Source organism: Halomonas sp. A3H3 (genome assembly GCF_000982975.1).
In the GTDB taxonomy this organism is placed as follows: domain Bacteria; phylum Pseudomonadota; class Gammaproteobacteria; order Pseudomonadales; family Halomonadaceae; genus Vreelandella; species Vreelandella titanicae.
In genome coordinates, this window is the sequence record NZ_HG423343.1 from 4,037,146 (window position 1) to 4,094,816 (window position 57,671).

Annotated in this window: 49 protein-coding genes (1 of these 49 running past the window's edge); 23 read left to right on the forward strand and 26 right to left on the reverse strand. The window is 56.6% G+C overall.

Going from position 1 to position 57,671, the window contains the following annotated elements; translation table 11 throughout:
• The first annotated feature begins 107 nt into the window (after positions 1 to 107).
• The 4 genes from HALA3H3_RS18230 to HALA3H3_RS18245 all read left to right on the forward strand — a co-directional run bounded on the left by HALA3H3_RS18230 (position 108) and on the right by HALA3H3_RS18245 (position 2,602).
• A complete protein-coding gene (locus HALA3H3_RS18230) occupies positions 108 to 959 on the forward strand; it encodes a rhomboid family intramembrane serine protease (protein WP_009287098.1) in 852 nt (283 codons plus the stop codon).
• A 10-nt stretch (positions 960 to 969) separates the two neighbouring features.
• Positions 970 to 1,254 carry a YeaC family protein gene (locus tag HALA3H3_RS18235; RefSeq protein WP_022522996.1) on the forward strand — a complete coding sequence of 95 codons (285 nt, stop codon included), beginning with the start codon at positions 970 to 972 and terminating at the stop codon, positions 1,252 to 1,254.
• Positions 1,238 to 2,098: a DUF2797 domain-containing protein gene (locus HALA3H3_RS18240; protein WP_051430530.1), complete on the forward strand. Its 861-nt coding sequence runs from the start codon at positions 1,238 to 1,240 to the stop codon at positions 2,096 to 2,098. Before HALA3H3_RS18235 ends, HALA3H3_RS18240 begins: the two co-directional genes overlap by 17 nt.
• A 78-nt stretch (positions 2,099 to 2,176) precedes the next feature.
• Positions 2,177 to 2,602 carry a CopD family protein gene (locus tag HALA3H3_RS18245; protein ID WP_022522998.1) on the forward strand — a complete coding sequence of 142 codons (426 nt, stop codon included), beginning with the start codon at positions 2,177 to 2,179 and terminating at the stop codon, positions 2,600 to 2,602.
• 25 nt (positions 2,603 to 2,627) lie between these two features.
• Here HALA3H3_RS18245 and HALA3H3_RS18250 read toward each other — a convergent pair whose 3' ends face one another.
• Positions 2,628 to 3,089, reverse strand: coding sequence for a DUF2231 domain-containing protein (locus tag HALA3H3_RS18250; RefSeq protein WP_022522999.1), 462 nt, complete (start codon positions 3,087 to 3,089; stop codon positions 2,628 to 2,630).
• A 36-nt stretch (positions 3,090 to 3,125) separates the two neighbouring features.
• Here HALA3H3_RS18250 and coxB point away from each other — a divergent pair, with 36 nt between their 5' ends.
• Genes coxB through HALA3H3_RS18270 form a run of 4 tightly spaced genes read left to right on the forward strand, consistent with a single transcriptional unit; the run spans position 3,126 to position 9,249 of the window.
• Positions 3,126 to 4,169, forward strand: a complete 1,044-nt coding sequence (coxB, locus tag HALA3H3_RS18255) for a cytochrome c oxidase subunit II (protein WP_022523000.1) — start codon at positions 3,126 to 3,128, stop codon at positions 4,167 to 4,169.
• Positions 4,166 to 6,706 (forward strand): cytochrome c oxidase subunit I, encoded by a 2,541-nt coding sequence (gene ctaD / locus HALA3H3_RS18260; RefSeq protein ID WP_022523001.1) that lies wholly within the window; start codon positions 4,166 to 4,168, stop codon positions 6,704 to 6,706. Before coxB ends, ctaD begins: the two co-directional genes overlap by 4 nt.
• A 3-nt stretch (positions 6,707 to 6,709) precedes the next feature.
• Positions 6,710 to 7,057, forward strand: coding sequence for a hypothetical protein (locus tag HALA3H3_RS18265; RefSeq protein WP_022523002.1), 348 nt, complete (start codon positions 6,710 to 6,712; stop codon positions 7,055 to 7,057).
• Positions 7,058 to 7,104: 47 nt separating this feature from the next.
• Complete coding sequence (locus HALA3H3_RS18270) at positions 7,105 to 9,249, forward strand: heavy metal translocating P-type ATPase (RefSeq protein ID WP_053857229.1); 2,145 nt, start codon at positions 7,105 to 7,107, stop codon at positions 9,247 to 9,249.
• On the opposite strand, the gene HALA3H3_RS18275 is transcribed toward HALA3H3_RS18270, so the two are convergent.
• Positions 9,246 to 9,545 carry a winged helix-turn-helix domain-containing protein gene (locus HALA3H3_RS18275; RefSeq protein ID WP_022523004.1) on the reverse strand — a complete coding sequence of 100 codons (300 nt, stop codon included), beginning with the start codon at positions 9,543 to 9,545 and terminating at the stop codon, positions 9,246 to 9,248. The genes HALA3H3_RS18270 and HALA3H3_RS18275 overlap by 4 nt on opposite strands.
• A 41-nt stretch (positions 9,546 to 9,586) precedes the next feature.
• Positions 9,587 to 10,660: a PA0069 family radical SAM protein gene (locus tag HALA3H3_RS18280; protein WP_009287094.1), complete on the reverse strand. Its 1,074-nt coding sequence runs from the start codon at positions 10,658 to 10,660 to the stop codon at positions 9,587 to 9,589.
• A gap of 169 nt (positions 10,661 to 10,829) precedes the next feature.
• On the opposite strand from HALA3H3_RS18280, the gene HALA3H3_RS18285 reads away from it, so the two are divergent.
• Together HALA3H3_RS18285 and HALA3H3_RS18290 are read left to right on the forward strand one after the other, a co-directional pair.
• Positions 10,830 to 11,561 (forward strand): SDR family oxidoreductase, encoded by a 732-nt coding sequence (locus tag HALA3H3_RS18285; RefSeq protein WP_022523005.1) that lies wholly within the window; start codon positions 10,830 to 10,832, stop codon positions 11,559 to 11,561.
• A 60-nt stretch (positions 11,562 to 11,621) separates the two neighbouring features.
• The gene (locus tag HALA3H3_RS18290; protein WP_022523006.1) at positions 11,622 to 12,161 is read left to right on the forward strand and encodes a DinB family protein; all 540 of its coding nucleotides are present in this window, start codon (positions 11,622 to 11,624) and stop codon (positions 12,159 to 12,161) included.
• Positions 12,162 to 12,293: 132 nt separating this feature from the next.
• Here the strand turns inward: HALA3H3_RS18290 and pgi are convergent, their stop codons facing one another.
• The 4 genes from pgi to ptsP all read right to left on the reverse strand — a co-directional run bounded on the left by pgi (position 12,294) and on the right by ptsP (position 19,729).
• Entirely contained in the window at positions 12,294 to 13,961 is a 1,668-nt protein-coding gene (pgi, locus tag HALA3H3_RS18295) for a glucose-6-phosphate isomerase (RefSeq protein ID WP_022523007.1), read from the reverse strand.
• A gap of 178 nt (positions 13,962 to 14,139) precedes the next feature.
• Entirely contained in the window at positions 14,140 to 15,879 is a 1,740-nt protein-coding gene (locus tag HALA3H3_RS18300; protein WP_022523008.1) for a PTS fructose-like transporter subunit IIB, read from the reverse strand.
• Positions 15,876 to 16,859 carry a 1-phosphofructokinase gene (pfkB, locus tag HALA3H3_RS18305; protein ID WP_022523009.1) on the reverse strand — a complete coding sequence of 328 codons (984 nt, stop codon included), beginning with the start codon at positions 16,857 to 16,859 and terminating at the stop codon, positions 15,876 to 15,878. Before pfkB ends, HALA3H3_RS18300 begins: the two co-directional genes overlap by 4 nt.
• Complete coding sequence (gene ptsP / locus HALA3H3_RS18310; protein ID WP_022523010.1) at positions 16,859 to 19,729, reverse strand: phosphoenolpyruvate--protein phosphotransferase; 2,871 nt, start codon at positions 19,727 to 19,729, stop codon at positions 16,859 to 16,861. The genes pfkB and ptsP overlap by 1 nt, the downstream gene beginning before the upstream one ends.
• 300 nt (positions 19,730 to 20,029) lie before the next feature.
• Here ptsP and cra point away from each other — a divergent pair, with 300 nt between their 5' ends.
• Entirely contained in the window at positions 20,030 to 21,007 is a 978-nt protein-coding gene (gene cra, locus HALA3H3_RS18315; protein WP_022523011.1) for a catabolite repressor/activator, read from the forward strand.
• Here cra and HALA3H3_RS18320 read toward each other — a convergent pair.
• Positions 21,004 to 21,480: a methylglyoxal synthase gene (locus tag HALA3H3_RS18320; protein WP_022523012.1), complete on the reverse strand. Its 477-nt coding sequence runs from the start codon at positions 21,478 to 21,480 to the stop codon at positions 21,004 to 21,006. The genes cra and HALA3H3_RS18320 overlap by 4 nt on opposite strands.
• Positions 21,481 to 21,584: 104 nt before the next feature.
• Positions 21,585 to 23,087 carry a pyruvate kinase gene (pyk, locus tag HALA3H3_RS18325; protein ID WP_022523013.1) on the reverse strand — a complete coding sequence of 501 codons (1,503 nt, stop codon included), beginning with the start codon at positions 23,085 to 23,087 and terminating at the stop codon, positions 21,585 to 21,587.
• 211 nt (positions 23,088 to 23,298) lie between these two features.
• Here pyk and gap point away from each other — a divergent pair, with 211 nt between their 5' ends.
• The gene (gene gap, locus HALA3H3_RS18330) at positions 23,299 to 24,303 is read left to right on the forward strand and encodes a type I glyceraldehyde-3-phosphate dehydrogenase (protein WP_009287089.1); all 1,005 of its coding nucleotides are present in this window, start codon (positions 23,299 to 23,301) and stop codon (positions 24,301 to 24,303) included.
• A gap of 14 nt (positions 24,304 to 24,317) precedes the next feature.
• Here the strand turns inward: gap and HALA3H3_RS18335 are convergent, their stop codons facing one another.
• From HALA3H3_RS18335 to HALA3H3_RS18360, 6 genes are all read right to left on the reverse strand, one after another.
• Positions 24,318 to 25,367 carry a LacI family DNA-binding transcriptional regulator gene (locus HALA3H3_RS18335; RefSeq protein WP_022523014.1) on the reverse strand — a complete coding sequence of 350 codons (1,050 nt, stop codon included), beginning with the start codon at positions 25,365 to 25,367 and terminating at the stop codon, positions 24,318 to 24,320.
• A gap of 165 nt (positions 25,368 to 25,532) precedes the next feature.
• Positions 25,533 to 26,639, reverse strand: coding sequence for an ABC transporter ATP-binding protein (locus tag HALA3H3_RS18340; protein WP_022523015.1), 1,107 nt, complete (start codon positions 26,637 to 26,639; stop codon positions 25,533 to 25,535).
• A gap of 62 nt (positions 26,640 to 26,701) precedes the next feature.
• On the reverse strand, positions 26,702 to 28,321 hold the full coding sequence (locus tag HALA3H3_RS18345; protein WP_053857231.1) for an alpha-glucosidase family protein: 1,620 nt from the start codon (positions 28,319 to 28,321) through the stop codon (positions 26,702 to 26,704).
• 30 nt (positions 28,322 to 28,351) lie between these two features.
• Entirely contained in the window at positions 28,352 to 29,194 is an 843-nt protein-coding gene (locus tag HALA3H3_RS18350) for a carbohydrate ABC transporter permease (RefSeq protein WP_022523017.1), read from the reverse strand.
• Positions 29,194 to 30,177, reverse strand: a complete 984-nt coding sequence (locus HALA3H3_RS18355) for a carbohydrate ABC transporter permease (RefSeq protein ID WP_022523018.1) — start codon at positions 30,175 to 30,177, stop codon at positions 29,194 to 29,196. The genes HALA3H3_RS18350 and HALA3H3_RS18355 overlap by 1 nt, the downstream gene beginning before the upstream one ends.
• Positions 30,178 to 30,192: 15 nt before the next feature.
• Positions 30,193 to 31,464: an ABC transporter substrate-binding protein gene (locus tag HALA3H3_RS18360; RefSeq protein ID WP_022523019.1), complete on the reverse strand. Its 1,272-nt coding sequence runs from the start codon at positions 31,462 to 31,464 to the stop codon at positions 30,193 to 30,195.
• Between the two features lie 455 nt (positions 31,465 to 31,919).
• On the opposite strand from HALA3H3_RS18360, the gene HALA3H3_RS18365 reads away from it, so the two are divergent.
• From HALA3H3_RS18365 to HALA3H3_RS18395, 7 genes are all read left to right on the forward strand, one after another.
• Entirely contained in the window at positions 31,920 to 33,428 is a 1,509-nt protein-coding gene (locus HALA3H3_RS18365) for a carbohydrate porin (RefSeq protein WP_022523020.1), read from the forward strand.
• A gap of 139 nt (positions 33,429 to 33,567) precedes the next feature.
• Positions 33,568 to 36,273, forward strand: coding sequence for an HTH-type transcriptional regulator MalT (malT, locus tag HALA3H3_RS18370; RefSeq protein ID WP_022523021.1), 2,706 nt, complete (start codon positions 33,568 to 33,570; stop codon positions 36,271 to 36,273).
• A gap of 145 nt (positions 36,274 to 36,418) precedes the next feature.
• On the forward strand, positions 36,419 to 38,113 hold the full coding sequence (locus HALA3H3_RS18375; RefSeq protein WP_022523022.1) for an alpha-amylase family glycosyl hydrolase: 1,695 nt from the start codon (positions 36,419 to 36,421) through the stop codon (positions 38,111 to 38,113).
• Positions 38,101 to 39,216 carry a sn-glycerol-3-phosphate ABC transporter ATP-binding protein UgpC gene (gene ugpC, locus HALA3H3_RS18380; protein ID WP_053857037.1) on the forward strand — a complete coding sequence of 372 codons (1,116 nt, stop codon included), beginning with the start codon at positions 38,101 to 38,103 and terminating at the stop codon, positions 39,214 to 39,216. Before HALA3H3_RS18375 ends, ugpC begins: the two co-directional genes overlap by 13 nt.
• 112 nt (positions 39,217 to 39,328) lie before the next feature.
• Complete coding sequence (locus HALA3H3_RS18385) at positions 39,329 to 39,853, forward strand: DUF3455 domain-containing protein (RefSeq protein WP_022523024.1); 525 nt, start codon at positions 39,329 to 39,331, stop codon at positions 39,851 to 39,853.
• Between the two features lie 118 nt (positions 39,854 to 39,971).
• Entirely contained in the window at positions 39,972 to 40,526 is a 555-nt protein-coding gene (locus HALA3H3_RS18390) for a sigma-70 family RNA polymerase sigma factor (protein ID WP_236557458.1), read from the forward strand.
• The gene (locus tag HALA3H3_RS18395) at positions 40,523 to 41,260 is read left to right on the forward strand and encodes an anti-sigma factor (protein ID WP_022523026.1); all 738 of its coding nucleotides are present in this window, start codon (positions 40,523 to 40,525) and stop codon (positions 41,258 to 41,260) included. Before HALA3H3_RS18390 ends, HALA3H3_RS18395 begins: the two co-directional genes overlap by 4 nt.
• A 17-nt stretch (positions 41,261 to 41,277) precedes the next feature.
• On the opposite strand, the gene trkA is transcribed toward HALA3H3_RS18395, so the two are convergent.
• The 7 genes from trkA to malE all read right to left on the reverse strand — a co-directional run bounded on the left by trkA (position 41,278) and on the right by malE (position 49,904).
• Positions 41,278 to 42,651, reverse strand: a complete 1,374-nt coding sequence (trkA, locus tag HALA3H3_RS18400) for a Trk system potassium transporter TrkA (RefSeq protein ID WP_022523027.1) — start codon at positions 42,649 to 42,651, stop codon at positions 41,278 to 41,280.
• Positions 42,648 to 43,370 carry a response regulator gene (locus HALA3H3_RS18405; protein WP_022523028.1) on the reverse strand — a complete coding sequence of 241 codons (723 nt, stop codon included), beginning with the start codon at positions 43,368 to 43,370 and terminating at the stop codon, positions 42,648 to 42,650. Before HALA3H3_RS18405 ends, trkA begins: the two co-directional genes overlap by 4 nt.
• Positions 43,360 to 44,505, reverse strand: a complete 1,146-nt coding sequence (locus HALA3H3_RS18410; RefSeq protein WP_022523029.1) for a sensor histidine kinase — start codon at positions 44,503 to 44,505, stop codon at positions 43,360 to 43,362. The genes HALA3H3_RS18405 and HALA3H3_RS18410 overlap by 11 nt, the downstream gene beginning before the upstream one ends.
• Positions 44,506 to 44,545: 40 nt before the next feature.
• Positions 44,546 to 46,036, reverse strand: a complete 1,491-nt coding sequence (locus HALA3H3_RS18415; RefSeq protein WP_022523030.1) for a TrkH family potassium uptake protein — start codon at positions 46,034 to 46,036, stop codon at positions 44,546 to 44,548.
• 133 nt (positions 46,037 to 46,169) lie between these two features.
• Positions 46,170 to 47,060: a maltose ABC transporter permease MalG gene (gene malG, locus HALA3H3_RS18420; protein ID WP_022523031.1), complete on the reverse strand. Its 891-nt coding sequence runs from the start codon at positions 47,058 to 47,060 to the stop codon at positions 46,170 to 46,172.
• A 10-nt stretch (positions 47,061 to 47,070) separates the two neighbouring features.
• Positions 47,071 to 48,642, reverse strand: a complete 1,572-nt coding sequence (gene malF, locus HALA3H3_RS18425) for a maltose ABC transporter permease MalF (protein WP_022523032.1) — start codon at positions 48,640 to 48,642, stop codon at positions 47,071 to 47,073.
• Positions 48,643 to 48,716: 74 nt separating this feature from the next.
• Positions 48,717 to 49,904, reverse strand: a complete 1,188-nt coding sequence (gene malE, locus HALA3H3_RS18430) for a maltose/maltodextrin ABC transporter substrate-binding protein MalE (protein WP_022523033.1) — start codon at positions 49,902 to 49,904, stop codon at positions 48,717 to 48,719.
• A gap of 291 nt (positions 49,905 to 50,195) precedes the next feature.
• Here malE and zwf point away from each other — a divergent pair, with 291 nt between their 5' ends.
• From zwf to HALA3H3_RS18450, 4 genes are all read left to right on the forward strand, one after another.
• The gene (gene zwf / locus HALA3H3_RS18435; RefSeq protein WP_022523034.1) at positions 50,196 to 51,701 is read left to right on the forward strand and encodes a glucose-6-phosphate dehydrogenase; all 1,506 of its coding nucleotides are present in this window, start codon (positions 50,196 to 50,198) and stop codon (positions 51,699 to 51,701) included.
• A gap of 1 nt (position 51,702) precedes the next feature.
• Complete coding sequence (gene pgl, locus HALA3H3_RS18440; protein ID WP_022523035.1) at positions 51,703 to 52,368, forward strand: 6-phosphogluconolactonase; 666 nt, start codon at positions 51,703 to 51,705, stop codon at positions 52,366 to 52,368.
• Between the two features lie 45 nt (positions 52,369 to 52,413).
• On the forward strand, positions 52,414 to 53,076 hold the full coding sequence (locus HALA3H3_RS18445) for a bifunctional 4-hydroxy-2-oxoglutarate aldolase/2-dehydro-3-deoxy-phosphogluconate aldolase (protein ID WP_022523036.1): 663 nt from the start codon (positions 52,414 to 52,416) through the stop codon (positions 53,074 to 53,076).
• 249 nt (positions 53,077 to 53,325) lie between these two features.
• Entirely contained in the window at positions 53,326 to 54,921 is a 1,596-nt protein-coding gene (locus tag HALA3H3_RS18450) for a solute:sodium symporter family transporter (RefSeq protein WP_009287074.1), read from the forward strand.
• A gap of 93 nt (positions 54,922 to 55,014) precedes the next feature.
• On the opposite strand, the gene HALA3H3_RS18455 is transcribed toward HALA3H3_RS18450, so the two are convergent.
• The 4 genes in view from HALA3H3_RS18455 to dgoD are tightly spaced (at most 15 nt apart) and all read right to left on the reverse strand, a layout consistent with a single transcriptional unit that may run on beyond the window.
• The gene (locus HALA3H3_RS18455) at positions 55,015 to 55,911 is read right to left on the reverse strand and encodes an SMP-30/gluconolactonase/LRE family protein (RefSeq protein WP_022523037.1); all 897 of its coding nucleotides are present in this window, start codon (positions 55,909 to 55,911) and stop codon (positions 55,015 to 55,017) included.
• 15 nt (positions 55,912 to 55,926) lie between these two features.
• Entirely contained in the window at positions 55,927 to 56,547 is a 621-nt protein-coding gene (locus tag HALA3H3_RS18460; RefSeq protein ID WP_258955969.1) for a 2-dehydro-3-deoxy-6-phosphogalactonate aldolase, read from the reverse strand.
• A gap of 7 nt (positions 56,548 to 56,554) precedes the next feature.
• Positions 56,555 to 57,553, reverse strand: a complete 999-nt coding sequence (locus HALA3H3_RS18465; RefSeq protein ID WP_022523039.1) for a 2-dehydro-3-deoxygalactonokinase — start codon at positions 57,551 to 57,553, stop codon at positions 56,555 to 56,557.
• A 3-nt stretch (positions 57,554 to 57,556) separates the two neighbouring features.
• A protein-coding gene (dgoD, locus tag HALA3H3_RS18470; RefSeq protein WP_022523040.1) for a galactonate dehydratase crosses the window boundary here: on the reverse strand, positions 57,557 to 57,671 show its final stretch. Its footprint extends 1,034 nt past the window's final position; only the last 115 of its 1,149 coding nucleotides appear in the window; its start codon lies off the right edge, out of view; it ends in the stop codon at positions 57,557 to 57,559.

The window sequence follows — 57,671 nt, forward strand, 5'->3', positions numbered from 1 at the left end:
GTTTTTTTTGCCTGTTTGTTGGCAACCGTGTGGTTCATTCAGTAGTTGTCTTCAATAGCTACCCGCTGCGGTCAGCATGCCGCAAGCGCTTTGATTAGAGGGATGTCATGCATCCAGTGATGCTTCTGCCCGATCACGCGGATACCAGTGAACTTCGCCAAGCACTCTGGCGCCACCGCATTGGTCACCGCATTACCGATGAAGCGGACGGCCAACTGTTATGGATAGCCGACCCACGCCAGCTTGGCGAACTTAAAGCACTGCTAGAGCGCTGGCAGCGGGGCGAACCCCTGGTGCTTCATCAGGCTGCTCAGCGCCCGCGCACCATGACCAACTTCTTGGCATCGTTAAAGCAAGTGCCGGTAACGGCGCTGATGATTGTCATTAGTCTGGTGGTATTTGCCCTGATTGGTGTTTTTGGTGACCAGTTGATTGTCACTCTAACCATCGTGCCGATAGGTATTTCAGGGGGTGAGCTGGTCTTCGGTAATCTGTCTCAAACGCTTACGTCAGGACAAGTATGGCGCTTTTTATCGCCTGCTTTTCTGCACTTTGGCTGGATGCATTTAATATTTAACCTGATGTGGGTGTGGTACTTCGGACGTCAGATTGAAGCACTCCAAGGCAGCCGTACCATGTTACTGCTGTTGATTGTGGCGGGCGTTGGCGCGAATGTGGCGCAGTACGCGACCGGCACCGTGCTATTCGGTGGCATGTCCGGGGTGGTATATGCCTTACTGGCCCACGTTTGGTTGATGTCACGCAGGGTGCCCCAAAGCGGCTTCTTTGTACCGCAAATGCTGGTGGTCTTTATGCTCGGCTGGATGGTGTTCACCATGACTGATATGGCGGGCAGCGTTGGTTTTGGCAATGTCGCTAATGAAGCACATTTGGGCGGTCTACTCGTGGGGCTTGTCACAGGCTGGTATTATTCATCCCGCCGTTTGAAAAACCGTTAAGAGGCCTGCAATGAGCGAAATGACGTTCGAAAAAATGATCAACCAGATGACCCCAGCGATTTATGAAAGCCTTAAACAGGCGGTATCGCTGCGCAAATGGCCCGACGGTCGCCGCTTAACGCCGGAACAGACCGAACTCTGCTTGGAAGCCGTCATGCGCTTTGAGGTGGAGAACAACGTGCCGGAAGAGAGTCGCGTAGGGTATTTAGAGCAGCGTACCTGCGGTGCAGCGGCTAGCGGTGCTGGCGTAACGCCTGAAATGGCGGGTTTGGCACGGGATGCCACGCGTGATTGAAGCGGCAGTACCGGGCTTTTCAGTACAGGGCTGTTTAAGCAAAATGGCGGCAGCGCTACCTGGCCGCCAAGATCAGCCGGTGGTTTACCACTTACGCGCGGGTGAGCACCGTGTTGCGCTTAACGAGCGTATCGGTGAGCCGCTTAGTTTGCGGTGGACGGGAGCAATTGCCTGTACCCACTGCGGGCGAGCAACCAAGAAGAGCTTTGCCCAAGGCCACTGTTACCCCTGCTTCAAGCGGCTAGCCCAGTGCGATACCTGCATTATGAAGCCGGAAACCTGCCACTTTTTCCAAGGCACTTGCCGTGAGCCGGAGTGGGGCGAGCGGCACTGCTTCCAGCCCCATATCGTCTATTTGGCTAACTCGTCGGGGCTTAAAGTCGGCATCACTCGCAAAACCCAAATGCCTACCCGCTGGCTGGATCAAGGCGCGATCCAGGCGCTGCCGATTCTTGAAGTGGATACTCGTCAGCAGTCCGGTTTTGTCGAAATGCTGTTTAAAGAGCAGGTGGCCGACCGCACCAATTGGCGTGCGATGCTCAAGGGCGACGTCGAAACCATGGATTTAAGTGCCGAGCGTGACCGTTTGCTAACCCTGCTAGCCGATGGGTTGCACCAACTGCGCGAAACCCATGGTGCGGACGCCATTCGCTTGTTGGAACAGCCAGCGCAACATTTTCACTACCCCGTCAGCGTTTTTCCCAAAAAAGTGGTGTCGCATAACTTTGATAAACAGCCGCTGGTAGAAGGCGTGCTGCAAGGCGTCAAAGGGCAGTATTTGATCCTTGATAGTGGGGTCATTAATCTCCGCAAATTCACTGGTTATGAGATCCAGGTAAGTTGAACGGCTAGCCATAAAGGGGTGCTTTGACTAAGGTTAGGGGTGATCTGCCCCCGCCTTACGCAACGCAAGGAAGCCCCGATGCCTTGGCTTAAACTGCTTCACATTGCCGCGCTAGTGATCTGGTGCGGCTCACTGCTTTATCTGCCCGCCTTGCTTAGCCAAGCACTGCAGCTTCGCAAAGACGCGGGCTTCGCTCAGGGCACACCGCCCATGCCGCGGTTTTTTTATAACTCAGTCGCTACCCCGGCCGCTTTAGTGGCTATTGCCTCGGGCACGCTGCTATTTCTCATCCATGGTGTGTTGGGCGGCTGGCTGATCTTAAAGCTGGGTGCCGTAGTGGCCATGGTCGCCGCTCATGGCAGCTTTGGCTGGTTAATCTTGCGCCTTGAGATGGGCCACTACCGCTGGGTAAAACCCGCCAACTGGACGGCGCTATGTGTTGCGTTAGCGGGCATTATAGGTGTGTTGGGGCTTGTGTTAGCTAAGCCACTGGATTGGAGCTAAAGCCGTGTCTTTTAACAGCTTAGTTTTAATCCTCAACGTCGACCCCCACGGCGTGCTCATACACCAACTGCCCACCCAGCCAGCCTGCCAAAGCGATCAACGCGGCGGTGAGCAGCGATACGGCCAGCCCCCAAGGCAAAATCGCACTCGGGTCGTTGAAGCGCAGCAGCCAGTTCAGCGACGCCAACGAGAGCATCACCACCGCGACGATAGCGTGGCTCCAGCCGGTAATCAGGCGGCGAATGCGCGGCACAGTGACCAGGTCAATAATGCCTGCCGTGCTGGCAATCCAACCGCCAAATGCGCCGACACCGGCCAGCCACAAGCTGGCGCGCAACCAGAATGGGTCGCCGCTAAGCAGGAAACCGATATCGCTTGCCACCAGCGCCATCAGGGCTGCGACGGGAAAGTGAATCATCACGGGATGAAGCGGATGGCCGGCGAGAGATGCGTGGCTTTTAATCGAGCGCTGGCGAGGCTTTGCCATGATCACTTCCTGTGGGCAGAAAAAGGAATTCAAGGGATGAGGCTGATAATTCAACGCTTAACCAAGCAGCGGGTCAACTCACTTGGCACACCGCTAGCGCTGTTAGTCGGCCTGCTATTAGCCGGTTGCGCGGGGGATAAGTCTATTCTAGACCCGGCAGGCCAAGCCGCGCGAGACGTGGCGATGATTTGGTGGGTAATGCTGAGTTTTGGCACTGTGGTATTGGTGCTGGTGACTGCTTTTTGGCTGTATACCTTCAAGCGCAAGGAGGTCGTACGTACGCCTGCTGAGGAGCGAAAAATAGCGCGTCGCTGGATTATTGGCGGTGGCATTGTGCTGCCGGTGGCCAGCATTACCGCACTACTGGCCTTTGGTGTGCCCACCGGCCAGCGGCTTTTACCGTTGCCCCTGGCAGAACCGCCGGAGGTAATTGAAGTGATTGGCCACCAGTGGTGGTGGGAAGTGCGCTACCCCGGCGCAGAAGGGGGAGAGGTGGTGACTTCAAATCAGCTCATCATGCCCGCTGGTGAGCCAGTCGATTTTCACGTTACGGGTGCGGACGTTATTCACGCTTTCTGGGTGCCTCGCCTGGGCGGCAAGATCGATATGATCCCAGGGCGAGTGAACAAAATACGCTTGGAAGCGGACGAACCGGCGGTATTTGGTGCTCAGTGCGCAGAGTTCTGCGGCGCCCAACATGCCCAGATGCAACTCTATGTGGAAGCCGTCGGGCGTGACGAGTACGACGCTTGGCTGGCCGCCCGTCAAACGGAAGCATTATCGTCGCTAGCTGCAAACGATCAGCAGCATGAGCCTGCCAGGGAGGCATTTATGACCCATTGCGCGAGCTGCCACCGGGTAGCGGGACTATCCTCTGGGGAGGAGGGGCCGGATCTTTCTGATCTTGGCAGTCGGTCTAGCCTAGGGGCAGGGATAATAGCCATGAAGGAGGGCGCAGTTACCCACTGGCTTAAGCACCACCAACGCTTAAAACCGGGCAACAAAATGCCGCCCCACGATGATATTGAGACGGCCACCTTGGCGTCCCTGGGGGCTTGGCTGGAGACGCTAACCCCATGACCACCATTAACCGTGAAGCGACCCCAGAAGGCGATAACATCGCAGGCCCCAACCAGTTGCACAGTGACTTGCACGATATCTGGGGCAATCCGCGTGGCTTAAAAGCCCTCACCATTGTGAATCACACCACTCTCGGCCTGCGCTTTATGGTGACCGGGATGGCGTTCTTCTTGCTCGGCGGGCTGTTAGCCATGCTGGTGCGAACCCAGCTGGCGCTCCCTGATCAAGACTTTATGTCGCCGGATATCTATAGCCAAGTCACCACCATGCATGGCACGGTGATGATGTTTCTGTTCGCCATCCCCATGCTGGAAGGGTTGGCGATTTATATGATTCCCAAGATGATCGGCGCTCGAGATCTGGTCTGCCCACGGCTAACATCCCTGGGTTACTGGTGCTATCTGTTTGGCGGTATCATCCTATCGTTTAGTTTGATTCTAGAGATGGCGCCTAATAGCGGCTGGTTTATGTATACCCCGCTTAGTGGCAGCGAGTATTCACCGGGTTTGGGCTCAGATTTCTGGCTGTTAGGGATCACCTTCGTTGAGATCTCCGCGCTGTCTGCCGGGGTCGAATTGGTGGTCTCGATACTGCGTACACGCACTCAGGGCATGGCGCTGCACAAAATGCCGCTGTTTGCCTGGTATATCCTTGCCATGGCGCTGATGATCGTGGTCGGTTTCCCGCCGCTGATTCTGGGCAGTATTCTACTGGAGCTTGAGCGCGCAGTGGGGATGCCCTTTTTTGAAGTGACCGGTGGCGGTGATCCGATTCTATGGCAGCACCTATTTTGGCTGTTCGGCCATCCCGAGGTTTACATCATTTTCCTGCCTGCGGCGGGCATTGTCTCCACGCTGATACCAGTGTTTGCTGGCCGTCCGATCGTTGGTTACGGCTGGGTGGTCTTCGCCATTACCGTGACAGGCTTTATCAGTTTCGGACTATGGGTTCACCACATGTTTACCGTGGGGATTCCGCAACTGGCTCAAGCATTCTTCTCCGCGGCCAGTATGCTGGTGGCGGTACCTACCGCGATTCAGGTGTTTGTCTGGCTGGCCACGCTATGGCTGGGTAAGCCCAAGATGAAGCTTCCAATGCTATGGATCATGGGCTTCCTGATTATCTTCGTGTGTGGAGGTTTGACTGGAGTAATGCTGGCGCTGGTGCCCTTTAACTGGCAGGTGCACGATACCCACTTTGTCGTAGCGCATATGCACTATGTGTTGGTGGGGGGCATGTTCTTCCCACTGATTGCCGGACTCTACTACTGGCTGCCGCTGTTTTCAGGGCGAATGCCTTCTGAAACCCTGGGCAAATGGGGCTTTTGGCTCACCTTTTTGGGCTTTAATGGCACTTTCTTGATCATGCACTGGACTGGCCTTTTGGGGATGCCGCGGCGGGTCTACTCTTATGAAACGGGCATGGGCTGGGATATTTTCAACCTGCTGTCATCCATGAGTAGCTTTATTATGTCGGCGGGGATTGCCATGGTGCTGCTGGATTTTGCGCTGCACTTCCGTTTTGGCAAACCCGCTAAGCATAATCCCTGGAACGCGGATACCCTGGAGTGGGCCAACAGTATGCCACCCAGCGCCTATAATTTTGTCAGCCTGCCAAAGGTCGATACGCGCCACCCACTATGGGATGACCCGGATCTACCGCGCACCATGGCAGAAGGGCAACATAGCTTGGCGGTGGCTACCCATGGCCGGCGGGAGATGTGGGGCACCGACCCATTAACGGGCAAAGTGCGTGAAATCATTCACCTGCCGGGTAACTCCTGGTGGCCGCTGTTCGCCGCAATGGCATTGGCCGTGGTGTGTTTAAGCCTGCTGACGCGGCTATATCCGCTGGCGGGTATCGCCGTTGTCGTGGCCGGACTATTTCTACTGCGCTGGTCTTGGGAGAATGGTGCGCATCCAAAAGCGGCGCCAGATGCAGAGGTAGCCCCCGGTGATCCACCGCTGCACTCGCGCACCATGGATGGCCCAGGCTTATGGGCCATGTCGATCACGCTGCTGGCCAATGGTTCGTTCTTTCTCTCTTACCTGTTTGGCTGGTTCTATCTATGGACGGTCTCACCCGAGTGGCGGATGCCTGAGACCTCACCGCTCTCCTTGGTGGGGCTGATCCTTGCCGGGGTGGCGCTAACTGCTGGCGTGGGAATTCTCGAAAAACTGGTGCGCGGTTTGCGCCAGGGTAAGGATGCGGGGCTGGCTGTGGGCATGTATTGCATCAGTGCCCTAGGCTTTGTTCAGGTTGCGATAACGCTTTGGGTGCTGTTGAGTGCAGACTTGGCGGTGACCGAAACCTCCCATGATGCGATCATTATGGTCGGGCTGGCCTATGCGCTGCTACACGGCGGTTTAGGCGCGGTGCTGACCCTGCTTCAGGGCCTGCGGGTAGGTTATGGCTATGTGGGTGCCCATGCGCCTTTCGAGCCTGCCGTGGTTGCCCAGTGGTGGCGCTATAACCTGGTGACGTTCTGGATACTCGTGGGCACGCTTGCCGTGTTGCCGCGTGTGATAGGGAGTTAAGCAATGGCTCAGCGCTTACACTTAACCCATCCATTGCATTTTGTGATTGGCTTAACGCTCTGGTGCATCTGGTTTGTGGCGGTTTATGGCGGACACGCAGTGGCCTGTGCTGTGGCGCCGCCCTCTCCCGAGCAGGGCGTATTCACCCTGGTGAACGCGATGCTGCTGGTGGTTAGTATCACGGCGATTGCGTTACTGGCGGTGCTAACAGTGGGTTGTTGCCGCATGGCTAGGCGCCATGAAGGGCAGCTGCGCTTTAATGCCACTGTTTCCGCCGGGCTGTATCTTTTCTCTACCTTAAGCGTTGTGTTTGCTGCAATGCCGATTATTGGTATTCCGCCTTGCCTGTAAGCGATGCGCTTAACAAAGAGGAAGAGCAGCTCTATACCCTCCACGGTATGTGGTGCACCAGCTGTGCCCTGGCCGTGGAGGGCTCTCTAAAGCGGCTTGAAGGCGTGCGTGAGGTTAGCGTCCACTACCCAAGCGCAACGCTCTGCATCAGCGGTACACCTGTCGCTATCCAGCTCCCAACGCTCGCCCCAAAGGTTAAACGTTTGGGCTATCGGCTTACGGAACTTGAGCCGGTGGCAGATGCCCATGGACGTTTAGAAGAGGAGAGCCGCTACCTGACGCTGAGGTTAATGGTCGGTTCGCTGTTCGGCATGTGGACGATGCTCGCTTCACTATTGATATATGCGGGTGCATTGCCTTCGGAGCGGATTGAACTGGTGGTGGCGTGGGTATCGGGGGCATTCTCCTTACCTGTCGTGCTGTTCGCAGGCGTGCCGTTTTACCGGGCCGGGTGGCGAACGCTGCTCGCCAAGCGCCCCGGCATGGATGTTTTAGTTAGCCTGGGTGTTATCGGCGCGGTGGTGGTCTCGGTTTGGCTACTAGGGCGCGGTTCTGCAGAGGTCTATTTCGACACGGCGGTGATGCTGATTGTGCTTTTACTGGTTGGTCGGCTGGTAGAAACGCTGTGCCGTCACCGTGGGCTAAAAGCGCTCGATGCTCTGGCGCTTCCAAATGATGACATAACGGTTTGGCAGAACGAGCACTGGGGATCGGTTCCTGTGGATGAAGTGACGAAGGGAACGCGCGTCGAGCTAGAGCCCGGTGAGTTGATAGCCCTTGATGGGATTCTGGAAGCCCCAGGTTGGATCGATACTGCCTCGCTTACTGGCGAAAGCCTGCCTCGCTACTTTAATGCAGGACAGAAGGTCTACGCGGGCTGCCGCTACCTGGGGACAACGCCGATGGTAATGCAGGTGAGTGCTGGGGTAGGCAAGCGGCGACTGGATCGGCTGTGTGACGAAATGCGCCGCTATCAGGCCAAAAAAGGCGAATTGCAGAAACTCGCTGACCGTTTTGCCGCATGGCTAAGCCCACTAGCGCTAGTGCTAGCGATGCTAACGCTGCCCACTGCGCTGCTACTTGGGTTGGGCTGGGAGGATGCCTTTGTGCGCGCACTGTCGGTGTTAGTGGTTGCTTGCCCCTGTGCCGTGGGGCTTGCAGTGCCGCTGGCAAGTCTTGCCGGTAGTGGCCAGGCCATGCAGCAGGGTGTTGCGCTACGCGACCCGGCAGCGCTCGAAACCTTGGCTCACATTCGCTCGGTAGCGCTGGATAAAACCGGCACCTTAACCACTGGCAGCCACTCGGTGCTGCACTGGCAGGCCCGGGAGGGCATTGATAAGCACACTTTGCAGCGCAAGCTCAGAGCCGCTGTTGCTGGCAGCGAACACCCCTTGGCACAAGCGTTAGCGTGCTGGTCGGGCAGCCAACATGATCGACATCACGAGCAATGCGTGGACGTAAACGAAGCGCCTGGGGAAGGGCGCCATGTGCGCTTGAGCAACGGTGAATGGCTGATGGTAGGCAGCGCCGATTGGCTTTCTCGCCATCAGATAGCGCTGCCAGACCACGAGGAGGACACAGCGCTGGCCTTTGCTACTCAAGTGATGGTAGCTGATGGTGCAGGCTGGCTAGCCACGCTCTATCTTACTGATCAGCCAGTGGAAGATGCTGAAAAAAGCGTGAAACACCTGCTAGATGCAGGGTATGTGGTGGCAATGATCAGCGGTGATCGGGAGGGGGTGGTTAGTTGGTTAGGTGAACGGGTGGGGCTTGGAAGAGAAGCTTGCTATGCCCAGCGCTCGCCTGAAGCCAAAGCGCGGCTTTTGCAGGGGTTGCCATCGCCAACGCTCTACGTGGGTGATGGCTTAAACGATACCTTGAGCCTGGCCGCGGCAGATGTTGGCATCGCTCCATTAAATGCCAGCGAAGCCGCCCGCGAAGGGGCTTCCGCACAGCTAATGACGCCGGGGATGGGGGGGGTAGTCAAACTGCTCAGTATTGCTAAACGTACGCGACGCATCATGGTTCAGAATCTGTTCTTTTCAGCGCTCTACAATACCTTGGCACTCGGGCTGGTGGTGCTGATGGCGATCCCCCCGCTAGTGGCGGTACTCGCCATGGCGGCAAGCTCGCTGACGGTTACCCTCAACGCTGCACGGCTGGCCTGGGCAGAGTCGGATGAAAATGGCTAAATTGCATAGCCAAGCGCCTGTTTAAGCCGCTCAGCGTGTGTGGCCACCCAACGTGGATCTATCGCCCCCCAATCACGTATCTGGTAGCGGCCGATGTTGTGACGCTCGCCCTCATCTTTCGTAAATACGCACTCGATATCCAGCTCGGCAAGAGATGCAATCGTATCCTGTGCGGTGCGCCGGGGCATACCGGTGGCCTCGATCAACGTCGGCACACTGGCGACACCTTGTTCGATCAAATGGGCGACGTATAAGCGGCGGTAAAAACTCGATTTGGTTTTGCTTAGAGCAGGCATTCGGCTTCCTTTGCAACTGATTTATGCGCGTGCTGCTTAGCTTAAATGAATAAATCCTGCTGCGCTCGTGGTGGGCGAAAATCCCGGGTGTTCAAGCCCTGCTCGGTGCGATCCTGCATGTTCCACTGACGGCTGGCGCGGGCAAAGCGTTGTGCAATTAAATCGGCAAATACCCCTTCACCGCGAAAGCGCTTACCAAACTTGGCATCGTACGCTTTACCGCCACGGCACTGACGCATTAGGCTCATCACTTTTGCGGCGCGCTCAGGGTAGTGCGCTTCTAACCACGCTTCAAACAGCGGTGCCACTTCATAGGGTAAACGTAGCAGCATCCAGGCGGCGGTTCTCGCCCCTGCACGGCTGGCGGCTTCCAAGAGCTTTTCGATTTCATGATCGGTTAGCCCCGGAATAACCGGCGAAATGAGCGCACCAACTGGAACACCTGCGGTATTCAGTTCACGAATGGCCCGCAAGCGCGCCTGAGGTGATGCCGCCCGTGGTTCTAATGTGCGTTTCAAGTTGGCATCCAGGCTGGTCAAACTGACAAACACGCGCACCAGCCGGTGTTCGGCCATCTCTGCCAGAAGCTCTAAATCGCGCAGCACTAAGGTGCTTTTAGTCACCAGCGTTACCGGATGGCGACACTCCAGTAGCAGCTCCAGCAGGCGGCGAGTGGTTTTGTAGGTAGCTTCTAACGGTTGATAACAGTCGGTGTTGCCGGAAAGGTTGATCGGGCGGCACACGTAATTAGGGTGGCACAGCTCTTCGGATAACCGCTCTACCAAGCCGCTGCGGGCAATCAGCTTGGTTTCAAAATCCAGCCCTGGGGATAAGTCCCAGTAGGCGTGAGAAGGACGGGCATAGCAGTAAACGCAGCCGTGCTCACAGCCGCGATATGGGTTCAGCGAGCGATCAAAAGGTAAATCTGGTGAGCGATTCCACGACAAAGCACTTTTGCTCACCTCCTCACGCACTTCGGTAGCGATAGTCGTAGAGGCCTCTTCCCGCCACCAGCCGTCATCTTCCTCCTCGCTGCGGGTAGGCGCAAAACGATTGTGCGGATCGTACGTTGCCCCGCGACCCTTATAGGAGCTTGGTGTTCCAAGAGATGTCATGGTTCACCTCTTTTGATATGGTTTTATATACAGTAGTTGTAAGGTGGCAAGAAATCAATAGCCAGTCAATTAATTAACTTGCAGTAGCTAAAAGGGCGCTACCCAAAGAACTATCGTGGGTTTAATGTGCAAGGTGGGTTTGTGACTAAAGAGCCAGCGAGGAAACGTTATGTCGAAAGTGGTCATCGTGACAGGGGGAAGCCGAGGTATCGGAGCGGCCACCGCAAAATTGCTAGGCGCAAAAGGCTATGCAGTGTGCGTGAACTATCTTGCTAATAGGGAGCTGGCAGATGATGTGGCTGATTGCATTATTCGAGCGGGTGGTCGAGCGTTTGCCTGTCAAGCGGATGTTAGCAGTGAAGCTGACGTTATCCGCCTGTTTGATGCAGCAGAAGAGCGCTTTGGCAAGGTGACACATTTGGTTAACAATGCAGGCATTCTGTTTACTCAATCCAAGCTGGTCGATATCGACCTTGAGCGCTTCAACCAAGTGCTTAATAGCAATGTGGTCAGCTGTTTTCTGTGCTCCAGAGAAGCCGTCAGGCGCTTCCCAGCAGGTAGTGCAATCGTCAATGTCTCATCGCTTGCCTCGCAAACAGGCTCGCCCTTTGAATATGTTGACTACGCTGCATCGAAAGGTGCCATGGATACCCTAACCAAGGGGTTGTCTCGCGAAGTTGCTGGCTCGGGGATTCGTGTTAACGCCGTTCGCCCCGGTTTTATCTACACTGATATGCATGCCGATGGTGGAGAACCAGGGCGGGTTGATCGTTTAGCTCCCCAGATTCCTATGCAGCGTGGCGGTAGCGCTGAAGAAGTGGCTAATACCATCGCTTGGTTGCTCTCGGACGAAGCCTCTTATGTAACGGGGTCATTCATTGATGTAGCAGGCGGGCGGTGATGCTGTTCTTCCCCCATATTTCAAACGTTCTAAATAGATGCTGCTTTTGGGTCTTAACTCATGACACTTCAACAACACTTCGAACAGTTAGCCACTTATAACCAGTGGATGAACACTAACCTCTATGATGCCGCCGGTAAGCTGAGCGCCTCTGAACTAGCTGAAGAGCGTGGAGCGTTCTTCGGCTCGATTTTTGGCACACTGAACCACATCGCGGTAGCCGACACGATTTGGCTCAAACGGTTTGCAACACACGCCTCTTCTTCCGCAAAGACGCTTGAGGTAATGGTGGCACTACCTACGCCAGAGCGTCTTGATCAGATTCTCTTTGATGACTTGAAGGGATTGAAAGCGCATCGCCAATGGCTCGATACCGTGATTATTAACTGGGTATCGGCGCTGACAGACGACGATTTGAGTACCACGCTGAGTTATCACAACATAAAAGGAGTGGCCTCAAAACGGCGCTACTCAAGCCTGATCGTTCACTTCTTCAATCACCAAACCCACCACCGCGGGCAGGCATCTACTTTGTTCTCCCAAGCCGGTGTGGATATTGGTGTCACCGATTTGTTGAATCTAATTCCGGATGAGTCTTAAGGGGAAAGCTTAGACAACGGGAACCGAGTTACTGGAATTAGTCATTTATTACAAACCGAAGGTTCCAGGGTTGCGAAACGCCGTGGCTTGTGAAAGCCACGGCGTTGTTTTCTATCGATTTACCCTATCCATTCAACGCTTCTTCCGTGATGGCTTCTTATCGGCACTGGCCGGTGCGCTTTCCTTTTCGCCGCTATCACCATTGGGGAAGTGAGCGCGAACCAGTTCCAGCAGACCTTGAGTTGAGGTGTCGAAGTCAGCAGCGTTGGTGTCGATGCGTTCGCTGATTTCACCGGCGATGCGCTTGCCAAGCTGCACGCCCCACTGGTCAAAGGAGTTGATGTTCCAGATGACCCCTTGCACGAACACCTTGTGCTCGTAGAGCGCGATCAGTGCCCCCAGGTTTTTTGGCGTTAGCTCATCCAGCAGTAGGGTGCTGGAAGGACGGTTGCCGGGGCAACTGTAGGGGTCGTGTTGACTGAGCTCTTTGCTGTCCCCTTGGCTGCCTTCCATAAAGGCGTTGGCCTGGGCGAGCATATTAGTCAGCAGTGCGAAGTGGTGGTCTTCAACGCCGGGCTCGGGCTTGAGTGAGGCAATAAAGTCGATAGGTACGTAGCGCGTGCCCTGGTGCAGCAACTGGAAGAAAGCGTGCTGGCCGTTGGAGCCGGTCTGGCCCCAGACAATCGGGCCGGTTTTGTAATTCACCGGGTGACCGAAAATATCCACCGATTTACCGTTAGACTCCATATCCAGCTGCTGCAGGAAAGAGGGTAGTTGGTTCAGCGCCTGGTCGTAGGGCACGATGGCTTGAGTTTCGGCGCCAATAAAGTTGATGTACCAAATACCAATCAGCGCCATTAGCACGGGCATGTTTTGCGAGAAGGGCGCGTTGATGAAATGGTTATCCATCTCATGAGCGCCTTCCAGCAGTTCGATAAAGCCTTCGAAACCGATCGACAGCGCAATCGGCAGGCCGATGGACGACCACATGGAGTAGCGTCCACCCACCCAGGCCCAGAACTCGAACACGTTCTCTTCGCGAATGCCGAATTCCATGGCCGCTTTGCGGTTGGTAGAGGCGGCAATAAAGTGCGCGCCCACGTCGGCATCTTCACCAGCGTTCTCCAGGAACCAGCGCCGCGCGGTTTTGGCGTTTAGCAGTGTCTCCTGGGTAGAGAAGGTCTTGGTAGAGACGATAAACAGCGTAGTCGCCGGATCAAGGCGCGAGAGCACTTTTTGAATATGGGTACCGTCCACATTGGAGACGAAGTGGAAGTGGAGCTCCGGGTGGCGGTATTTGAGCAGCGCGCGAACCGCCATATTGGGCCCAAGATCCGAGCCACCAATGCCGATATTGACCACGTCTTTAATGCGTTTGCCGTTGTAGCCTTTCCATTCACCGCTGCGCACCGCTTCCGAGAACAGCTTGATCTGCTCGCGGGTGCGGGTGATCTCCGGCATAACGTCTTCGCCGTCCACATATACCGGCTCATCGCCTAAGTGACGCAGAGCCGTATGCAGTACCGGGCGGTTTTCCGTAACGTTGATAATATCCCCGGAGAACATCTGTGCTCGGCGCTGTACCAGTGCGGAGTGGTCGGCTAGCTCAATCAGCTTGGTAAGCACTTCATCGGAGACATGGTGCTTGGAGTAGTCGAGAAACAGACCGCCCACCCGTAAACTCATTTTCTCAAAGCGCTGCGGGTCATTGGTGAAGTAGTCACGAATGCGGTCGTTGGCGGTTTTGTCGCGCAAGCGTTCAAGTGCCTGCCAGGTAACACTGCGAGTGAGCTGAAACATAGGATGATCCGTTTGTTATAGGTGAATTGGTGATCAAAAAGTAGGTTATGTAAAAATACTACATAAAAAATGACAAAGAGTAGAGGGTATAAGTGGCGTGAAAAGGTATTAAATGCGTAAAGCGACGTATTTAAAAGAGCAGGCATGTTCGCCTGCCCTCATTTTTTGGTAACAGCGGTTAGGTGGCGAGTGCTACCTGGGCTGCATCACGTTTGATAAACGCATAGCTTAAACCGGTCACCAACGAGCCAGCCACAATAGCGCCAAGGTAGAGCAGTACCGGGGTAATGGCGTTGGGAATCAGCAGTACGAAGATACCGCCGTGAGGAGCCATGAGTTGCGCACCTACCAGCATCGAGAGGGCGCCTGTGAGTGCGCCGCCCACCATGCAAGCGGGGATAACACGTAGCGGGTCTTTCGCCGCAAAGGGGATTGCGCCTTCACTGATAAAACAGAGGCCCAGTACAAAAGAGGCTTTGCCTGCTTCGCGCTCCGGTGCTGAGAACTTGTTGCGCGCTACAAAGCTGGCAATCCCCATACCAATGGCAGGTACCATCCCCGCCGCCATAATCGCCGCCATGGGGCCGTAAGTTTCAGAGGCTAGCAGGCCTACGCCAAAGGTGTAAGCGGCTTTGTTGACCGGGCCACCCAGATCGAAGCACATCATCGCGCCGAGCAGAATACCCAGCAGCACCGCATTAGTGGAGCCCATGGACTCCAGGAAACTGGTCAGAGCATTAAGCAGCGCCGCGACCGGTTCGCCAATCACATAGATCATGGTCAGGCCGGTGACCAAACTGGCGACTAGCGGAATGATCAGAATCGGCTTCAGGGATTCAACGCTAGAGGGCAGTTTGACGTAGCGAGTAACCGCCAGCGCCACGTAGCCCGCCAGGAAACCCGCCAAAATACCGCCGATAAAGCCTGAGCCGATATTGGCCGCCAGCATGCCACCAATCATACCCGGTGCGATGCCGGGGCGGTCGGCGATGGAGTAGGCAATATAACCTGCCAGCACTGGAATCATCAGTGCAAAGGCGGTGCCACCGCCGATCTGCATCAGCGCGGCGGCCAGAGTGCCTTCCTGCTCAAAGGCCTCAATACCGAACACAAAGGAGAGTGCAATCAGTAGGCCGCCCGCCACCACCATTGGCAGCATAAAGGAAACGCCGGTGAGCAGGTGCTTATAAACGCCTTTCTCTTTGACGCTCTTATTTGCTGTGCCCGCATTGCTGCTGCCGTTCTCTATGGCGGCCTCGCTGAGCGCAGCTTCAAGCGTGGGGCGTGGTTTTTTTAGCGCGTTGCCAGTAGAAGTGCGGTAGATGCGCTTACCAGCGAACCGCGACGGATCAACGTCGATATCGCAGGCCAATACGACTATGTCGGCGTCGGCGATCTCTTCTTCGGTCAATTTATCTTGTGCGCCCACCGAGCCTTGGGTTTCCACGCGAATGGCGTGGCCCATGGCTTTGCCCGCCTCTGCGAGTGCTTCGGCGGCCATAAAGGTATGCGCCACGCCGGTGGGGCAGGCAGTGACAGCAACGATTTTCTTGCCACCCGCGCTGTTTGCAGCGGTAGATGTGCTAGTAGTAGAGGCGGCAGGTGCGCTATAAATCGGCGCTTCACGCTTAGCCTGGGCTAGAAAAGCGCTGGGGTCGGGGAGTGCGCTGGCAATCGGCGCTTGGAATAGCCGCTTGCCTTCAAAGCGCTCTGGGGCAGGCACGTGATCGGCGGCGACCACGATCAAATCGGCATTGGCGATCTGCTCGGCAGTAGCGGCCTGGAGAGGCGCGACTTCGCCGTGCATTTCCACATGCGCCGACCAGCCTTGGCGCTGGGCGGCTTGTTCCAGGCGCTTAGCCGCGAGGAAGGTGGTCGCCATGCCGCTGGGGCAGGCGGTAATCAGAATAATATTCATAGCGTGGCTCCCTCGGTGATGGTGTCGTCAAGACGCCGTATCCGGGTGTGTTGTTGGAGTGAATCGAAATCGGCAGCGTGGGGGTTGCCCACGCCAACATGGCGCACGGCCTCGGCCGAGAGCGCGGTGGCAAAGCGCAGCGTCTGTTCAGCGTCTTGCTGGCCGTTCTGATGAGTCAGCAGGCCGTGGAGCATGCCCGCGACAAAGGTATCGCCAGCGCAAACGGTATTCGTCGCGGTAACCTTAGGAGGTGTGGCGTGCCAGGCACCTTGAGCGTTAACCCACAACACCCCTTCGGCACCCGCTGAAATCAGCGCATGGGCGATGCCGCTTTTATGCAGCCGTTTAGCCGCATTCAAGCGCATATCGGAAGAGGTCATATCTTCGCCCGCCCACTCTGCCAGTTCATTTTCATTAGGCTTTACACCGGCGGGGTGAGTCGCTATGGCCGCATTGAGTGCCGGGCCACTGGTATCTACCCAGAGCGGTACGCCGCTGGCGTTTAAGTGGTTTAACAGCGCGCTGAAATCAATCAGTGACAGCCCCGGGGGGAGGCTGCCCGCCACAACGACCGCCTGGGGTGGCGTCGCGCTAGAAAGCTCAGTATTTAGCGTGTCGATCAGCGCCTGCAAATGCGTGGCGTCAATGGGCATGCCGGGGCCATTAATATCGGTAACGCGGCCGCTTTGTTCCGCAATTTTGGCATTAATACGGGTTTCTCCCGGCACGCGCACAAAGGCGTCGGTCAGGGAGTACTGGGTAAATGCCAATTGAAAGGGAGCGTCGTTATCGGCACCTAAAAAGCCGCTGACGGTGACGTCGTGACCAAGACCCGCCAATACGCGAGCAACGTTAACGCCTTTGCCCGCTGCTTCTAATTGGGCGCTAGTGGGGCGGTTGACGCTGCCTAGCACCAAGGCGTCAAGGTTAAACGCCAAATCCAGTGCCGGGTTCAGGGTAATGCATAGCACGCGGGCCATTAGCGCGCCTCCAGTGCATCGCGCACTTCATCGCTAGTCGCCTGATTCAGCGCTAACTGAGCGCTGGCTTGGGCATCAGCGAAGTCAAACTCGCGCAGGCGGGCTTTGACCAGCGGGATCTGCCGCGCGCTGACGGAGAGCTCGTCCACGCCAAGGCCTACCAGTACCGGAATGGCCACGGCGTCTGAAGCCAATTCGCCGCACACACCGACCCATTTGCCTTGGGTATGGGCAGCCGCCACGGTCATCTGAATCAAACGCAGCACAGCAGGGTGTAAGCCATCGGCTTGAGCAGAGAGCTCTGGGTGGCCGCGGTCGATAGCCAGGGTGTACTGGGTTAAGTCATTAGTGCCTACTGAGAAAAAATCCACCTCGGCGGCAAGGCTGGGTGCCAGCAGCGCGCTAGAGGGTATTTCAATCATCACCCCCAACTGCACATCGGTGGCGCGCTGGGAAGTAGGGATCTCTTTGAGTAGGCGATCGTAGATGGCTTTTACAGTGCGGAACTCAGCGATATCTTTGACCATCGGCAGCATAATCCGCAGGGGACTATCCTTGCCTGCCATCAATAACGCACGCAATTGGGTCTCGAGCACTTCGGGTTGTGTCAGCGCTAAGCGAATACCGCGTAGGCCCAGGAAGGGGTTGTCTTCTTGGGGTACCGGCCAGTAGGGGAGTGGCTTGTCGCCGCCGACATCTAATGTGCGCGCTACCAGCGGGCGGCCATCCAGGGCGTCAATTGCCTGACGGTACTCGCTAATCTGAGTGGCTAAGTCTGGTGCGCTGGCGTGGGCCATGAACAGGAATTCAGTACGCAGCAGGCCAACGGCCTCAGCGCCACGCTCTACTGCATCAGCGGCGTGGGCAGTGTTGCCCAGGTTGGCGGCAACTTCGACACGGTGCCCATCGCGAGTTTGGGCGACCTCGAAGCGGCTTTCCCAGGCATCGGCTTCGCGCTGCTGGAGGTCTAGTAACTGCTGCTCGGCACGCTGTAGGCGCTCTTCGGAAGGTTGCGACGTCACTCGGCCACGCTCGCCATCCAGAATCATCATGCTGGCGTTGTTAAGCGCCATCACCGCTTGACCCGCGCCCACCACGGCGGGAATGCCCAGTGCACGGGCCAGAATAGCGCTGTGCGCCGTGGCGCCACCGCGAACGGTAAGCAGGCCGCGGACACGGGAAGTATCCAGCCGGGCCACATCGGAAGGGCCGATATCGTCCATCACCAGAATATAAGGGTGATCCGGCGGTTCGGGGAGCGTCACATCGCAGAGTACGCCCAACACCCGGCGACCTACGTCGCGCAGGTCGGCAGCGCGTTCGGCCAGCAGGCGGTCAGCGAGCATCTCCTGGGCGTGGGCCGCGGTTTCAATCGCTTCCCACCAGCCCGCTTCCGCTGAGCGCCCTTCACGAATGGCATCCGTCGCCGCGTGATGGAGCTCCGGGTCGTCGAGCATCTCTTCGTGCATTGAAAGAATATCGGCGACTTCGCCACCGGGGGCGTTATGCACCAATGTCTGCAGCTGGGCGGCGCCCTCTTTCAGCGCGCTATTTAAACTGCTGATTTCGTGTTCAGCGTCGCTGGCGTGCTCGGCGTACTCGAACTGCATCGGGCGAATGACAAATACTGGCGCAATGGCCAAGCCCGGCGAGGCGGCCACGCCGGCGTGGGGCGTATCGGCAGCGAGAGGCTCAACGGCCGGTGTAGCGGTGCTCGCTTCCTGCGTGCTATCAAAGCCGCCGTCAAAGGGCGTTACTTTTTCTCCCAGGCCCGATTCAACAGCCTCGGCGACGGCCTCTAGCGCCGCGCTTGCCTGCTCACCCTCGGCTGACAGCACCAGCCACTGGCCGCGGCGTGCGCCCAGGCCAATCACTTTGGTTAGACTGGCGGCGGAAACCGGGGTGGCGCTGCCTTCTTCCAAACGTGCCTGAATCGGCATGGCCTGGGCGCGCGCTATCTGTACCAACTGTTTGGCGGGGCGAGCGTGCAGCCCATGGGGGTTGAGCACCCGTACCCGACGGGTTTGGGTATTTGCGGTTTCGCCCGCCAGGGTGGCTAACAGCTGATCGCTGGTTTTGCCCACCAGGCTTTGGCTTTCGCTGTTTTCCAACACCGCCATCAGTTGCTCTAGCAGGAGGCGGTGGGCATCGCCATGGGCGGCCAGGCAGAACAACGCATGCACCGGATGACCAGCACTTTCCAGGGTTTGTTCAGCAGGTGTGGCCACCCCAAGCGCGGGCTGATTAACGCCCTGGGCGCTGCTAGCCAGCCACAGTCCTTTACCTAACCAGGTCGGCTGTGCCGCGGCGACGGCGGAAATAAAGCTGTTATCGACACAGCCGCTTTGGCGTAAGCGGGCGGCTGCAGCCAGAGCGAGTTCTTGTGGGTCGCGTGCCGGAAAGTTGACGCATAGGGTGTCGGCATCCAGGCGCGGTTCTAATGCTGGTTTCGAAAGCAGCCGCGCTACATCTGCCGCGGAGGTGGCGTTTGCCAGTTGCTCGGAAACGCCTTCGCGATCCAGCACATGGGTGAGCTGGCGCAGAATATCCAGGTGCTCATCATTCTGGGCGGCAATCGTTACCAGTACGTGCACCTGCTGGCCGTCGTGCCACTCGACCCCTTGTGGAAACTGCAACACGCGCACGCCCGTCTGCTTCACATACTGACGGCTTTCCGGTGTACCGTGGGGTATTGCGATGGCGTTGCCTAGAAACGTTGATGATTGTGCCTCGCGGGCGTGTAGGCCGTCGCGGTACTCGGCCTCAACCAATCCGGCCTCAACCAGCGCCTCAGCGGCACTGTCCAGCGCGGTTTGCCAGCTGTCGGCGTGGCGGTCTAGCAAGATGTCATCGGGGCCGAGTGTCAACATAGTATTCTCCTGTAAACGCGCACTGTCGGCATTTTAATGGGGCAGCGTCGACGCAGCGTCGTGTACATAAAGTGATCGTCGTTAAATGATCATGGTAATGGCGTTGATGCCAATGAGATGAACCGTGCCGTTTCAGTCGGTTTATCCTTGCCATTAAATCTGGGTATGGTGCTATTAAATCTGCACATAGTGCTATGCTGAATCGATTCACTGAATGACACAAGGTTTGAGCTTTTAGACTTTGGTCTGGTAGGCGCTAACTTGCTGATAAACTGCCCGGTCACACCAGGGGGAAACCGCATGACACTTGCCGATATTGCCCGGCTAGCCGGCGTCTCGCGCACCACTGCTAGCTACGTCATTAATGGTCAGGCCGAGCAGCGCCGCATTAGCGCAGCGACAATTGAAAAAGTGATGGCGGTGGTGCGGCAACACCGCTATCACATTGACCCTCAGGCGGCTGCGCTGCGCCGGGGTGCAAGCCGCTTGCTGGGGCTTATCGTGCCGGATTTGGAGAACATTAGTTATGCTCGCCTAGCCAAACGCCTGGAGCGGGGTGCACGGGAGCAGGGTTATCAGCTGTTGATCGTAAGCTCAGATGACTGTGCAGAGAGTGAACGGACACTCGCGTTGGCGCTGCGTGCGCAACGCTGTGAGGTGTTGATAACCGCCAGTTGCTTGCCTAGCGACGATACTTTTTATGCCGACCTGGTAGACGAGGGATGGTGCGTGGTGGGGATGGACCGTGGCCTCAACCCGACGCGCTTTGCCAGTGTCGTGAGTAACGATCAGGAGGCGGCTAAGACGTTGACCCGTTCGGTGATCGGCGCGGCGACCAAGCGTATTGCCTGGTTGGAAGCGATGCCGGAGCTGTCGGTTAGCTGTGAGCGGCGGGTGGGTTTTCAGGCGGCCCTTGAAGGCAGCATGATTGAACCGCTTTATCTTACCGGGTCGCACTATGAACGTAGCGAAGGGGCGCGTTTAGCGATTCAATTGCTGGATGAACAGGGCGGTGCCGACGCACTGGTGACAGCGTCCTATACGCTGATGGAAGGGGTGTTTGATGTATTCTTGGAGCGTGGTGGCCTGCCGGAAAATATGCGTCTGGCCACCTTTGGTGATCACCGGCTGCTGGATTTCCTTCCTCAGCCAGTGAACTCGGCGCTACAGGATTATGACCGTATTGCCGAGTTAACATTGCGCTGTGCCCTAGCTGCTATGAACGGCCACTATGAGAGCGGGCTGCAGGTGGTGGCGCGTCATCTGCACCGGCGTTAAACCGTGCGCGCCTGGGCCCAAGCTGCTGCATCTGGTATCGACATATCGTAACTCTCGCTCAAGTAGGGCGAGGAGAGCACGAAGTCGGCGCTCGCCGCATTGCAGGCAACGGGGACATTCCACAGCGCCGCTAAACGCAGCAACGCTTTGACATCCGGGTCGTGGGGCTGGGGCGAGAAGGGATCCCAGAAGAAGATCAGCACATCCAGCCGCTGCTCCGCAATCCGAGCGCCAATCTGCTGGTCACCGCCCAGGGGGCCGCTCATTAGACCCTCGACTTCTAACCCTAACGCGGTTTTAAGCCGCTTAGACGTTGTTCCCGTGCCAATCAATTCGTGCTGGCTCAGCGTATCCTTCCAGCGAGTTGCCCACTCAAGCATTTCGCTCTTCTTGCCATCGTGGGCAATTAGCGCAATACGCTTGCGCGCTTGCAGCGTACGGATGGCTTGGCGGGGCGGTTGCGCGTCACTCATTTCGTCACTTCCCTCATGGTTCTATTGCCTTTCGGTCTTATGGCCGAATGGCTTTTCTTTTTAAAGGTCGCAAAAGCTAAAAGCTCGCTACAGAGGTTAGACCGTTACTCACTATCAAAGGCAAGGATTTTCATCGTATTAGTGCCCCCATGGGCATTCATATGGTCGCCGCGAGTGAGAATGACATGCTCGCCAGGGTGGATAAATCCCTGTGCCTGCAAGCATTTCAATGCTTCTTGGTTAAGGTTGGCCGGATCCATCTCGGTGGTGTCGAAAGGAATTGAAACCACGCCACGATAGAGCGCCATACGCCGCTGGGCGATAGGGCTGTGAGCCAACCCTACGATAGGCAGGCCGGAACGAATGCGCGATGCAATCAGCGGTGTATAGCCTGTGGAGGTCATGCAAGCGATGGCGCTGACCCCGGATAAGTGATTCGCAGCATACATCGCCGATAGCGCGATGGTTTCATCGATGCGCTCAAAGCCCTCATGAATACGGTGGCCTGACTCCTGAGCGAGACGCTCACGCTCGGCACCCAGACACACACGGTTCATCGCTTCGATGGTTTCCACCGGGTAGTCACCTGCGGCGGTTTCCGCAGAGAGCATCACTGCATCGGTGGCGTCGAGCACCGCATTGGCCACGTCGAAGACCTCGGCGCGGGTGGGCAGCGGCGACTCGATCATCGATTCCATCATTTGGGTGGCGGTAATGACGGCGCGGTTGAGTGTGCGTGCGTGCTTGATAATGCGCTTCTGAGTACCAATCAGCGCGGCGTCGCCAATCTCAACGCCCAGGTCGCCCCTGGCCACCATGACCGCCTCAGAGGCTTCAATGATGCCATCCAGCGTAGCATCGTCGGCAACCGCTTCGGCGCGTTCAAGCTTAGCCACCAGGCCGATCTCTTTCCCGGCTTCGCCAAGCAGCTCGCGGGCTTCTTGCATATCTGCGGCGCTGCGCGGGAAGGAGACGGCTAAGTAGTCAACGCCAATCTCAATAGCGGTTTTTAGATCGGCCTTATCTTTCTCAGTAAGGGCGGGCGCTGAGAGTCCGCCTCCCTGTTTGTTAATGCCCTTATTGTTGGAGAGCTTGCCGCCTACGTGAACGCGGGTATGCACTTCTTGTCCAATTACACGAGTGACATCGAGTACCAAACGGCCATCGTCGAGCAGTAGGCGGTCGCCCTCAACGACATCATCGGCCAGTGTTTGATAGTCGCAGCCGACGCGTTCTGCAGTGCCGCTATTGGCGTCCAGCGCCATGTCCAAGACAAATGCCTGGCCGACATCGAGGTTGACGGCGCCTTCGACAAAACGCGCAATACGAATTTTCGGCCCTTGCAGGTCGCCCAGCGCAGCAACGCTGCGGCCAAGGCGCTCGGCGATCTCGCGGACTTCGTTTAAGCGGCGGCGGTGGTCATCTGCCGAGCCGTGGGAGAAGTTAAGCCGCACCACATCCACACCGGCTTTTAGCATCGCTTCCAGCACGCCTGGGCGATCACTGGCGGGGCCGAGTGTGGCAACAATTTTGGTGCGCCTTAAAGGCGTATGGGAATGAGGGGTGGTAGACGCCGGTGCTGCTGTATTCGAGGTTGCATTCGTCATGGGCGCTCTCCTTGAGTAAGGGGATTGTGGGCAATTTAGTATTGGACTACGATAGCGTTTATATAGTAATTTTACTACATATTGGATATTTACTAGCCTTTTGGGGCGGTTGAAACGCTGTTTATCGGCCTCATGACGCTTAAATACGTATTTTTAGTAATTTTTTTACTAAAGGTGCAGATTGTTACTATTGGTCAATTGAGGAGCTATCATGACAATAAGAGTTGCGATTAACGGATTTGGCCGTATTGGCCGCAATGTACTGCGCGCCCTTTACGAAAACAGCTACCGTGACCGCGTACAGGTCGTCGCCATTAACGATCTCGGCGACCCCTCGCTAAATTCCCACCTGCTGCGTCACGATACCGTGCATGGCCACTTCCCCTTTAAGGTAGAACACGACGCCGAGAGCATCACGGTGGATGGTGATCGTATCGCCATCTCCTCAGAGCGCGATCCAGCGGAGTTGCCGTGGGCATCGATGAATATCGATCTGGTGATGGAGTGCACCGGGTTGTTTACCAAGCGCGAGGCGGCGGCCAAGCATATCGAAGCGGGTGCCAAGCGCGTGCTGATTTCCGCACCCAGCCCCGACGCTGATGCGACGATTGTGTATGGCGTTAATGACCAAGTGTTGACCGCTGAGCACACGGTTGTCTCTAATGCTTCCTGCACCACCAACTGCCTAGCGCCGGTCGCGAAAGCGTTGAACGATGCAGTCGGTATCGAAAACGGTTTGATGACCACGGTGCACGCTTACACCAATGATCAGAACCTCTCGGATGTTTACCACTCTGACCCCTACCGGGCGCGCAGTGCAACGCACTCCATGATCCCGACCAAAACCGGTGCTGCCGCAGCGGTGGGCTTGGTGCTACCAGAGCTGGCGGGTAAATTTGATGGCCTAGCCGTTCGCGTACCGGTGATCAACGTCTCGCTGGTGGATCTGACCTTTACTGCCAGTCGCGATACCACTAAAGAAGAGATTAATGCCATCGTTGAGAAGGCCGCGGCTAACTCTCCGGTATTGGCTGTTAACGCTGAACCGCTGGTCTCTATTGATTTCAATCATGATGCCAACTCATCGACCTTCGATGCTAATCACACCCGCGTGAATGGCCGTCTGGTTAAAATCATGGCGTGGTACGACAACGAGTGGGGCTTCTCCAACCGTATGCTGGATACTGCGCTTGCCATGCAGGCGACTGCTAAGTAATACCCTCCTAAGGGCTAAGGGCAGGTGTCGCCCAGCAGCAGCTCAGTTTGCAGCAACTGCTGGGCGAGGGGGATGCGGCCAAGAATCATCTGCGCTGCGACTCGCCCTTTGCCCACGCTATCCTGGCGCACCGTGGTTAAACGCGGTGCGCGGTACTGTCCTTCAGCAATGCCATCGAACCCGGTAATGCGTAACTCTTCCGGCACCCGTATACCGCGCTGCTCGGCCAGCGTTAGCGCCGTGAGTGCAATACGGTCAGACATGCACAGCAGCAGGTCTGGCCGTTGTTCTAGTGGCTGGTCGAGAATCTCGGCAATCACCGGCGAGCACACCTCAAAGGTATTCTCCTCGATATTCCAGAGCGGCACTTGCGCCACATCCACACCTTGCTCACTCAGCGCGTTATGAAAGCCCTCTAGGCGGGCACGGCTAATGGTGCTGGTGTTGGGCAGCAGCGTGTGCTCGGCCGTCACGCGGCCGTTGCAGACCTCTTTGGTTAAGCGCAGGTTGATAATCGCCGGGCGTTTGGGCAACTGGTTAAGCGCATGCTGGGCGATTTTATAGCTAGCAGCTGTATCATCGATATGCACCGTCGGGCAGCCTTCAATAACAAAATCGACGGCCACCAGGGTGCGTTGGGCGGGCAGTTCATCGAGCAGCTTATTGTTGGGCATTAATCCATAAACGATAAAGCCATCGGCGATATTGGCGGAGCCCGGCGGCTGTGAGGCATGGCCGCGACCCGGCAATAACAGCAGCGTGTGGCCGTGGGCATCAAGAACTTCGGCAACCCCTGATAAAAACTCGCTGGCCACGGCGTCGTTCAAACTGTAGGTCAGGCTTTCCGCAAGAATCACCGCAATAATCCGCGAGCGGCCGGTGCGCAGGCTGCGCGCTTTGGCGTCAGGGCCGCTGTACCCCAGCCTTTTCGCCTCTTTGAGTATGCGTTCGCGCAGGGCTGGAGAAAGCTGATCCGGCCGGTTAAAGGCATTGGAAATCGTGGCAGTGGAGACGTTGAGTTCCTGCGCAAGATCCTTGAGTGTCATACGGCGCTGATCAGTCACGGTACTTCCTTATACAGGCTTTTTTAATAATTGAAGATTAGCTATTCAAAGGATGTGCATAATAAAATCGACCCGCTGTGTGCTGCCACTCCCCATGATAAGCGAAGGGAAGGTTAGGCACACACAGAGGGTCGTTAAAGCGGGTATCTTGGTTGACTCTTGTGCTTAAGCCGCTGCTTGTTGAGTGGATAACGTCAGTGCTGCACCGCTCTCATCAAACAGGTGTACTTTTTCCCAGTCCGCTGCCAGTGATACCTGCTGGCCCTCCTGCCACTGGCTGGGTGCTTCGCTGCGATGGATCAACAGCGTGTCGCCCTGTTTGGGCTCAAGGTAGACGTAAACTTCGTTACCTAAATACTCGACATTGACGATATCGAAGCAGTTGTCATCAGTGGGTGCCGCTAAGCATAGGTGCTCTGGGCGAATGCCGAGGGTCAATGCTTCGCCGCTTTGCCGCTGCTGGGCATTCTGGGGCAGGGCGAGCTCGCCAACTCCTACGGCTCGCACACGACAGCCGTTGGCGTCACCAGCGAGTAACTCTGCGGGCATGAAGTTCATGGTGGGCGAGCCGATAAACCCGGCAACGAATTTCGTCGCCGGGCGCTGGTACAACTCGTGGGGGCTGCCTACCTGCTCAACGTGTCCGCCATTGAGCACCACAATTTTGTCGGCCAGGGTCATGGCCTCCACCTGGTCGTGGGTCACGTAAATCATGGTGGAACCAAGGCGGTTATGCAGCCGTGCGATCTCGTTACGCATTTGTACCCGCAGCGAGGCATCCAGGTTGGAGAGTGGCTCGTCAAACAGCAGAATACGCGGTTCACGCGCCATGGCACGGCCCATAGCCACCCGCTGGCGTTGGCCCCCGGAAAGGGCTTTTGGCTTACGGTGCAGAAGCTCTTCAAGCTGCAAAATCTTTGCCGTGCTCATGACCCGTTCGTGCACGGTCTCTTTGGCGGTCTTGGCCAGTTTCAGGCCAAACGCCATATTGTCGTAAACGGTCATATGCGGGTAGAGCGCATAGGATTGAAACACCATGCCCACACCGCGTTCCCGCGGTGGCAAGTCATTGACCACGGTGTCATCCATGCTCAGGTCGCCATCGCTAATCGATTCCAAACCGGCGATCAGGCGCAAAAGGGTCGACTTGCCGCAGCCGGAGGGGCCAACGAAAACCACAAATTCGCCGTCGCCAATATGTAGGTCCACATCGTTAATAATGTGATCGCTGCCAAACACTTTGTTGATCTTACTAAGCGTAACACTTGCCATAGGTGACTCCTTGCCGACCTCAATGCTTATGTCTTCTGGGTCGGCCTGTTGTTGTTTAGAGCTTATGAGACGACGCGCATAAAGGCCGCTTGATACCCCGGTAGCGTCAGGCTGTCACCGTCGCGCTGGGGGGTAAAGCCGTGGCCCTGCAAATCGCATTCAATCGCTAGTGGCAGATTAACCGTCTGCGCTTCGGCGGTGAGGTTGAAAACACACAGCAGAGTTTCATCCCCTTTTTGTCGGCTAAAACCGAGCAGCGTTTCGCCTACATCGACCAGCGTTAAGTCACCATCGAACAGTGCGGGGTGCTGACGCCGGAAGGCCAGCATGTTGCGCAGCGCATTCAAGGTGGAGTTGGCATCATCCTGTTGGCGGCTGACCGCCATATCCCGATGGCTGGCCTCTATGGGGAGCCAGGGTTCAACGCTGGAAAAACCGCCATGTTCGCTACCGTTCCAGGGCATTGGCGTGCGGCAACCGTCGCGACCTTTGAATTCCGGCCAGAGCACTTTGCCGTAGGGGTCTTGGATGCGCTCAAAGGGCACGTCGGCTTCTGGCAGGCCGAGCTCTTCGCCTTGGTACAGGCAGACGCTACCGCGCAGCGAGCAGAGCATGGCCAGCGCCACTTTAGGGTAGGCGGTGGGGTCTTCGCCAGCACCCCAGCGGGTGGCACTGCGTACGACGTCATGATTGGAGGTTGCCCAGCAGGGCCAGGCGTCGCCCGCCAGACGCTGAAAGCGCTCCAGCACTTCATGAATATAGCGCGCAGAGTGGGGCGTGTTGAGCAAGTCGAAGGTGTAGGCCATATGTAGCTTGTCGCCACCGGCGGTGTACTCGGCCATGCGCTCCAGCGGGTTATCGTCGCCAATTTCGCCCACGGTCGTGGTGCCGGGGTATTCGTTCATCAGCGCCCGCAGATCTTTCAAGAATTCGAGGTTTTCGGGGCGGCTCAGGTCGTAGACGTGGCGCTGCCAAGTGTAGGGATTGCTATCCGGTGCACCCAGGGTTTTAGCTTCGCCTTTGGGAACCGGCGGATTGTCGCGCAGCTCGGTGTCGTGGAAGTAGAAATTGACGGTATCCAAGCGGAAACCGTCTACGCCCAGATCCAGCCAGAAACGCATATTGTCCAACTGCGCCTGACGTGCTTCCGGGTTATGGAAGTTAACGTCCGGCTGGCTGGTCAGGAAGTTATGCATATAGTACTGCTGGCGGCGGGAATCAAACGTCCACGCCGGGCCGCCGAAAATCGATAGCCAGTTGTTGGGTGGCGTGCCATCCGGTTTGGGGTCGGCCCATACAAACCAGTCGGCTTTAGGATTGTTGCGGTTTTGGCGACTCTCCTGAAACCAGGCGTGTTGATCCGAGGTGTGGCTAATCACCTGGTCGATCATCACCTTCAGGCCCAGCGAGTGGGCTTTTGCCAGCAGCGCTTTAAAGTCTTCCAGGGTGCCGAACATGGGGTCGACGTCGCAATAATCGCTAATATCGTAGCCAAAATCGAGCATCGGCGAGGTGAAAAATGGCGATAACCAAATGCCGTCCACATTGAGGGAGGCAACGTAATCGAGTTTTTCGGTAATACCGTTAAGGTCGCCAATACCGTCACCGCGGCTATCCATAAAGCTGCGCGGGTAGATCTGGTAGATAACCCCGCCGCGCCACCAGAGTGTGTTGTCTTGCATCGTAGAGTCCAACGTTGACATAAAAATTCCTTATCCTTTAACGGCGCCTGCGGTAAGGCCTGACACAATGCGGCGCTGGAAGATAATCACTAATACGACCAGTGGCACCGTGACCACCACAGAAGCGGCCATAATCGGCCCCCAGGGCAGTTCGTAGGCACTGCCGCCTGACAGCAGCGCAATAGCGACGGGCACCGTGCGCTGGGCGTCGGTCAGCGTGAAGGTGAGGGCAAACAGAAACTCGTTCCACGCGGCGATAAATGCCAACAGGCCGGTGGTCGCCATGGCGGGCCACATCAGCGGCAGAAATACTTTCGTGATGGTTACCCAGGGCGTGGCGCCGTCCATGATGGCGGCCTCTTCCAGCTCCATGGGCAACTGCTTCATAAAGGTGGTCAATACCCATACGGTGAAGGGCAGGGTGAAGATGGTGTAGCTTAAAATCAGCCCGGCGGGGTTGTTGTAAAGGTTGAGCGCACGAATCACCTCAAACAGTCCCGAAAGAACCGCCACCTGAGGAAACATCGACACCCCAAGAATCACCAGCAGCACCGTGGAGCGGCCCCGAAAGCGCACGCGGCCCAGGGCGTAAGAGGCAGTAATGCCGAGTAGCAGGGCAATAAACACCACGCTAAACGCCACCACAATGGAGTTGAAAATAGCGCGCAGAAAGCTGGTTTGGCTAAAAATGCTGATGTAGTTATCGAAGTTCCAGTTCGAAGGCCAAAGCTCGACACGGAAAAGGTCGCTTGATGGTTTTAACGAGGTGACTACCGCGTAGTAGAACGGGAAAACGGCGTACACCATGATCAGCACAATGAGCGCCCAAAAACCGATGCGCTTGGCTATTTTGGCCAACTGACGAGTATTCATTAGTCACCTCCCAATTGGATTTGTTTACGCCCAACGTAGAGGTAAGCCACGGTAGCCAGGGCAATGATCAAGAACAGCAGGGTAGAAGCGGCACTGCCGTAACCGACATCCTGAAACTCGACCAGTTGTTGGCGGGCATAGACCGACATCGACATGGTGCTGGTGGAGTTGGAAGTGAGTACGTAAATAACATCGAAGACACGCAGCGCATCCAGCAGGCGGAAGATCACTGCGACCATTAACGCCGGGGTAATCAGCGGTAGGGTAACTTTGAAGAACACCCGCAGCGGGTGAATGCCGTCTACCTCAGCGGCCTCGTAGCAATCCTTGGCCAGCATCTGCAGAGCAGCAAGCACCAGCAGCGCCACGAAGGGAATGGTTTTCCACACATCGACCATAATCACCGCCCACATGGAGTAGGCGGCGTTCGCCGTCCAGGCGATGGGGGCATCGATAATGCCCACGTTCATCAGCAGGTGATTGATGATGCCGAATTGGTCGTTGAGCATCCATGCCCACATTTGCGCGGAAACAATGGTTGGAATTGCCCAGGGAATCAGCACCGCAGCGCGCACAATTACGCGCCCCTTAAACTCGGCGTTTAAAATCAGCGCTACAATCACCCCGAAAACCACTTCCAGTGATACCGACACCACCGAGAAGTAGACGGTGTTCCATACTGACTGCCACCACACTGAGTCGGCCAGTACCCCATACCAGCGGCCATCGTCATAGACGAGGTAGTTCTCGAAGCCAATCAGATTGGCAGCGCCTAAATCTGACAGTGATGCATCGGTGAAGCTGAGAAAAAAGGTGCGCACCAGTGGCCAGCCAGCGACCAGGGTTAACGCAATCAGCATGGGGGCTAAAAAGAGCCAGGCGGCTTTAACCCGCTGACGGCGAACCTTAGTGCCCCGGCGCGGCTTGGTAGTGAAAGAACGCGCCCCGGCGGGCGCGTCATCATGCTTGATGGAGGTCGACATGGAAAGGCTCCAGGGTTACCAGTTGCGACGCTTCAGGCGAGCCAATTCGTCTTCAAGATCAGCGACCGCTTGAGTGCCATCTTTAGTGCCGGAAAGCACGTCATGGGAGGTGCTGAAGAAGGCGTTACTCACCCGGCCATAAGCATCACCGGTGGGGGCAGAGGGGCGAGCGACCGCATTGACGAAGGTGTCGTAAAGGGTGCCAAAGAAGGGCACGGCTTCAAGCACTTCGTCATCCTGGTAGAGGGCGTCGATAGTGGGGTTGTAAGAGGCCTGTATGGCGCGACGCTTCTGTTCCTCTTCACCGGTCAGGAAGGCGACCAGGTCGGCGGCCAGCTCGGGGTGTTCGCTGTAGCGCGATACCGCCAGGTTCCAGCCGCCCAGGCCAGCGGCACTTTGGCCGTTTTCGCCACCTGCGGGCAGTTGGGTAACACCTACTTTGCCGCGAACGTCACTGTCTTCGCTTTGGGCCAGTGCCCAGGCGTAGGGCCAATTGCGCATAAACACGGCACCGCCGCTTTGGAAGACGCCGCGCGCTTCCTCTTCGGTGTAATTGAGCACACCGTTAGGCGAAATATCACCAATCCACGATGCGGCTAGGTCGAGTGCTTCTGCGGCGTGTTCGTTGTTAATGCTAATTTCGCCATCGGCTTCCACCACTGTGCCGCCGCCAAAGCTGGCTACCCACTCAAGGGCGTTAACGGTCAAACCTTCATAGGAGCGCCCCTGGAAGACATAGCCCTGCATACCGTCTTGGCCCTCAGCGCGCTCGGCGTCTTTGATCTCGCGGGCAATTTCGGTGAGTTCTTGCCAGGTTTTTGGCACGTCATGACCATACTTTTCCAGCAAGTCTTCGCGGTAGTAGAGCACGCCCGCATCGGTGAACCACGGCATGGCGACTAAACGGTCATCGATGGTGTTGTTGGTGACAATGGTGTCAAAGTGCCCGGCAGCGGCGTCATCGCCAAGCACTTCTTTGAGGTCGAGTAGGTGATTGGCGAGTAGGCCAGGCCACACCACGTCAATCTGCATCACATCGATATCGCTGGAGTTAGCCGAAAGGATCTGCTGGTAGAGCGAAAGGCGCTCGGTGGAGGAGTTGGGCGTTGAAACCACATCGACGCTATGGCCGGTTTTCTCTTCCCAGGCGCGTACGCCTTCCTGGCACAGCGTCAGCTCTGCGCCGACTGCGCCACAGGAAATGGTGAGTTCTTCAGCCTGAGCTTGGCTTGTTGCACTAAGCGTGCTGGCTACTGCGATGGCGGTAGTGATTAAAGTCTTTTTCATAACGGCGTACCTCGACGTTTATTGTTGTGGATGGTGTGGCTTCTAAATTAGCGTTAATTCACAAACTCAACGTTTGTTCAATGGCTCTCTTAATCTTTATCTTAATCGATTAAGATTGTGATGCTCAGTTAGCCGCTTTGATCGAGGAAGTTCAATAGCGACTTTTGTCTAACGACATTATTCAGTTTTCACTAAATAAAATCGTTCCTTAGACATTAGTCGCTAATTAGCAACTAGCCGTTGGTAAAAAGAGACTTAATCGATTAAGTTTTGGCTACCTTTCCTTAAGCGCCGTGGCGTTTAGCAGCAAAGCCACTACCCCCTGGGTGAACCGTGCAAGGGAAGTGTTATCGATTCGATCTTAATCGATTTAGGCAAAAGCGCTTACAGGCAGACGCTTAAAAACAGGCGCTAATAAACAACCGCTTGCCAATAACAATAGGGTACTCAAAACAATGCATAAAATGACATTTAAAACGCCGTTAGCCATTGCGATTGCCACCGCCAGCTTGGGAATGAGCGGTGTTGCTTCGGCACAAATGACCATGGAACAACGCTTTGCCGAGCTTGAAGCCCGCATTGAAGCCGCGGAACAGCGCGCTGATGCCGCCGAGCGCCGTGCCGAGATTGCCGAGCAATCACAGTCGACTGCCGTGGCGACAGAGAGCGACGCGGAGATCGAAGAGCGTCTGGCCCGGGTAGAGCGTTACGCCGATGGCGAAGAGGGGTTCTCGTTTAACGTTTATGCGCGTTCAGGCTTGTTGATTGGCGAAGATGGTAAAAGCGAAAATGCTGGCCCTTACCTGACACCCGCGGGTGGAGAGGGCGGCGCCGTTGGCCGTTTAGGTAATGAGCCGGACACCTACGCTGAAGCGATTTTCAACTACCGTATGCAGTTCGATAACGGCGCCAAAGCGCTTTATCGCACCATGATTGCAGACGGCACGACCTCCAGCAATGACTGGACTGGCGGCGAGTCCGATCTCAACGTGCGCCAAGTGTTTGCTGAATTCAGCGACCTTCCCAGCTTTACCGGCGCATTTGAAAACGCCTCTATCTGGGCCGGTAAGCGCTTTGACCGCGATAACTTCGATATCCACTGGCTCGACAGTGATGTGATTTTCCTGGCCGGTACCGGTGGCGGTATCTACGACATGCAGTTGGCAGACAACTGGAAGTCTAACCTCTCGATTTATGGTCGTAGCTTTTCTGATTATCCGATCATTGACCGCGAGAACCCCGGCCTTGAAGGCGACACCGACAACCTGATCCTGACCTCCAACAACTACTTCGGCAACTGGCAGTGGATGATCAACGGTATGTCCGCTGCAGACAACGACGAGCGCGACATTGATGTCGGCCAAACCGCTGCCGATACCGGTTTCCACACCATGATTGCTTATCATGGCGACAGCTTCTTCGGTATGGGTGAGGGTAGTTTCAAAGCGGCCGTGTTGCATGGCCAGGGGTTAGGCGCCGAGACCAAAAGTCTTGGTTCACGGGGTGATCTCACCGACGACGCTACCGCTACACGTCTAGCGCTCTATGGCACCACTTATATTGCTCCGCAGTGGCGCGTTGCTCCCTCCATTTTGGCTGAAACCAGCGAAGATCGTTATGCCCAGGGCGATAAGTACAACTGGGCAGGACTCAACGTGCGTCTGGCCAACGAGTTAACCCAGAACTTCGAAATGCAGTACGAAGCTGGCTATCAGTGGATGGATCTGGATCCTCAGGGTTACAGCGGTCGTAACGCCGTTGATGGTGGTTTCAGTAAATTCACGATTGCCCCCACCTTCAAGCCTGAAGTCGGCGGCTTCTGGCAGCGTCCTGAGATTCGTCTGTTCACTACCTTCAGTGATTGGGATGATGACCTTAACAACTACGGCGCCAGCTCACTGGGCAACGAAGGCTTTACCGGTGGTCAGTGGACTTTCGGCGTTCAGACCGAGGTATGGTTCTAAATCGATGTAAGTTGGTTAGCGTTTAACTGTTTCTTCTCCAATGCTCTTTGCCCGCGACATGTCGCGGGCTTTTTTATAGCTTTAAAAGAATTTGTGAATAGTATTTATGGAGGGATAGCAGGGTTGCTCAGGAGCGTTTATGTCACTACTGCAAGAGAAATTAAAAGCGCCGCCACTACCGCTTGGTGTAGTGGCCCGGCCGCGCCTTAATGACCGTTTCGGGTTAGATGAACGTGTCCGCTTACTGATGGTGCAGGCGCCTCCAGGCTATGGCAAAACCACGCTGCTGGCTGAGCGGCTGACCGCGCTGGAGCAAGAGGCCACTTGGCTAGGCTTGGATCAGCGCGACAACCAACCCGCGCGGTTTTTAGCCTACTGGCAGGCAGCGCTCGATGGACTGTTAATCGAGCACACACGGCTTTCACCCGTGGCAGACGATGGAGACTGCGTGGAGCAGTTAGAGCGCTGGCTTGGCGAATTGCCTGAGCAGCGCTCGTCGTGTCGTTTGGTAGTGGATAATTTTGAGCACCTTAGCCACCCGGATATCTTAGCTGGGATCGCCCACTGGCTGCGTCATCAGCCGCCTTGGCTAACGTTAACGCTGGCCAGCCGCTCAAGGCCAGCATTGGGTTTGGCAAGCCTGCGGCTAAGAGGTGAACTCGAAGAGATCGACCTTCACGCGTTGGCCTTTGACAGCGAGGAGGCGCAAACCCTGTGTGCCGAACAGTTGAGCTTTCCCCCCACGCGAGTCAGCCTGGAGCGTGCACTGCGCAGAAGCGGTGGCTGGGTAATGGCGTTGAGCTGGCTGGTAGAGCGCACCACCACGCGGGCAGGGTTTGACGCCCTGGTTGACCGGTTAAGTGGTGCCCACCCAGACTTTGCCGCTTGGTTTGACGAACTGCTCTCCGCTGCACTGCCATTGGAAGAGCGAGAGCTAATGCTGCAACTGGGGGTACTGGAGCGCTTTTCCCCCGAGCTTATGGCCCGACTACTGGAAGGGGAGCGCTTGACCCAGCGCCTGGAGGCCTTTGAACAAGCGGGGCTATTTATTGAACGCCCAGACCCGCATGCTCAGTGGTACCGCTTTCAACGACTGTTTGGCGAGTACCTCCGTCATCGCCGTCATGAGCTTAGTTTGGCCACCCAGCGCGTGCTGCACCAGCGCGCAAGCCAGGCGTGGTTAGCCTTGAACGATCCGGTGATGGCTCTGCGCCAGGCGATACTCGCCGAGGCCCCTGATGACGTGGCAAGCCTACTGACCTCCCAAGGGCCTGCCTTGCTGGCAAGCGGCGCCTATGCGCTGTTGGCCAAGGGCTTCGCCCTGCTCGGTGAGCCGCGGCTCTCTACCCGTCCGGAACATACGCTGCTTTATGGCTGGGTCTCCCATGCTCAGTTTCAGTTTGATATTACCGCACGCGTGATTGGCTGGATTGAAGCACAGTTGCAAGCGCCAGAGTGGCAGCTGCTCAGCGCTGAATTCGCTACGCTGCGCGCCCAGTTGGCGATTAATCAAGGCGATGCCGAGCGCGCCGCACCGCTGGCCGAGCAAGCGCTAGCCGTACCCGCCCGCTATTTAGCCTCCACGCCGCTGACTGCCACCGCCATCTTGAGTGAGGCGCGCTTTGTGCTGGGCTATTTGGAAGAGTCGCTGCAGCGGGTGCGCGAGGTAGAGCGCCAGGCCCGCCAGCGTGATGATCATCAACTGCTGCTCTGGTCGTTTTGCCATCAGTCGGAGACGCTGGTGGCCCAAGGACGACTACAGGCCGCCTACGATATTCAGGAGCGCGCCTTTGCGCACTTGGAGCGGGCCGAGCTCGAGCATCTGCCCGTGGCGGAGTTTCTCTACCGCATTCGCAGTCAGGTACTCTGGGAGTGGCACCGGCTGGACGAAGCCGAGCAGGCCGCGCTGAAAGGCATCGCCGTGCTGGATAACCAGGGGGAGCGCTGGACACTTCAGTGTCATATCCAACTGGCCAAAATCGCCCAAAGCCGTGGCGACCAAGCCCAGTGCGCTGACCATATTCGGCGGCTGCGCAAAATTCTCGCAGAAGGGGATTACCATATTGACTGGGTGGCGAATGCTCACGCTACCCTGTTGGCCTGGTGGCACTCCACCCAGGATCTTGATGCGGTAGAGCGCTGGCGCCAGGAAGCGCCGTCCCCCATTACTGAAGGGGCCACCAACCACTTTTCCCAGTGCAATGTGCGCAACCACGCTCGGGCGCTCACGCTGCTGGGGCGCTTTGATGAAGCCTGCATGCTATTAGAGGCCCTTGAAGTGCACACTCAGCGCTTGGGGCTGGTCACGGATGCCAACCGCAACCAGATCTGTCTCGCGGCAGCGGCGTGGTATGCAGGAAGAGAAGAGCATGCCTGCCAGCATATGCATCAAGCGCTGAGCTTGGCTTCCCGCACCGCCCTGGTGGGCAGCTTTCTGCGACTGGGCAAACCCCTTGGGGAGTTGCTCAATCGGTTGCTCGACAGCGGCACCTTGGATGCCTTAGAGCACGCGAGGGCAGAGCGGTTGCTGGCGCTGGCGGGGCGCCAGAAGGATTTTGGCAGCGCCCGACGCTTAATGCTGGATGAAACGGTGATCGCCGATATTGTCGCCCGGCCAGATGTCCCCGAGCTGATCCGCACTTCGCCGCTCACTCGCCGGGAGTGGCAAATCCTGGGGCTGATTCATGCCGGGCTTTCCAATGAGCAGATCGCCGAGCAGCTGTCGGTGGCGCCTACCACCATCAAAACCCATATCCGCAGCCTCTATCAAAAGCAGAATATTCGACGGCGCGACGAAGCGATTGCCCTGGCGGGGCAGTTGCTGACGCATATTCAGGGGGAATAAGTCGACAGACGGGCTACTCCTAACGCCTACGCCCAGAGTCACCCTGGGGGGAGGATTTTATCTTGTGAGCAACCCTGCATCATGCCGAGTAACCAGCAAGAACTATGTCAAGAACTGTGACAAGAACTATGGCAAGGACAAAACAATGATGCAGACAACCTCTACTTCCCACTACGTTGGTAGCCAAGGGGCCGACTGGTGGCGCGGCGCCGTGATTTATCAAATCTACCCACGCAGCTTTATGGACAGCAACGGCGACGGCATTGGCGACTTAAAAGGCGTGATCGACAAACTTGATTACATCGCCTCGCTTAACGTCGATGCGATTTGGTTGTCGCCGTTCTTTACCTCACCGATGAAAGACTTCGGCTACGACATCAGCAACTATCGCGATGTTGATCCGATGTTTGGCACCCTGGAGGATTTCGACCGTTTAGTCGAGGGTGCCCATGCCAGGGGGCTAAAAGTCACCATCGATCAAGTCATGTCGCACACTGCCGATCAGCATGCCTGGTTCGAAGAGAGTCGCCAAAGTCGTGATAATCCCAAAGCCGACTGGTACGTTTGGGCTGACCCTAAGCCCGATGGCGCGCCGCCCACTAACTGGCAATCCGTGTTTGGCGGCAGCGCCTGGCAGTGGGACACCCGCCGCTGCCAGTACTATCTGCATAACTTCCTGGCTAGTCAGCCGGATTTAAATTTCCGCACACCTGTGGTGGTCGATGCCATGCTGGAGGAAGTGCGCTTCTGGCTAGAGCGGGGCGTGGATGGCTTCCGGCTGGATGCGGTGAACTTCTGCACCCACGGCGAGCTAAAAGATAACCCGCCGCGCCAGGAGATTACCGAAAGTTTTCTAGGCGTTCGCCCCGACAATCCCTACGGCTACCAGCTTCACCAGTACGATAAAACCCAGCCCGAAAACCTGGTGTTTCTGGAGCGGCTGCGCGCTCTGTTGGATGAGTACCCCGGTACCACCAGCGTGGGCGAGGTAGGCGATGACGACGCCTTGGGCGTGATGGCGGAGTACTCCCAGGGCGGCAAGCGGCTACACATGTGTTATTCGTTCAACCTGCTCACCGATAAATCTGACCCCGGCTACTTGCACGAAACGCTAACCGAAATGGAAGCACGCATTGGCGATGGCTGGCCCTGCTGGGCGCTGGGCAACCACGACGTGACGCGGCTGGCAACTCGCTGGCAGGCAGAAGGGCAGCTGGATAAGCTGCGCCTTTATATGGTGTTTCTACTCACTCAGCGCGGTAGCGTATGCCTTTATCAAGGTGAAGAGCTGGGTCTGCCCGAAGCTCAGCTAACGTTTGAACAGTTGGTTGACCCTGCGGGAATTACCTTCTGGCCCGCTTATAAAGGCCGCGATGGCTGCCGAACACCGCACCCCTGGCAGGCCGATGCCCATCATGCGGGCTTTAGCAGCGCCACACCCTGGCTGCCGGTGCCTAATACTCATGCTAATCTCGCTGTTGATCAGCAAGATAACGACACTGATTCATTGCTCAATGCCTACCGCGATTTTTTAGCCTTCCGTCGTACTCAGCCTGCGTTGGTGAAGGGCGATGTGCGCTATCACGCTGTGCGTGACGATGTGCTCTGTCTTGAGCGCACCTACCAGCAAACACGGTTACTAATTGCTCTGAATTTTAGCGGTCGAACGGTCACCCGTTCGGCGCCTGAAGGCGCTGAAGCCATTGCCGGTGCCCCCGCGTGGCTAACCGGTGAGTGGCAGGGCAGCCAACTGTCGCTTCCGCAACTGTCCCTTCCGCCCTATGGCGTGGCGATTGCCCGTTGCCCGCAATCCCAGGAGGACGCGCCATGGGACGTTTAACCCTAAGCGGCATCGGTAAATCCTTTGACGGAGTGGAAATCTCGCGGGATATCGATCTCAACATCGAAGACGGCGAGTTCGTGGTGTTCGTTGGCCCCTCCGGCTGCGGAAAGTCCACGCTGCTGCGTATGATTGCCGGGCTTGAAGACATCAGCGAAGGGGATATGCAGCTAGATGGCCAGCGGATCAACGAGATTCCGCCCCAGGAGCGGGACATCGGCATGGTGTTCCAATCCTACGCCCTCTACCCGCACATGAGCGTGGCCGAGAACATGGCCTTCGGCCTGAAGCTGGCCCGCACCGACAAAGCGGAAATTCACCGCCGCGTTCAACACGCCGCCGAGATGTTGCACCTCACCGAGCTATTGGAGCGTAAGCCTAAAGACCTCTCCGGCGGTCAGCGCCAGCGGGTAGCCATTGGCCGCACGCTGGTCAAAGAGCCTGCCGTGTTTCTGTTCGATGAGCCGCTCTCTAACCTGGACGCCGCGCTGCGGGTGGATATGCGGGTGCAGATCGCTGCGCTGCATAAGCGCTTGAACGCCACCATGATCTACGTGACTCACGACCAAGTGGAGGCGATGACGCTGGCTGACCGCATTGTGCTGCTTTCCCGGGGAAGAATCGCCCAGGTAGGCGCGCCGCTCTCGCTTTATCACTTTCCCAAAACCTTAGAGGTAGCGGAGTTTATCGGCTCGCCGCGCATCAATACCTTCCCGGTCACGGTAGTCGACTCAGGTGAGCGCCAAACGGTGGTGCGTTTGCCTAACGGGGAGACACTGACGGTGGCGGTCAATGGCAAGCACCTCCATTCCGGTGATGGCGCCACTTTGGGATTGCGGGCAGAAGATTTTGTATCGCCCGAGCAGGCGGAGGCTCGGCTGACAGCGAGATTAATGGTGGCGGAAAAGCTGGGTTACGAAACCCTGGCGCATCTGCAGGTAGACGGTATAGACGCTACCTTAACCCAGCGTTTGGATGGCTTAACGCAACTAACCGAAGGCCAAACGATCGACTTGGGTTTAGCGGGCCAGCATTGCCATCTTTTTGATCTACAGGGGAGTGCCTGCCCGCGGCAGGTGGTGGTAGATGGGGTAAGCCAATAATCGCCCATCTTATTTTTTTCAATAAAAGTGCATCCAATACGTCTCCTCGCGGGTAATCCCTATACAGGCGCTATTTAAGGCGGCTGATAAAAAACCTTTTAGGAGACTGAAAATGACCATCCAACCTCTTACGCGTGCAGCACTTGCCGCTACCTTGATTGCATCCTTCAGTCACGTCGCGCTGGCAGACATGACGCCCGCGGAAGTTCAGGTGCCGGACGGTAATGCTGTCGCCCTCGAAACCGTTGGCGTTGGCGCTATTACCTACATGTGCGAAGCCAAAGACGACGGCAACATGGGCTGGGTATTCAAAGGCCCCCACGCGGCGCTTAACGACAGCGAAGGCACACAAGTAGGAAGCTACTACGGCCCGCCAGCCACCTGGGAAGCGTTGGATGGCTCAAAAATTACCGGCACTCAGCTAGCCACGGCTGCCAATGGTGATGGCAACATCCCGCTTCAACTGGTGGAAGCCAATCCGGCTGAAGGTGAAGGCGCTATGGGCGGTGTTAGTTATATTCAGCGCCTGAACACCCAGGGTGGCGTTGCCCCGGACGTCACCTGCGATATGGATCACGACGGAGCCACCGCGGTAGTGACCTACCAGGCGGACTATATCTTCTGGGCTGCTGAATAAGTCGGCTGGAATGTTAATTCCGCTGGGGGCTCGTCTGTCGAGTCCCCAGCGGCTATGCTGTCTGCGAGAACGACGACTGGCGTCGGTGCCGTCACCAGGGAGCTAGGGTTTGACTGACGTGTCTTCAGAATTTGATCATGCTGCGGCATTAGCCAACTGTGCCCGTGGCGAGCATGACGCCTTGCACCAACTCTATGTTCATGAAGGTGCCCGACTATTAGGCGTCGTCATAAGAATCGTCAAGGATCGTGGTATGGCCGAGGATATTGTCCACGATGCCTGTCTTAATATTTGGCAGCATGCCGATAGTTTTGATCCCGCCAAAGGATCCGCGCGGACGTGGATATTTAGCGTGGCGCGTCACCTGGCACTGAACGCTATCCGTTATCGCGACCGTGAAGTCACTTTTGATAATCACGATCCCACCGAATTAGATCTCGATGAACATTTTCAGCACGCCTCCGTTGCCGATGAAGCTTTCGATTGGCAAACCGGCCAGCGGATGGATAGCTGTTTGGAAGCGCTTGAGCCGGAGCGGCGTAACTGCGTACTCCATGCCTATGTTGACGGCCTTAGTCATGCGGAAATTGCGGCGCATACCGGCGCGCCGCTGGGAACCGTAAAAGCCTGGATCAAACGCAGTTTGCTGCGCCTACGGGAGTGTATGGCATGAGCCGCCCCAGTCAGCACGAACACCAAGACGACCATACTTTAGCGGGTGAATACGTGCTGGGTACGCTTTCGTTAGAGCAGCGTAAGGCGCTAGAGGCCCGGCTACCTAACGAGCCTGAATTGCAACAAGCCGTGATGGCTTGGGAAGAGCGTTTCTTGCCCTATACCGCTATCACCGACCCGGTAACGCCTTCTGACAATTTATGGCCGCGTATTGAGCGCAGCTTAGCGTCACGGGAAGCGCTTGCTAAGCGTGCTCGACCTGCCTCTGTCGTGCCGCCAAGACCTCGCCGCATGCTGCACAGCCTGCCGCTTTGGCGCGGCGCTGCCGGGTTTGGCTTAGCGGCGGCGTTAGTATTGGGCGTGATGCTGGCCAATGAAGTAATTGAACCGACGACCCCCGAGTACATGGTGGTTCTGCTTGCTCCGCAAACGCAGTCAGCGGGTTGGGTAGTGCAGGCCTCATCACGCCAGGAAATCGAGCTGATCCCATTGGGTACTTTCGAAGTACCTGAAGGTAAAGCGCTTGAGTTTTGGACCAAAGCAGATGAGTGGCAGGCCCCGGTATCGCTGGGTTTAGTGGAGCCAGGGCAGCCGATCCGTTTGCGCTTGGATGAACTGCCGCCTCTTGAGGATAACCAGCTATTTGAGCTAACGCTGGAAGACGAAACCGGCTCACCAACCGGCCTGCCCACCGGGCCGATTGAGTTTATTGGCCGCGCGGTCGAGATTTAGCCACTCAAAAGCGCCAGTTAAAAGAACGTCAAGCCGACCTGGAACAGGCGCTCCACGTCGCGAATGCGGCGCTTGTCGATCACGAATAGAATCACGTGGTCACCGCTCTCAACCATCACATCGCCGTGGGCGATGATGACTTCCTTGCCGCGCACAATCGCACCGATGGTGGTGCCGTCGGGCAGTGCGATATCGCGGATGGTACGGCCTACCACTTTTGATGACTGCTTGTCGCCGTGGGCGATGGCTTCAATGGCCTCGGCGGCGCCCCGGCGCAGCGAGTGGACGTTGACGATATCGCCCCGGCGCACGTGGGTCAGCAGGCTGCCAATGGTTGCCTGCTGGGGAGAAATAGCGATATCGATCTCGCCCCCCTGCACCAAGTCCACATAGGCGGCGTTGTTGATCAGCGTCAGCACCTTCTTCGCCCCCAAACGCTTGGCGAGTAGCGACGACATGATATTGACCTCGTCGTCGTTGGTCAGCGCGCAGAAGATATCGCACTCTTCGATATTCTCCTCTTCCAGTAAGCGCTTGCTGGTGGCGCTGCCGTGGAGCACCACGGTGCGATCCAGCCGCTCGGAGAGGGTGGTGCAGCGCTCCAGGCTGTGCTCGATGATCTTGACTTGGTGACTATGCTCCAAATGCTCCGCCAGCCGCTCGCCGATATTACCACCCCCGGCGATCACTACCCGGCGGAAGTCCCGCTCGACCCGGCGTAGCTCGCTCATCACTGCGCGAATATCCCGGCGGGCGGCGAGGAAGAACACCTCGTCGTCAGCCTCGATGACCGTATCGCCACGGGGAATGATTGGTCGGTTACGACGGTAAATGGCGGCTACGCGGGTATCCACGTTGGGCATATGGCGGCGCAAAAAGGCCAAATCCTGGCCCACTAGCGGGCCACCGTAGAACGCTTTCACCGCCACCAGCTGTACCAGGCCACCGGCAAACTCCAGCACCTGCAGGGCACCGGGGTGCTCGATCAGGCGGCGTACGTGGTCGGTGACCACCTGCTCGGGGCTGATCAGTACATCAATGGGGATCGCTTCGTGGGCAAAAAGGCCTTTACGGGTCAAATACGCGGTGGCGCGCACCCGGGCAATTTTGGTCGGGGTGCGAAACAGCGTATGGGCGACCTGGCAGGCGATCATATTGATCTCATCGCTGTTGGTGACAGCGATCAACATATCGGCGTCTTCACAGCCTGCCTGGCGCAACACAATCGGGTAGGAACCTGCCCCGGTGACGGTGCGGATATCGATTTTGGTGTGCAGCTCGCGCAGTTTTTTGGCGTCAGTGTCAACGACGGTGATGTCGTTTTCCTCGCGGGCGAGGTGTTCTGCCAGTGTGCCGCCGACCTGGCCGGCGCCGAGAATAATAATTTTCATACGGTCTTGTCCTCACGGTCAGGCTCAAAAGAGAGTCGGTAACCAATGCCGGGTTCAGTTTGCAGAAGGGAGGGGGACTGGGGGTCATCACCTAGCTTTTGACGCAACTTGCTCACCACTATGCGCAAGTAATGCGTATCTTCCTGGTGAGTTGGGCCCCATACCTGTCGTAATAGCTGGGTCTGCGTGACCACTCGCCCAGCTGAAGCAATAAGCTGGGCCAGCACGGCGAACTCTTTAGGTGTTAGATGAACGGCCTCGCCGTGCAAGCTTACTTGGTGAGCGGCCAGGTCAACTATCAAACCGCCATGCTGGAAACGCTGAGCGCTTGGGCTGGCGCGCCGCCTTAATAGGGCTCGAATACGTGCCAACAGCTCTTGAATGCCGAAGGGTTTGGTAACGTAGTCGCTCGCCCCGTTATCCAGGGCGCGCACTTTTTCAGCCTCATGGCCGCGCACCGAAACAATGATCACGGGCACCTCGCTATGCTTGCGGATAGAATCGAGCACTTGCTGTCCATCCATGTCTGGCAGACCAAGATCCAGTAAAACGATGTCTGCATTAGCGGTGAGGGCATCAGCATTGAGTTTTTCCAACCCCTCGCGACCACTGGAGGCCTCAATCACCTGAAACCCTTGAGAAGTGAGGCTGATACGCAAAAAGTGACGAATGTGCGGCTCGTCATCAATGACTAATACGCGCGCTTGATCAGTGCTCATTCTCGGCGTCCTTGCTGGGTGCCGATAGGGGCAGCGTCATGGTAATCCTGGTGCCAACATTGTCAGGCCCAGGGCTTGCGTGGATTTGACCCGCGTGGGCGCCAAGCATTCCCCGACAAATCGCCAGCCCCAGGCCGCTACCGTGCAGGCTGCGATCGCCGTCGTTACCGGTGACAAACATATCGAACACGCGCTCGCGTAGTGCTTCGGGTATGCCAGGGCCTTGGTCGGTAACCGAAAACAATAAGATGGACGGGTCTCCAGCCCTTTTATCATCACGACATTGGGCTTCGATAGTGATATGGCCATTAGGTGGTGAGAAGCGTGCCGCATTTTCAAGCACGTTGACCAGCGCTTGCTCAATCAGGGCGGGGTGAACGTAAAGTAGTGGTAGCTCTTTTGACCAGTGCTGCTCGACTTGGAAACCTTCAAGGGCACTGCCCAGTCGCTTCCGCGCTGAAGCGACTAAATCATCAAACGCCACCCAATCGCGCTCGATTTTCATATCGCCATGCCCTAGTCGGGTCATGTCCAACAAATTCTGTATATAGCGGTTAAGGCGTTCACTTTCGCTTAATACGCCATCTAGTAACGCAAAGCGATCCTGTTGACTGAGCTGTGCATCAAGAGTGCGAAGCGAGCTGGCCGCGCCAATAATCGACGCTAGCGGAGTGCGCAGGTCGTGGGAAACCGACGATAGCAGCGCTGAACGCAACCTCTCCTGCTCTTCAGCCAAGCGAGCGGCACTAAGCTCCAGCAGGCGTTGGCGGCTGTCTCCGGCGAGCTTGCCGACTACCAGTGCGACTAATAGAAAGAACAGCAGTGTTAGCAGTTGCTCTTGCTCTTCAACCGCTAACGAAAAGTGCGGAACGGTGAAGCAAAAATTAAACGTCAGAAACCCCAGTACGGCACATAGCAGAGCTGCGTAGCTTCCTGCTAACACCGCACTGGCGAGAACCGCGGTAAGAAAAATCAGCGAAAGATTAGCCAAGGCTAGCCAGGTATATAGTCCCCAGGCGATTAGCAGAGCAATTAGCGTGCTCGCCAGCGCAATCAGGATTTCTGACGGCATTGGCAAGCGCAACTGGTTCGCAATCTGCCCAAAGGGTTTGAACATCGGTTTTCTAAACGTCATGACACGATTGTCCTTCACGAACGTCCTTCAAGATATCCGGCTAGCGTCGCCAGAACATTGGAGTCAGCAACACCACAACGGTGAGTATTTCTAATCGCCCCATCAGCATGCCAATACATAGCAGCCATTTCGCTGCGTCGGGGAGGGGGGCAAAATTACCTGCGGGGCCGATGATATCGCCTAGCCCAGGGCCCACATTGGTGACTGCGGTGGCGGCACCGGAAAGAGCGGTGACTAAATCCAACCCCAGGGCAGAGAGGCTCAACGCCAGTGCCGCTATGGTGATAAAAAAGAAGAACGAGAAGGCCACTACGCTGCGCGAGATATCACTGGTGACCGGCTGATGGTTATAGCGAGTGGTAAACACACCATTGGCATGGATGAGGTAACGCAACTGGTTAAGCAGCATTAAAGAAGCAATCTGAAACCGGAAGATTTTCATTCCGCCGCTAGTAGAGCCGCTGCAGCCGCCCACAAAGGTCAGGTAGAAAAAAGCGACCACCGGCAGCGCCCCCCACTGGGTGTAATCATCCGATGCATAGCCGGTGGTGGTTACCACTGAAATAATGTTAAAGGTAACGTGGGTGAGCGATTCAAACCAGTTGTCGCCCTGGGTGATGCGCCAGACACTGAGTAGCAAAATCGCGGCCATCAAGAGCTTTAACAGCCCAAGTACCTGCTGATCGTTCCATAGGGCACTGCGCGACCCGCGTATAAAACGGATATACAGTACAAAGGGAAGCGCACCGCTCAGCATGAAAAAACTGGCCATCCACAGCAGCCATGGCTGTTCGCTATAGGCGCCGAAGGAAGCGTCGGAATTGGCAAAGCCGCCGGTAGAAAGCGACGTCATACCATGTACGGTGGCGTCTAAGAGCGTCATCCCGCCGAACCAATAACTACCAATCGCGACCAGGGTTAGGCTGACATAGATCGTTAGCGTCGCTTTGGCAATACCGCCAGTGCGTGGCATCACTTTATCCGACCAGTCGGACGACTCGGTGTGAAACAACCGCATACCACCTACTTTAAGAAACGGCAAAATCGCAATACCCATGACGATAATGCCGATGCCGCCCATCCATTGCATGAGCCCTCGCCATAGCTTCAATCCATCGGAAAAGTGCTCAATACCGACCAGAATCGTGGATCCCGTCGTAGTTATCGCTGATACCGATTCAAACACCGCATTGGTGAAGGTTAACTGTGGGGCGCCCAGCACCAGCGGCAGGCTGGCAAAACCGCTAATGGTGACCCAACTGGCGGCGGTAAGAATAAACATCTGCCATGGCTTCAACTCTAAAGCTGTGCGATAGGTGAGTAACCAAGTAAGCGCTGCGGCGCCAAGTACAATCAGAATGGAAACACCGAAGGCGGGTGCATCAGGGTCTCTCTCAATTAGCAGTACGACGAAAGGCACCATCATGAACAGCGCTAGCACAACCCAGAGAATCGAAATAATTTTAAAAACAGGTGCCCAGTGCCGATACGCATTCCTGCTACGGTAAAACCATGGTGTGAATGGAGTCATATGCCCAGCTCGCCGTTTAGTATTCTTAATATTTGCTATGACACCATGACCTTCCATAAAAAGTCTGTAAAAAAACAAAAAAACCCAGCACTCTGCTGGGTTTGGGCAAGCTAGTTAAACACCTTCGTTAGATTTAACCTTTAACGCCCCCGGCGGTTAATCCACCAATAATCCAACGCTGGCAGATCAGGAACGCCACGGTGATTGGCAGCCCCGAGAGCACGGCAGCGGCGGCGAAGTCGCCCCAGCGCTGATTATGGTCGGCCAGGTACTGCTGGGCGCCCACCGCCAGGGTGAGCTTATGCTCATCCACTAGCAGCACCGACGCCATGGGGTACTCCATGATGCTCATCACAAACGCCAGGATGAACACCACCATCAGAATCGGCACCGACAGCGGCAGCAGGATGTAGCGAAACGCCTGCCAAGTGCTTGCCCCGTCCACCATGGCGGCTTCTTCGAGCGACCCGTCGATGGATTCGAAGTAGCCCTTGATCGTCCATATATGCAGCGCCACTGCGCCCAGGGAAGCGACAATCAGCGCGCCGTGGGTGTTTATCCCTAGCCAGCCGACGAACTGACCCAGCCGGTCGAACAGCGCGTAGAGTGCCACCAGCGACAATACTGCTGGGAACATTTGGAAAATCAGCATGCCTTTCAATAGCGGCTCCTTGCCCTTAAAGCGCATGCGGGCAAAGGCGTAGGCACTGGTGGTGGCAAGCATCAAAATCAGCAACGAGGACACCACGGCGACTTTGATCGAGTTCCATAGCCACAGCAGCACGGGGAAGGGCGGCTGGATCACGCTGCCGTCGGCGCGCTCCCAGGGAATACCCAAGGCCAGCGACCAGTGTTCAAGAGAGAAGCGCTCGGGGATCAAGCTCCCCGAGGCAAAGTTGCCCTCGCGAAACGAGATTGAAATCACCAACAGCAGCGGAAACACGATCAGTGACACAAAGCCGATCAGCGCCAAATGCGCGCCCCATCGCCTTGCGCGAATGGAGCGGGGTTGAACCATCGCCATCGTAAACCTCCTAAACCTTAACCTTGGAAAGCCGCAAATTAACCACCGACATGCCCACCACCAGCAGGAAGATCAGCGTAGCAATGGCTGCCGCCAGACCGAAGTTCTGACCGGCATCCTGGAAGGCGATGCGGTAGGTATAGCTCACCAGCAGGTCGGTGGTGCCCGCGGGCGTGCTGGCACCCAGAATGTCTGGGCTGCCCCCAGTGAGCAGCGCAATCAGTACAAAGTTATTGAAGTTGAATGCAAAGGCGGCGATTAACAGCGGCGTGAGTGGCTTGATGATCAGTGGCAGAGTGATCTTCATCAGGTTAGTGATCGGCCCGCCGCCGTCTACCGCCGAGGCCTCGTACAGATCGCCGGGGATCGACTGAATCAGCCCCATGCACAGCAGCAGCATGTAGGGGTAACCCAGCCAGGTATTGACGATCAGCAGCATGGTTCGGGCTAGCCAGGGGTCGGTAAACCACTCCGGCGAAATGCCGAACAGTGCCTCCAGAATCATGTTCACCTCACCAAAATGCTGATTGAACATGCCTTTGAAAATCAGAATCGAAATAAACGCTGGAACCGCGTAGGGCAGTATCAGCAGCGTCCGATAGACCGCCTTGCCCTTGAGCTGATCCCACTGCAGCAGCGAGGCGAGGACAAACCCCACGGCCAGGGTGAACAGTACGGTGAGCCCGGCAAACACGAAGGTCCAGACAAAAATCTGCATAAACGGCCCGCGTATATCCGGGTCGGTGAAAATCTTGGTGTAGTTGGTGAAGCCCACGTTCACCGGCCACCCGGGGGTGATGCGTTCTCCGTTTTCGGTGACGAAAAAGCCGATATCGTTGTCCGGCGTCAGCACCTGATCCTCTTGCCGATCATAGAGGCTGCCGTTGTCACGCATCTCATAGCGGTCGATCATTGGCGCGAACTGGCGCAGACCCGCCATACGCAGCTCGGTGCCCCCGGGCGTTTGCAGGCGCAGCGCCTGGAGGGCGTCGCGGGCCTGGATTGCTGCGCGCATGGGAAGCGGCTCACCTTCGGGCGGGGTGTCTACGGATTGGGTTGGAACGCGACGAACTTCGCTGTTAGTTAGGTTGAGCGCGGCGGATAGTAGCCGGTCGTTGTCGCCCGCAGGGGCGTCGCTTTCCAGGTAAAGGCGCACCAGCTCGCCTTCCTGGTAAAGCGAATAGGAAAAGGCAGCGCCTTCTGCCTGGTAGGTTTGATTGGTCAGTTGTGCGCGTACGCGCTCCTGGCTAAGCAGATTGTCCGAGCTGTAGTTGCTGAAGCTGATGCCGACGGTATACACCAGCGGGAAAATGACAAACACGCCAAGCCCGGCCACGGCAGGGAAAATATACCGGTGGCTCATCAGCGAACGTCGGCTGAACACCACGCCCAGCGACGTGCCAAGCACCAAAAAAAGCAGCGCAAATACCCACTGGCCGTGCATGTAAAAGGCCATCACCAGCCAAAGCAGGGCCAGTACCATCAGCCCGATCAAGCTGCGCATTGCCCAGCGGGAATAGCGTTCGGCCAGATGGCGAGAGCGGTGGCGGGGCAAGCCCCGCGAAGCATTCGTGGTAAACATGAAAGATGTCCTGCGAAACTGCCCAGCCTTGCCAACGGAGTGCCATGGCCGGGCAGTGAAGGAAAGGCGAGTGGCTACTGACGCATACGCCGCGCGGCGGCATCCAGCGCTTCCTGAGGTGATTGACGCCCGCTGCCGATGTTTTGCAGCGCGGGCTCCATGGCTGCCCAAAAGGCGCCCATTTCGGGAATGTTCGGCATCGGCATGCCAACTTCGGCGTTTTCAAGCGTGGCGGCAATATTGGGGTTGTCGGCCAGTTCCGCTTGATAGTCGATGTGGGCCACGGCCCCCAGCGACCCATCGCTGTTGAAGGTGCGCATACCCTCCTCGCTAAGCAGGTAGTTTTCCAGGAACTCGACGGCCAGGAAATCATTGGGTGAGGCCGAGTTGATCATTGCCGTCATAACGCCAAACATGGGCTTGGCACGTTCGTCGCCCACCTTGGGCAGCAAGGCGACGCCGTAATCAATGCCACTGCGCTCAAGGTTTGGCCAGGCCCAGGGGCCGCTGATCATGGTTGCTACTTCGCCCTTGTTAAAGCGATTATCCATGATGCTGTAGTCGGTACCTCGCGGCACCACGTCGCTTTCGATAAGCTCGACTAACAGCTCTGCACCTTGCACGGCACCTTCGTTGTTAACGCCAATATCGGTAACGTCGTAGCCTGCGTCAGTTTGTTTAAACGGGTAGCCCCCGTTCGCGGCTAGCAGCGTCCAGCCGTAGTAGGGCTCGCTGTAGTCGAACAGGATGGCTTTTTTACCCTCTTGGGCAAGCGTCTTGTCCAGCTGCATTAACTCGGCAAAGCTCTCCGGCGGGGTGTCCACCAAGGCTTTGTTATAAATGAGACCGAGTGATTCCACTGAAATGGGGTAGCCGTAGGTTTCGCCATTCCACAGGGCAGCTTCCCAAGAGAAGTCATAAAAAGACTCACGGAAGCTGTCACTAGGCGCTATCTGTTTTAATAGGCCGCTTTGTGCCCACTCGCCAATCCGGTCGTGGGCCCAGATTACGATGTCCGGCCCTTGACCACTACCTGCCGCCTGTTGAAAACGGTCTGTCAGGTTATCCGGAAAGACCACCTCAACTTCTATGCCCGTCTCTTCAAGAAACTGATCGGCCAGCAACTGAATGCCTTCCTGGCCCTTGTTGTCGCCCATCCAGATCGTTAGGCGGTCATCTTCGAACGCGAAGGCTGGCAGGGTAGCGCTGGCAGCCAGAGTGGCTGTCAGTAGCGGTCTGATAAAGTAGCGTAGCGTTGCCATCGAGTAATAACCTCATTGTTGTTGTGGTCATTTATTTATCAACTGCCGCAGAGTGGCCAATTATGCGCAAGGTCACCTCCTCCTCAGGGGGCGTAGCAGTGGCGTATATCAAGGGCGTAGAGTAAAAGTGGAAGGAGAAGGATTGATATGAAGTGCTGAGTGCGTTGATAGAGCAGAAACCGTGGTTATTTTGTAGTAAAATTACACGAATTATTGCGTATAATGCCCCCTTTACGGTAGATTTTAGGTAATCTAACTACATTAGATGCCTAATTATAAACAGGAGTGACGATGAGCCAGTCCACTGCTTCCCAAGGTGCACCGCTGGGCGATCCGAATCACGCTATTGATTTAGCGCTGTTTGGAGCGCTGGGTGATCTTGCCATGCGCAAGCTATTTCCTGCCTTATACCATCTTGATCGCGAAGGCTTGATGCCTGAAAGCACGCGCATTATGGGACTGGCTCGCCATGAGCACGACGCTGCATCGTTCCGAAAAATGGTTAACGACGCGCTGCAGAAACGGCTAAAAAGCAGCGAGCAGGATAAGCAGAGCCTCGAGCGTTTTCTCGCCCGCCTAGATTATTTAAAACTCGATTTTTCCAGCGTTGAAGGTTACGACGCCATTCGCCAGTGGCGAAAGGGCTCACCGCGCCCAATGGTGGTCTATCTTTCCGTTGGGGCACCTATTTATGGCGATATCTGCCGTCACCTGCAGGCCAGTAAAAGCCTGGACGATGAGTCCCGCGTGGTGGTTGAGAAACCCATCGGTTACGACCTGCACTCCTCGGTTGAAATTAACGACGCTATCGGTGAAGTGTTCCCCGAGTCGCGGATTTACCGCATCGACCACTATTTGGGCAAAGAGACCGTACAGAACCTGATTGCCCTGCGTTTTGCCAACCCGCTGTTTGGCACCCAGTGGAACCAGAACAATATCTCTCATGTGGAAATTACCGTTGCCGAAAAGGTAGGTATCGAAGGGCGCTGGGGCTATTTCGATGAGGCGGGTCAGCTACGCGATATGGTGCAAAACCACCTGCTGCAGCTGCTGTGCTTAATCGCCATGGATCCGCCCTCTAACCTGGATGCCGATGCCATTCGCGATGAAAAGGTCAAGGTGCTTAAAGCACTTAAACCGTTTGTGGGCGAGGCGCTTGGTCGCGATGTAGTACGAGGTCAATATATCGCGGGCACTAGCGATGGCCAGTCGGTGCCGGGTTACCTGGAAGAAGAGGGCGCCAACACCCAGAGCCAGACCGAAACCTTTGTGGCCATGAAAACCGAAGTGGCTAACTGGCGCTGGGCAGGCGTGCCGTTCTACCTGCGCACCGGTAAACGGATGCCGGAGAAGCTCTCGCAGATCGTTATTCACTTCCGTCAGCAGCCCCACTATATCTTCGACCCGGATCAGCGCGGCATCGCCTCTAATAAGTTGATTATTCGCCTGCAGCCGGAGGAGGGTATTGCCCTGCAAGTATTGACCAAAGATAGCGGTTTGGATAAAGGCATGCGCCTGCGCCCGGGTCCGCTGCATTTGGACTTCAACAGCGCATTTCCCAAATCGCGGATACCCGATGCTTACGAACGCCTGCTGCTCGAAGTCATGAAAGGCCAGCAGTACCTGTTCGTGCGTCGCGATGAAATTGAACACGCCTGGCGTTGGTGCGACCAGCTCATCGATGGCTGGAAAAAACGCGACATGCCCCCGCGTCGTTATCCCGCAGGCTCTTGGGGGCCAGTCGCCTCCATCGCCATGATTACCCAGGATGGCCGCAGCTGGTACGAGGATTATTAATATGAGTCAAGCACGCCAACAGTTGGCCGAGCAGCTTGCCGAAGCCGTGTTTCAGGGTCTGCAAGACGATTTGAACCACCAGGAACGCGCCCTGCTGGTGGTTTCTGGTGGTTCTACGCCAGTGCCTTTTTTTAAGGCGCTGGCGGCCAAATCGCTGCCCTGGGAGCGGGTAGATGTAACGCTGGCCGATGAGCGTTGGGTAGACGAGCAGAGCAGCGATAGCAACGCCAAGCTGGTGCGTGAGCATCTGCTACAGGGCGAGGCATCGGCAGCCACTTTTATACCGTTAACTTGCAGCGCGGCTACACCTGAAGAGGGCGTCGATGAAGTTGCCAAGCAAGCAGAAACGCTAGCGTGGCCTGCCAGCGTGGTGATTCTAGGCATGGGCGGTGATGGTCATACGGCGTCACTGTTTCCCGACAGCCCTGAATTGACCCTGGCACTTGCCACGGAGGAGCTGTTAGTGGCGGTCAGAACGCCTAGTCAGCCGCAACCCCGGATTACTTTTTCGGCCGATCGCCTGCATCAGGCACGGCGGCATATTCTGCATATCACCGGCGATGATAAACGCGCCGTATTGGCCAAGGCACTAAGTGGCGACGATGTTCGTCAACTGCCTATTCGTGCCTTTTTAACCTGCCCACTGGCCATTTATTGGGCGCCTTGAGCGCTAACTGCCTTAGCCAATAATAAGTTGCTTGGAGACTCACTAATGACTATCGACAAACAGTTACCTTCTACACGCACTGCAGAGCTGGATAGCATCTGCTTGAAAGCCGAGGTGATTCCGGTCATCACTATCGAGCGTTTGGAAGATGCGGTACCGCTAGGCCGCGCCCTGGTAGAGGGTGGCTTAACCGTATTGGAAATTACCCTGCGCACTGACTGCGCGCTTGAAGCAGTGAAGCGTATGCGTGAAGCGTTGCCCGGTGCCAGCATTGGCGTGGGCACGGTGCTGACGCCCGCCCAGTACCGCCAGGCCGAGCAGGTTGGCGCTGACTTTGTAGTAACGCCAGGCGCCACGGAAGCCCTCTATCGTTACGGCGTTGAAAGCCCGGTGCCCATGCTGCCGGGGGTCTCGACAGTTTCTGAGCTAATGACCGGCTGGCAGTACGGTTACCGTCGGTTCAAGTTCTTCCCGGCGGAATCCAGCGGTGGAGCCAAAGCTATCAAAGCGTTTGGCGCGCCGATACCTGAAGCCCGCTTCTGTCCCACTGGCGGTATCACCGTCGACAACGCCGATGATTATCTATCGCTGCCCAATGTGATGTGCGTAGGTGGCTCCTGGCTAACACCCAAAGCAATGGTGGAAGCGGAAGATTGGGATGGCATCCGTGAGCTGGCCCGCCAGTCCGCGGAGCGCTTTCATCACTAAATAGGCATCCACTAGCAACCCGTCGCGGGCCGCATAAATGCATACCCTAGTTATGGTTTTAACCATTACTAGGGTTTTTTTATAGTGAAGTTTTGTCATTCGCGTATCGTAACCGCCTGCGTACGACCAAAGACGTATAACGGGCTATATTCAGCTCAATTAAAATGACGGCAAGATTTGTCTGACATTTCGCTATTCGCGCATACATAAAGGTGCGTGCCACTTACAATGATGATGAGGTGAGTCAAAATGCACGCGTTGACCTTGGCGTCCTTCCTGTTTTTTACAGGGCTTGTCGCCTTTATCACTTGGCGGATCACCCGCCGAGATGACCACTCAAGCACCAGCGGCTACTTTCTTGCCGGACGTACGCTAACCTTCCCGCTGATTGCCGGCTCTCTATTGATGACCAACCTCTCCACCGAGCAAATGGTGGGGCTCAATGGGGCGGCCTTTTCTGATGGTTTAAGCGTAATGGCCTGGGAAGTGGTCGCGGTTATCGCCCTAGTGGCGTTGGCGCTATTCTTCCTTCCGCGGTTTTTGAAAAGTGGTATTGCCACGCTGCCGCAGCTTCTCGAAATTCGTTTCGATAAAACGACTCAGCTAATCACCAATATCATCTTCTTGATTGCTTACGCGGTGATTCTGCTACCGATCATTCTCTATTCAGGTGCCATCGGCCTGCAGGGCATGCTCGACCTACAGGGGTTAACCGGCATTGAGTCGTCTACGACGCTGCTTTGGCTAACGGTGTGGATCGTCGGCATTATCGGTTCGGTGTATGCCCTGTTTGGTGGCCTGCGCACGGTTGCAGTTTCCGACACGCTCAACGGCGTCGGGCTGTTGATCGGCGGTTTCGTGATCGTCTATTTCGGCCTGCAGGCCGTGAGTGACGGCAGCGGCATCATGGAGGGTTGGAACATCCTCAAAGAGAGCGACCCGGATAAGCTGAATTCGATTGGTGGTGCTGATCAGCAGGTGCCGTTCTTTACCCTGTTTACCGGCGTTTTCCTGATTAACCTGTTCTACTGGAGCACCAACCAGCAGATTATTCAGCGTACCTTTGCAGCCAAAAACCTTGCCGAAGGTCAGAAGGGCGTGCTGCTGACCGGTCTCTTCAAGCTGCTGGGACCGCTCTACCTAGTACTGCCCGGCATCATTGCTTATCACCTTTATGCCGATCAGGGCGTGCGTGCCGATGAAGCCTACGGTCATTTGGTTTTTAACGTACTGCCGCCGTACCTCACCGGGTTTTTCGCTGCGGTGATGGTCGGTGCGATCCTGTCGTCGTTTAACTCAGCGCTTAACAGCACCACCACGATTTTCAGCCTGGGCATCTATAAAGGTGTGCTGAATAAAGAGGCCACGGAAGAGCAGGTGGTTAAATCGGGTAAAGTGTTTGGCTGGATCATGGCCATTCTCACCATGATCATTGCGCCACTGCTGGCAGGTCAGGAGAGCCTGTTTGGCTACCTGCAGAAGATGAACGCGATTTACTTTATTCCGATTCTTGCCGTGGTGCTGGTCGGGCTGCTAACCAAACGTGTTCCGCCAATGGCGGCCAAAATCGCCCTGATCGGCGGCTGCTTATTGATCGCCGCCGGTTACTTTGTGCCACCGTTTACATTGCTGCCGCAGATCATGCACGAGTTCCACTTCGTGGCGCTGGTCTTTGTATTACTGGTGGCGGTGATGCTGATTATCGGCAAGGTGCGCCCAAGGGAAACCGACTGGATTCAGGAGCACAGCGGCGATGTGGATCTAACACCCTGGAAAGGGGCGGTACCCGCCGGTATCGTTTTGGTCGTGTTAGTGATCGTTATGTATATTAGCTTTGCTGGCTGATTGCCCGCCTTGTAGGTAATAGGTGAAGCCGTAACAGAAAGGCCCCGCTAGTATCCGCTAGTGGGGCCTTTTGCTGGGAGGTTCGTGGGAGAGTTATGCCAGACGTAGCGGCGGTTCGGCTAGGCCTTTGATGCCGGTTTCGACCACATAGAGCGAGCCTGCGGTGGGCTCTTGGGCCAGCTGCTCAGCACTGAATCCCTCTTGCGCCGTGGTGATATACAGCGTTTTCAGATCAGGGCCTGCAAACGCCGGGCAGGAGGGTTGGCTGACCGGCAGCTCGACGCGGCCTATTATTTCACCGTTAGGATCCAGACGAACGACCTGCCCAGCCCCCCATAGCGCAAGCCATAGGCAGCCTTCGCTATCCATTACCGCGCCATCTGGATTACCTTGGCTGGAGAAAAAGTCTGCCCAAGGCTGCGGCTCGCCTTGCGGCCAGCCGTCGCTATCCAGCGCCCAGCGCATCACTACACCCGTCACGGTATCGGTAAACCACGCAAACTCACCATCTGCGGAGAAGCAGATGGCATTGGGAATCGTTAGGCCTGAACGCAGCCGCGAGAGCTCGCCGCGATGCAGGCGGTAAAGGCTTCCAGCGCCTCTTTCAGCGCTTTTACCCATGCTGGAGAGCCACAGGCTGCCGTGGCGATCAATGCGGGCGTCATTGCTGCGGGTGATAGGGTTATCGGCCTCGAAATCACTCAGCTTTTCGATACTGCCGCTGCTTGGGTCGAAGCGGCTTAAACGGTCTTCACCGACTAACAACAGGCCACCTTCAGCAAGGGGCGCTGCCAGAGACACCCGATGATCGAGCTGATAGTGGCCGCTTTCCCCGGTGGCGGGGGATAGCCAGTGCAGCTGTTTTTCAAGAATGTCGCACCAATAAAGGCGCTGATTTTTGGCGTCCCACTGCGGGCCTTCACCCAGGGTGCAGCGGCAATCGACCGCTAACTCGGCTTGCCACGTTGAAACACTCATATCGGTATTCATTATTGTTGGTTCTCCTTATTGTTCTCCTGCTAACCAGGCATCGACGAGGGCTTGAGCTTGTTTCCCCACCTGAGAGGCGCTTTGGCCAGGTTTGTATAATGCGCTGCCCAGACCTGCACCATCGACACCCGCTGCGCGCCATTCGGCGAAGTTATCGACTCCAGCGCCGCCGACGGCATACAAAAGCGTGCCTGCCGGTAGCACGGCGCGTACTGCTTTCATTCCTTCTAAGCCTACCTGCACCGCGGGGAAGAGTTTAAGCCCGGTGGCGCCTGCATCCAGCGCATCGAAGGCCTCAGAAGGCGTCACAATACCCGGCCAGCTGGCCATGCCGAGCTTATGGGTTTCTTCAATCACCGCTGGCCGACAGTTGGGAGAAACGATTAAGCGCCCACCAGCAGCGTGAACTTCACGCACCTGAGCCGGAGTGAGCACCGTACCCGCACCAATGACCGCACGCTCACCAAATGCGTCGACCAAGCGGCGAATGCTTTCCAGCGGGTTGGGTGAGTTAAGCGGTACCTCAATCTGGGTGATACCCGCGGCCAGCACCGCTTCCGCGACATCCACGGCCTCATCAGGCGTTACACCGCGTAAAATTCCAATCAGTGGCAGCGACATAGCCAATTTCTCCATGCTTAATTTATTTTAACGCGCGATGGGCGAGGCGCAGGCCCGCTAAGACGGCGGTGTCGCCATCCACATGTTGTGTCTGATAGCCCATCGCATTGAGTGCCAACGTGTAGCGCTGGCTCAGCGTTTGGTTGCCAATCAGCGTGATTGGCTTATCGCTGGGGCATTCACGGCAGGCGCCAGCAAGCTCAAGGCCAATGGCGAGCCCAGAGAGCCTGGCCGCAAGAACGGCCCCGCGCGTGTCGCCAGCAGGTAGCCGGCCATCGAGTAAATCTTGCGCGCGCAGGCCGAACAGGCGGCTACTAAAGGTTTCGGGGGCTTGATGAATCTCGCTGACGGCCGAAATAAAAGCTTCACGGCAAGCTGCATCGTTAAGATCATCCCTAGCCGCTGAAGGTGATAAAACGGAATGCTTCAGCACCGACTGGTTGGCGAGCAGTTGGTAAAGCTCGCCGGTCAGGTAGGTCGAAAACCCGCTCACCGCGCCCGCTTCCAGGGTTGCCCATTTGGCGTGGGTACCCGGCAAACAGGCGAGACCCGTAAAGTCAGGTGTGTCAGCGACGAGGCCTGCTAACTGGGTCTCTTCGCCACGCATTACATCAAAGTGAATTGCGGTACCGCGGGTTTGGCTTAAACCAGGCAGCAGGTAAACACCTAGCTGGTCACCCGTAAGCGTTGGCGTCACTGCGCCTTGGCTAAGCTGGTCAAGCCGCGTGGGTACCGGTAAATAGGCGGCTTCCAACCATCCCTGGCGAGCGCCTGCCATACCGCACACCATCGCCTTAGTCGTGCCGGTGGCGGGTAGCCAATCGCCCACCAGTCGCAGCAGCTCGGCCTCGTACTCGTCGGCCTTCAGCGCCAGCATGCCTTTGTCGCTACTGGCTTGGGCAATCACTTGGTCGTGCTGATCCAGCCCCCAGGCACGCAGATTGCTGGAGCCCCAGTCCACGGCAATCCAGGTCAGCTGATGTGCTATTTCAGGCGTTTCACTCATCACGGTTGATCCCATGGTTTACCACTCCGCAATCGAGCCATCTTCATGAGTCCAGACCGGGTTCCTCCAGCGGTGGCCCACCTTGGCGCGCTCCTCAACGAACTCTTCGTTGATCTCGACACCCAGGCCTGGG

Coding starts and splice junctions, on each gene's coding strand:
- HALA3H3_RS18395 (WP_022523026.1), top strand. CDS start 40,523: ATGAGCCGCCCCAGTCAGCACGAACACCAAGACGACCATACTTTAGCG.
- pyk (WP_022523013.1), bottom strand. CDS start 23,087: ATGACGAATGCAACCTCGAATACAGCAGCACCGGCGTCTACCACCCCT.
- HALA3H3_RS18230 (WP_009287098.1), top strand. CDS start 108: ATGCATCCAGTGATGCTTCTGCCCGATCACGCGGATACCAGTGAACTT.
- HALA3H3_RS18235 (WP_022522996.1), top strand. CDS start 970: ATGAGCGAAATGACGTTCGAAAAAATGATCAACCAGATGACCCCAGCG.
- HALA3H3_RS18320 (WP_022523012.1), bottom strand. CDS start 21,480: ATGAGTGACGCGCAACCGCCCCGCCAAGCCATCCGTACGCTGCAAGCG.
- HALA3H3_RS18460 (WP_258955969.1), bottom strand. CDS start 56,547: ATGGAGAAATTGGCTATGTCGCTGCCACTGATTGGAATTTTACGCGGT.
- pgl (WP_022523035.1), top strand. CDS start 51,703: ATGAGTCAAGCACGCCAACAGTTGGCCGAGCAGCTTGCCGAAGCCGTG.
- trkA (WP_022523027.1), bottom strand. CDS start 42,651: ATGAAAATTATTATTCTCGGCGCCGGCCAGGTCGGCGGCACACTGGCA.
- malT (WP_022523021.1), top strand. CDS start 33,568: ATGTCACTACTGCAAGAGAAATTAAAAGCGCCGCCACTACCGCTTGGT.
- ptsP (WP_022523010.1), bottom strand. CDS start 19,729: ATGTTGACACTCGGCCCCGATGACATCTTGCTAGACCGCCACGCCGAC.
- HALA3H3_RS18280 (WP_009287094.1), bottom strand. CDS start 10,660: ATGACATCTCTTGGAACACCAAGCTCCTATAAGGGTCGCGGGGCAACG.
- HALA3H3_RS18350 (WP_022523017.1), bottom strand. CDS start 29,194: ATGAATACTCGTCAGTTGGCCAAAATAGCCAAGCGCATCGGTTTTTGG.
- pgi (WP_022523007.1), bottom strand. CDS start 13,961: ATGTTTCAGCTCACTCGCAGTGTTACCTGGCAGGCACTTGAACGCTTG.
- HALA3H3_RS18355 (WP_022523018.1), bottom strand. CDS start 30,177: ATGTCGACCTCCATCAAGCATGATGACGCGCCCGCCGGGGCGCGTTCT.
- ctaD (WP_022523001.1), top strand. CDS start 4,166: ATGACCACCATTAACCGTGAAGCGACCCCAGAAGGCGATAACATCGCA.
- HALA3H3_RS18345 (WP_053857231.1), bottom strand. CDS start 28,321: ATGCAAGACAACACACTCTGGTGGCGCGGCGGGGTTATCTACCAGATC.
- HALA3H3_RS18360 (WP_022523019.1), bottom strand. CDS start 31,464: ATGAAAAAGACTTTAATCACTACCGCCATCGCAGTAGCCAGCACGCTT.
- HALA3H3_RS18265 (WP_022523002.1), top strand. CDS start 6,710: ATGGCTCAGCGCTTACACTTAACCCATCCATTGCATTTTGTGATTGGC.
- HALA3H3_RS18465 (WP_022523039.1), bottom strand. CDS start 57,553: ATGGGATCAACCGTGATGAGTGAAACGCCTGAAATAGCACATCAGCTG.
- HALA3H3_RS18240 (WP_051430530.1), top strand. CDS start 1,238: ATGCCACGCGTGATTGAAGCGGCAGTACCGGGCTTTTCAGTACAGGGC.
- HALA3H3_RS18445 (WP_022523036.1), top strand. CDS start 52,414: ATGACTATCGACAAACAGTTACCTTCTACACGCACTGCAGAGCTGGAT.
- HALA3H3_RS18365 (WP_022523020.1), top strand. CDS start 31,920: ATGCATAAAATGACATTTAAAACGCCGTTAGCCATTGCGATTGCCACC.
- HALA3H3_RS18275 (WP_022523004.1), bottom strand. CDS start 9,545: ATGCCTGCTCTAAGCAAAACCAAATCGAGTTTTTACCGCCGCTTATAC.
- HALA3H3_RS18290 (WP_022523006.1), top strand. CDS start 11,622: ATGACACTTCAACAACACTTCGAACAGTTAGCCACTTATAACCAGTGG.
- HALA3H3_RS18415 (WP_022523030.1), bottom strand. CDS start 46,036: ATGACTCCATTCACACCATGGTTTTACCGTAGCAGGAATGCGTATCGG.
- HALA3H3_RS18405 (WP_022523028.1), bottom strand. CDS start 43,370: ATGAGCACTGATCAAGCGCGCGTATTAGTCATTGATGACGAGCCGCAC.
- zwf (WP_022523034.1), top strand. CDS start 50,196: ATGAGCCAGTCCACTGCTTCCCAAGGTGCACCGCTGGGCGATCCGAAT.
- HALA3H3_RS18285 (WP_022523005.1), top strand. CDS start 10,830: ATGTCGAAAGTGGTCATCGTGACAGGGGGAAGCCGAGGTATCGGAGCG.
- gap (WP_009287089.1), top strand. CDS start 23,299: ATGACAATAAGAGTTGCGATTAACGGATTTGGCCGTATTGGCCGCAAT.
- ugpC (WP_053857037.1), top strand. CDS start 38,101: ATGGGACGTTTAACCCTAAGCGGCATCGGTAAATCCTTTGACGGAGTG.
- coxB (WP_022523000.1), top strand. CDS start 3,126: ATGAGGCTGATAATTCAACGCTTAACCAAGCAGCGGGTCAACTCACTT.
- cra (WP_022523011.1), top strand. CDS start 20,030: ATGACACTTGCCGATATTGCCCGGCTAGCCGGCGTCTCGCGCACCACT.
- HALA3H3_RS18450 (WP_009287074.1), top strand. CDS start 53,326: ATGCACGCGTTGACCTTGGCGTCCTTCCTGTTTTTTACAGGGCTTGTC.
- malE (WP_022523033.1), bottom strand. CDS start 49,904: ATGGCAACGCTACGCTACTTTATCAGACCGCTACTGACAGCCACTCTG.
- HALA3H3_RS18455 (WP_022523037.1), bottom strand. CDS start 55,911: ATGAATACCGATATGAGTGTTTCAACGTGGCAAGCCGAGTTAGCGGTC.
- HALA3H3_RS18375 (WP_022523022.1), top strand. CDS start 36,419: ATGATGCAGACAACCTCTACTTCCCACTACGTTGGTAGCCAAGGGGCC.
- HALA3H3_RS18245 (WP_022522998.1), top strand. CDS start 2,177: ATGCCTTGGCTTAAACTGCTTCACATTGCCGCGCTAGTGATCTGGTGC.
- HALA3H3_RS18410 (WP_022523029.1), bottom strand. CDS start 44,505: ATGACGTTTAGAAAACCGATGTTCAAACCCTTTGGGCAGATTGCGAAC.
- HALA3H3_RS18250 (WP_022522999.1), bottom strand. CDS start 3,089: ATGGCAAAGCCTCGCCAGCGCTCGATTAAAAGCCACGCATCTCTCGCC.
- HALA3H3_RS18300 (WP_022523008.1), bottom strand. CDS start 15,879: ATGAATATTATTCTGATTACCGCCTGCCCCAGCGGCATGGCGACCACC.
- malF (WP_022523032.1), bottom strand. CDS start 48,642: ATGTTTACCACGAATGCTTCGCGGGGCTTGCCCCGCCACCGCTCTCGC.
- pfkB (WP_022523009.1), bottom strand. CDS start 16,859: ATGGCCCGCGTGCTATGCATTACCCTGAACCCGGCACTGGATTTGGCG.
- HALA3H3_RS18340 (WP_022523015.1), bottom strand. CDS start 26,639: ATGGCAAGTGTTACGCTTAGTAAGATCAACAAAGTGTTTGGCAGCGAT.
- malG (WP_022523031.1), bottom strand. CDS start 47,060: ATGGCGATGGTTCAACCCCGCTCCATTCGCGCAAGGCGATGGGGCGCG.
- HALA3H3_RS18270 (WP_053857229.1), top strand. CDS start 7,105: ATGTGGTGCACCAGCTGTGCCCTGGCCGTGGAGGGCTCTCTAAAGCGG.
- HALA3H3_RS18385 (WP_022523024.1), top strand. CDS start 39,329: ATGACCATCCAACCTCTTACGCGTGCAGCACTTGCCGCTACCTTGATT.